A 57671-nucleotide genomic window follows, 5' to 3' on the forward strand; every position below is an offset into this window, starting at 1 on the left:
TCATTGAAGTTTACAGCAGCGGATCTTTCTGAATACTTACAAGTGACTCGGCGATCAACAGAAAGGTTATTAAAGAAACTAGTTGATTATGGGTATGCTCATATTTGCGGCGAGGAAATGCCCTATCAACAAGGGCGCCCTCGCGCAATATATGAAATGAATTTACCGGTATCTTTAAGCTTCTAGTTGTGCCTTTTGTTTTTTTAGTAGTTCCGCTTTTTCAATGTCTGATAGTTTCGTAATTGTGAGACCAGTTATGCCGTAAATGATTGAAATAATAGGTACGATGAAATTCAATATAGCATAAGGAGCATATTCGAATGCGCCAACTCCAAGTGTTGCGAGTATAAATACACCACATGTATTCCAAGGTACGAAAACAGAAGTTAATGTTCCGCCATCTTCTAATGCTCTGGATAAATTTTTAGAATGTAGTCCTTTTTCTGTGTATGCATTTGCGTACATTCTTGAAGGAACAACAATTGAAATATATTGTTCAGAGCAAGTAAGGTTGGTTGCAAAGCAAGACGCGATAGTAGAAGCGATAAGTCCTTTTGCTGATGTCGCTAATTTTAAAATTTGATTTACAATTGAGCGAAGAATACCAGTATGTTCTAATACTCCTCCAAAAGTCATAGCGACAATTGTCATAGAAACTGTATTCATCATCGAATCTAAGCCACCGCGGTTAAAGAGTTCGTCTACTAGCTTGTTGCCAGTGTCTATGACAAATCCATTTTGGAGTGCACCGACAGATGCGGAGACAGAACCACCTTGAATAAAGACTTGTGATAAAAATCCTAAAATAATACCTACGAGAATAGCTGGTATAGCAGGAACCTTTTTAGCGACCAATACCATAACGACTACAGGTATGATTAGTAGGAAAGGTGAGATAACAAAGTTTTGTTGCAATACTTGTAACGTTTGATCGATACCTTTTGCATCAATATTGTTATCGCCGAAGCTTCTTCCTAAGAAAGCATAAACGATAAGAGTAATAATTAAACCTGGAATTGTAGTAAATAACATATGACGAATATGTGTGAATAGATCTGTATTTGTTAATCCTGCGGCTAAGTTTGTTGTGTCTGAAAGCGGTGACATTTTATCGCCGAAATAAGAACCGGAAATGATAGCACCGGCAACCATTGGAGCTGGGATTCCCATACTTAGGCCAATCCCCATTCCTGCAACACCAATTGTTCCCATTGTAGACCAAGAGCTACCGATAGCTAATGCAACAATAGAACAAATAATTGTAATTGAAACTAAAAATAGTGATGGAGTTAAAAGATTTAAACCGTAATAGATCATTGTTGCGACGATTCCGCCGCCAATCCAAGCACCGATCGTTAAACCTACTAGAATAATGATAACGATAGCGGGTAATGCGAGGCGAATTCCTTTATACATTGCTTCTTCGATATCGTGCCATTTGTAACCGTAACGCCAAGCGACGATAGAAGCAACGGTTGTACCGATAATAAGTGGGACGTGAGGGCTTTGTTTTAATACAACAATTGTAACCATCATAACTGCAACTGTAATGATAATAGGGATTATTGCTACGCCAAAAGGTATTTCTTTTTTCATAAACTGCCTCCTCATTATGTATGTTTGTATTTTTAGAATTGTCGCAAAATAGACGTTATTAAATTATAATAACTAAAAATTGATATGAGCGTCAATAAAAAACAGAAAATAAGGAATGTTCTATCGTTATGAAGTGAGTTGTCGATCGTATTTAAAAATAAACAATTGACTTTTTTCTTAAAATTCAATATGTTCATAAAAACATCTGTTTTTCATAAGTATAATTAACCTGAATGGTTTTGGAATTTGGGAAGGAGAATGTAGCTTTGAAAACATTAGAACTACAAGAGCGGTTAACTGAAATTTTTCAGCATTTACATGAAAACCCTGAAGTGAGTTGGAAAGAGTATGAAACGACAGCGTATATTACTAACTTTTTAAAAGAAGAAGGAATTTCATATAAAATATTTGATGATTGCCCAGGCGTGATTGCTGAAATTGGAAGCGGAAATCCAGTTATTGCAATTCGTGCCGATATGGATGCACTTTGGCAAGAAGTGGACGGAGAGTTTAAAGCGAATCATTCATGTGGTCACGATGCTCATATGACAATTGTGATGGGGCTTATTTTACAATTGAAGAATACGAGATGGGATAGCGGTACTGTTAGATTTATTTTTCAGCCGGCAGAGGAAAAAGGAAATGGTTCTCTAAAGATGGTAGATAAGGGTGCTGTGGATGATGCTGATTTCTTATTTGGTGTTCATCTAAGACCGATTGAAGAACTACCTTTGAAACAAGCTGCCCCATCTATTCGTCACGGAGCAGCAGGATTTTTAGAAGGAACGATTCATGGAGATGATGCACATGGGGCACGCCCACATCAAGGGATAAATGCAATTGATGTCATTTCTATGATCAATATCGGTTTGAAAAATATATGGCTACCACCGCAAAGTTCATATTCAGTGAAGATGACAAGGTGCCAGGCTGGCGGGGATAATTTGAATATTATTCCGGGTAACGGGCATTTTAGCTTAGATGTTAGGGCAGAGAGTAATACATTATTAGAAGAATTGAAGAAAAAAATAGAGCATGTAATAGAATCGGCCGCATCTATGGGATCGAAAACCTCATACAAATGGATCGACCTTGCACCAGGAGCTGAAGTGTCAGAAGAAGCTGAGCGCTTTATGCGAAAAGGCATTCTTGAAGTGTACGGGGAAGAGGGATGCACTGGACCACTGTATACGACAGGAAGCGATGATTTCCATTACTACACAGTGAAGAGACCACATTTAAAAGCTGTCATGCTTGGGCTAGGGGCCAACCTACAACCTGGATTACACCATCCATATATGAAGTTCGATCATAGTTGTATTATGGATGGAGTAGAAATATTGAAACAAACTGTATGGAAAGTATTAGAGGACAGGGGCTAGAGAGCTCCTGTTTTTTTGTAGTAATTTGTCGTTAAGTCGATATATTGAAAAAATCGTTGATATATTCTAAGTTACGATAGATATATTCAGAAAATCATTTATATAATTTTACGTACCAGTAAACTTGATGCAAAATGAGTCTCCAGTACATGGTGTATAATAATAAGTACCATTTTCTAATAGGAGAAGACGAATGAACGAACAATATTACGATGCTGTATTACATATAAAAACTGTCGGTGAGCAAAAGGGCTTTAATAAATCTATGCATTATCACCGTTATGAACCGACGCCATATAGCGGATTAGATGAGTTATTGAATCAATATGAAATAAGAAGTAGCGACCGAATTGTAGATTTTGGGTGCGGAAAAGGACGATTAAACTTTTACATGCACCATAAGTGTGGTGCTTCAGCGGTTGGAATTGAAATGAATGAAGAGTTTTATAAAGAAGCAATGGATAATCTAGAGCGCTATGCACGAAAGGTAAGAAACAGTAAAGATAAAATTGGGTTTGAATGCTGTTTAGCGCAAGAATATGAGATTGATTCACGTGATAACCGGTTTTATTTCTTTAATCCATTTTCTGTACAAGTATTTATGAACGTAGTAAATAACATTTTACTTTCGGTAGAAGAAGCGGAGAGAGAAGTGGATATTATTTTATACTATCCTTCTGAAGATTATATTTTCTTCTTAGAGAACCAGACTGCGTTTGAGCTGAAGAGGGAAGTAAGGTTGTCGGGTGCTTATGAGAAGAATGGGAATGAGAGATTTTTAGTTTATACATTAAGAATATAAAAAAGCAGGTGCCTTGGCACCTGCTTTTCTTTACTCACGTCTATATACTTAGTTACGGATTAAGTAATCAAATGCACCTAAAGCTGCGTTTGCACCTGAACCCATAGAGATGATGATTTGTTTGTACGGATTATTTGTACAGTCACCTGCTGCAAACACTCCTGGTACGTTTGTAGCGCCGTGCTTGTCTGTTACGATTTCACCGCGAGCGCGTTCAACTGTTTCGCCTAACCAGTCTGTGTTTGGCACAAGACCGATTTGTACGAATACACCTTGTAATTCAACGTGATGAACTTCTTCAGTTTCACGATCGATGTAAGAAATACCGTTTACTTTATCAGTACCAGTGATTTCTTTCGTTTGAACGTTTTTCAAAACAGTTACGTTTGGTAAGCTGTTAAGACGCTCTTGTAATACAGCATCAGCTTTTAATTCTGGCATGAATTCAAGAACAGTAACGTGCTTAACAATACCTGCTAAGTCGATAGCTGCTTCAATACCAGAGTTACCTCCGCCGATAACAGCTACGTCTTTTCCGATGAATAATGGACCGTCACAGTGTGGGCAGTATGCTACACCTTTATTTTTGAACTCAGCTTCACCTGGTACGCCAACGTTACGCCAGCGAGCACCTGTTGAAACGATTACGCTCTTACTTTTCAGAATAGCGCCGTTTTCAAGTTCCACTTCAATAAGTTCTTTTTTCTCTAAACGTTTTGCACGTTGTAGATTCATTACATCGATGTCGTATTCTTTTACGTGCTCTTCAAGACTTGCTACTAGCTTAGGACCTTCAGTGCGTTTTACGCTGATGAAGTTCTCAATACCCATAGTATCCATTACTTGACCACCGAAGCGCTCAGCAACGATACCAGTACGGATGCCTTTACGTGCTGCATAAATCGCTGCACTTGCACCAGCAGGGCCGCCACCAACAACAAGAACATCGTATGGATCTTTATCAGAAAGCTCTGATGCATCTGGACCGTTACCCATTTTAGCTAAAATTTCTTCAAGTGTCATACGACCGCTTCCGAAAGATTCGCCGTTTAGGAAAACTGTTGGTACTGCCATGATGTCTTTGCTTTCTACTTCCTCTTTGAATGCAGCGCCATCAATCATAGTATGTGTAATACCAGAGTTTAGAACGCTCATTACGTTAAGAGCTTGTACAACATCAGGACAGTTATGACAACTTAGGCTGATATAAGATTCAAAATGATATTCGCCTTGAATGTTTTTGATTTGATCGATTAATTTTTGTTCAACTTTTGGAGCGCGTCCACTTACTTGTAGTAAAGCTAACACTAATGAAGTAAATTCGTGTCCTAATGGAATACCAGCGAATACGACACCAGTGTCTTCACCAGGGCGATTTACGCTAAAGCTTGGTGTTCTCTCTAATTCAACTTTTTCTACTGTAATCTTAGATGACATAGTAGCTAATTCGTCTACTAGAGCTAACATATCTTTAGATACGTCGTCGTCTCCAGCGCTTACTTTAAGTAAAATATCGTTCTCCATTAACTGAAGGTATTGGGATAGTTGTGTTTTTATATCTGCATCTAGTATCATTTTGATCGAACTCCTTAGATTTTGCCTACAAGGTCAAGGCTTGGTTTAAGTGTTGCAGAACCCTCTTGCCATTTAGCTGGGCAAACTTCACCTGGGTTGTTACGTACGTATTGAGCTGCTTTAATTTTGTTAACAAGAATGCTTGCGTCACGGCCGATACCGTCAGCATTGATTTCCATAGATTGGATAACGCCGTCTGGATCGATGATGAATGTACCACGAGCAGCAAGACCTTCTTCTTCCATTAAAACGTTGAAGTTTGTAGTGATTGTGCGAGTTGGGTCACCAATCATAATGTATTCGATTTTGCCGATAGTTTCTGAGCTATCATGCCATGCTTTGTGAGTGAAGTGAGTGTCTGTAGATACAGAGTATACTTCAACGCCTAAGTCTTTAAGAGCTGCGTATTGGTTTTGTAAGTCTTCAAGTTCAGTTGGGCAAACGAATGTGAAGTCAGCTGGGTAGAAACAAACTACACTCCATTTTCCTTTTAAACTTTCGTCAGTAACTTGGATAAATTCTCCATTATGGTAAGCATTAGCTTTAAACGGTTTTACTTCTGTGCCGATTAATAACATATTAAAATTCCTCCTAAATGTTGGTTTTGAGCATCAAAAAATAGTGTGCTCATAAAATATATTTTTTAATTAACTATAATAATTCTAATTCGATATTAATTATCATATAGAAGTGGTTATTTTGTCAAGAGAATAAACCAACTTTATACCAATTTAATTAATATTTATTCTCAATTAAGGTTGTTAGGGAATTAAAAGGTAATTTTCATGTCATAAATTTTCAATGAGTGTTTGAAAGAGTAGTGTGTATGTTAGAGATATGGTGTAAGTATAAATTCTTAGGAAGGAGATATTTCTTAGAAGTTGTAGATTTGAAAAGGAACTGCTTATTTCTATTTTACAAAGAATTGTGCGATAAATAAAATAAAATGTATCGGAATCTTTGTGAACAATTATTGTCATCTTAAATGCATATAATAAGAAGTAGATTGCAATGAGAAATAGAAATATTGACGCTCATTTCTAACAAGATATAATAAAAACGAGATATGTATTGCAACAATAAAGATATAGTATAGATCGAAAAGATTTCAGTCTATTATTTTTTACGGCTTTTAGAAAACGCTTACAATTAGTGTGGAGGGGAAACCATGTCTAAGTTCACGAAGTATTTTTTAATGGAAGCTAACGATGTGATTGCATATGTGAAAGAGAAATTATGTAAGTTTGAGAGTGCAAAGGGGTTACAGTGTAAAGAAATTGGTGATGGGAATTTAAATTATGTGTTCCGCGTTTGGGGTGAACAGAAGAATATTTCTGTCATTGTAAAGCAAGCTGGGCATACAGCGCGTATTTCAGATGAGTTTAAGTTGTCGACGAATCGTATTCGTATAGAATCGGATGTATTGCAGTTAGAGGAGGAGTTAGCACCTGGGCTTGTTCCAACGGTGTATTTGTTTGATAGTGTTATGAATTGTTGCGTAATGGAAGATTTATCGGACCATACAATATTACGTACAGCACTTATAAATCATCAAATGTTTCCAAAGCTTGCGGATGATGTAACGACCTTTTTGGTAAACACACTCTTATTAACATCAGATGTTGTAATGAATCATAAAGAAAAGAAGGAACTTGTGAAAAATTATATAAATCCTGAGTTATGTGAAATTACAGAAGAACTCGTCTACGCTGAGCCATTTACAAATCATAATAAGCGTAACGAGTTATTTCCGTTAAATGAAGGATGGATTAGAGAGCATATTTATAGTGATAAAGAGCTTCGTATGGAAGTAGCAAAACTTAAGTTTTCTTTTATGACGAATGCACAGGCGCTTATTCATGGTGATCTGCATACTGGTTCTGTTTTTGTGAAAAATGATTCCACGAAGATTATTGATCCTGAGTTTGCCTTTTATGGACCGATGGGATATGACGTTGGGAATGTAATGGCAAATTTAATGTTTGCTTGGGTGAATGCAGATGCGACCATGGCGCTTGGAGCTGAGAAAGATACGTATATGGGTTGGCTACAATCGACAATGGTAGAGGTAATTGATTTATTTAAGAAGAAGTTTTTAGATGCTTGGAATATCCATGTGACCGAGATTATGGCGAAGGAAGAAGGCTTTAACGAAGTATATTTACAATCTGTATTAGAAGATACGGCTGCAGTGACGGGCCTTGAGTTAATTCGTCGTATTGTTGGGCTAGCGAAAGTGAAAGATATTACTTGTATTGAGAATGAGGAAGCACGTGCTAGAGCGGAACGCATTTGTCTTCAAGTAGCGAAGAAGTTTATTTTACGAGCGAATCAATATAAAACAGGCACAAGCTTTGTAGAAACGTTAAAAGAACAGTCAATGCACTACGCGAAGTAAGGGGAGAAGATGATGGAAGAGCAATTAATACCAATTCAGTGGAAAGAAGATGCTTTAGTTTTATTAGATCAAACATTATTACCGAATGAAGTTGTCTATGAATCTTTCAAGACAGCTGAAAGTGTGTGGGATGCCATTCAAGTAATGAAAGTAAGAGGAGCACCAGCGATTGGTGTTTCAGCAGCTTATGGTGTGTATTTAGGAGCTAAGGAAGTTAATCAAAGTACGGTGGAAGAATTTATAGAGGAAGTCAAAAAAGTATGTGCATATTTGGCAACATCAAGGCCGACAGCAGTAAACTTATTCTGGGCACTTGAAAGAATGGAGGCGGTAGCGACAGAGAACGCGCACTTATCAATCGCCCAGTTGAAAGATAGATTACTAGAAGAGGCAAAAGAGATTCATAGAGAAGATGAAGAAATTAACCGTCAAATTGGAGAACATGCATTAACATTATTCCATGATGGAATGGGGGTATTAACACATTGTAACGCTGGTGCGTTAGCGACGACTAAGTATGGTACTGCGACGGCTCCAATGTACTTAGCGAAAGAAAAAGGATGGGACTTAAAAATCTTTTCGGATGAAACACGTCCTAGATTACAAGGTTCAACGTTAACAGCACTAGAACTACAGCGAGCGGGGATTGATGTTACTGTTATTACGGATAATATGGCAGCTATGGTCATGTCACAAGGAAAAATCGACGCTGTAATCGTTGGGTGTGACCGTGTGGCAGCAAACGGTGATGTAGCAAATAAAATTGGGACATTAGGCGTATCTATTTTAGCGAAATACTACAACATTCCGTTTTATGTAGCAGCACCAACACCGACAATCGACTTAAAAACACCGACAGGAAAAGAAATTCCAATTGAGGAAAGAGATGCTTCTGAAGTGATTAATCGCTTCGGACAATATTCTGCTCCGAAAGAAAGTAAAGTATATAATCCGGCATTTGATGTCACATCACATGAAAATGTAACAGCGATTATTACGGAAAAAGGGATTGTAAAAGCACCGTTTACGGAGAATTTAAAAAAGCTATTTCAATAAGTAGATAGATTTAAAAAGTCAGTCATCATAAGCTTCATACTTAGGGGGATGTATATGTTATTACAAAAAGAAAGAGAAGAAATTGTAGCGTATGGAAAGAAAATGATTTCTAGCGGTTTAACAAAGGGGACAGGCGGCAATATTAGTATTTTCAATCGCGAGCAAGGTCTTGTTGCAATTAGCCCAAGTGGTTTAGAGTATTATGAAACAAAACCTGAAGATGTAGTTATATTAAACTTAGATGGTGAAGTGGTAGAGGGAGAGAGAAAGCCATCAAGCGAGTTAGATATGCATCTTATTTATTATAGAAATCGTGAAGATATAAATGCGCTTGTGCATACACATTCACCTTATGCGAAGACGATTGCATCATTAGGATGGGAGCTTCCTGCTGTATCGTACTTAATTGCTTTTGCAGGCCCGAATGTTCGCTGTGCACCGTATGAAACATTTGGTACGAAGCAATTAGCAGATGCTGCTTTTGAAGGAATGATAGATCGCCGTGCCGTTTTACTTGAGAACCACGGTTTAATTGCAGGTGCAAATAACATAAAAATGGCATTTACTGTTGCGGAAGAAATCGAGTTTTGTGCGCAAATTTACTATCAAACAAAAAGCGTCGGAGAGCCGAAACTATTGCCAGAAGATGAGATGGCGAATTTGGCTAAGAAGTTTGAAGGGTATGGGCAGCAGTAGAATGAAATAAAAACCCCCTCAAGAAAAAATCTTGAGGGGGTTTCTTTACGCCTTCTTAAGCAACAAATACATAAAGTAAGGAGCACCAATTAAAGCAACGACAATACCTGCTGGGATGCCATTAGGTTCAACGATGTTTCGGCCAATTGTATCTGCTAATAGCAATAGCCATCCGCCGATTAAAAGGGCGATAGGCATGAAAATTTGATGTCTTGGACCTACTAAAGATTTCGCGATATGAGGAGCCATTAGTCCGATAAAACTAATTCCTCCTGTTACGGAAACAGCTGCAGCAGCAAGCGCAACGGCTGCAACTAATAAGTATCTGCGTTCTTTTTCAATTTCAATTCCAACACCGATTGCGACTGGCTCGTTTAATGCTAGAATGTTTAATCGGTTTGCTTTATAGAAAACGAACGGAATTAATACGATTAACCATGGGAGCATTGCTAAAACGAAGACCCAGTCATCTCCCCAAATGTTTCCGGCAATCCACTTGGCGATAAAGTCCACTTTCATACGATCAGCGGATGAAATAAGGACAATCATCATTCCAGATAGTGCAAATGAAAAACCAATACCAGTTAATGTTAGTCGAATTGGCTGAAGCCCAGTTGATTTGCTATATGAAAATACGTAGATTAGAACAGCTGTAAGAAAAGCTCCAATAAATCCAACGACTGGTAGTAAGTAAAGAAATGAACCTACATCTATTGGAAAGTATAAAAAGAAAATAGCAACAGCAACACCGGCCCCAGAGTTGATTCCGAGAATACCAGGTTCAGCTAAATCATTTCGAGTAATTCCTTGGAAGATAGCCCCTGATAAAGCGAGAGCCATACCAGCTAATAATGTAATAACAATTCTAGGTAGTCTTAAAGAGTATAAAACAAACTCCTCTTTAAAAGTCCCTTGTCCCATTAATGTTGGGAGTAGTCGATCATAAGATAAAGATGCTGAACCAAGTCCCATTCCAACTACAATGGTGGTGATGGTCAGTATTAGTAAAGCGAGTATAATAAGACGTTGTTTTCTTAGAATAGATTGCATCATGAGAATGTTTTTCCTCCTTTACGTACAACGAATAGGAAGAATGGCAGCCCTACAATTGCGACAATAGCGGCAACTGGTGTTTCATATGGAGCGTTAATAGTACGTCCGATTGTATCTGCAAGTAGCATAAAGGAAGCTCCAGCAATTGCTGACATCGGTATAACAAATCGGTAATCTGGACCGACAATTGGGCGTACCATGTGAGGTACCATTAAACCGATAAATGCCATATTTCCGACAAGCGCTACAGAAGCACCAGCAAGTAAGATAATAATGATAAATAGAATGGTTTTAATAACAATAATTTTTTGACCTAGTCCAATAGCCACTTCTTCACTGAAACTAAGAACTGTTAATATTTTTGCTAGTAAGATAGCGATAAAGATACTAATTGAAATGACTGGAATAATAATTTTCAATTGGCTCCAAGTAGTTCCAATTACGCCCCCGGCAGTCCAAAGTGATACATCTTGTGAAATTTTGAAGTAAATACCGACTCCTTCTGAAATTGCGAGTAGAAATGCTGAAACGGCAGCACCGGCTAATACAATTCGAAGAGGGGACAGCCCGCCTTTTTTCACCATACCAATTCCAAATACCATAATCGCGCCAATTGCAGCACCGATAAAGCAAGCAAATGTTAAGTAAAGATAGCTTATGGAAGGGTTGAAGGCTAGCGTTAACGCAAGTGCAGCATTTGCTCCACCAGATAGCCCTAATAATCCAGGATCTGCAAGTGGATTTCGTGTTAATCCTTGCATAATTGCTCCAGAAACAGCAAGGCCCGCTCCTACAAAAATAGCAGCAACTTCACGTGGCAAACGTATTTCGCGAATAATAGATATTTTGTCCCCTTTAGCGGAGGATGTGAGTGCTAACCATACGTCTTTTATTGAAGTATCTGCAGCACCTAATACCATTGCCACCATAAAAATAAGAAAGAATGCAATTATGCTCAAAATGAGTTTGTATGTAAAAGCTATAGAACGTGGATTGTCGTGATCTTTTGTCATTCGTTTCACATCTTTTCTGTTCATAGAATAAAGGAAGAGGAATTCTTAATTTAAGAATTCCTCATGTTTGTATTATTTACCAAGAAAGCTCTTCTTGAAGAAGTCTAGTTGGAAGTCTAATGTAAGTGGATCATTGAAATAGAATTCCATCATGTTTGCTTCGTATACGCGATTATTTTTTACTGCTGGGATGTTTTTATATGATTCTGTCTCTTGGAATGAGTTATCAGTATCTTTGTTTTTACTTACGATTAAGTAATCACCAGCAAATTCAGGTAATACTTCAGTAGATAATGCGTAGTAACCTTCTTTTAATGCTTTTTCTTTTACTTTTTCAGGCATTTTTAATTTCATTTCTTGGTACAGAATTTCTGTTCCACGGCCCCAGTTTTCGCCGTATACATAAAGCTGTTTGTTGAAGTTTTCTACAACAGAAACTGTTGCATCTTCACCAATTTTTGCTTTAATTTCTTTACCAGCGTCTTGTGCACGTTTCTTGAAGTCATCAACCCAAGTTTTTGCTTCTTTTTCTTTGTTTAATAACTTACCGATTTCTAAATGCTGTGTTAAGTAATCAACTTTTCCGTAAGTGTACGTTACAGTAGGAGCGATCTTCTTTAACTTATCAACATTTTTAATATTTGATAAACCAATGATTAAATCTGGATTTAGTTCAGCGATTTTTTCAACGTTTTCATCTGATACTTCAGCAACATCTTTAAGTTTGCTATCAAAGCGTGGGTTTTGTTTAGACCATGAATCTACCCCAACAAGATTTACATCTAATGACATTACGTTACCAGCGAATGATGATAAAACAACAACGCGTTTTGGATTTGCAGGAACTTCTACTTTACCATTTTCAGATTGGTATGTAATTGTTTCTGATTTACTACCTTTTGCATCGTTCTTTTTGTCTGTAGAGCCATTACTACAAGCGCTCATAACAAGAACGAAAAGAACTGTTAGTGAAATAAATAACTTTTTCATTGTCTTTCTCCTTTAACATAGATGATATGTGTATATAATAATTTGTTTAACTGCAATCTTTTTGAAAGAGTAGTGGTAATGCAAAATGCTTATTAAAAATCTTGAATATGAGATACTACAATATAGTATTAACCATATTAATAAAAGAAGATGTAATCTCAAATTTGCTAATTATTAACAAATTGATAATGATTATCACTATTGATTCTTTAAATAATATAATTTTATATAGGTGTATTGTCAATAGTAATTTTGATTGTAAATTTTGCGGAAACAGGTTATATTTTATTGAGAATGATAATCAACGACTAGTAGCTGAGGAGTGACACGAATGAATCAAGAAGAATTGTTTGATGTAACTGTGATAGGCGGAGGACCTGCAGGGCTTTATTCAGCTTTTTATAGTGGACTCAGAGAGATGAAAACGAAAATAATAGAATTTCAACCACAGTTAGGTGGAAAAATACATGTTTATCCAGAGAAGATGATATGGGATGTAGGAGGGCTGCTGCCAGTTACAGGTGATAAACTAATTGAACAACTTGTACAGCAAGGGCTAACATTTAAGCCCGAAGTGGTATTAAATACAAAAGTAGAATCGATTATTCGTAACGAAGATGGCACTTTTACGTTAAAAGCGAGCACTGGAGAAGAACATTTTTCAAAAACAGTTATCGTCGCAACTGGAAGTGGTATATTGAAACCTCAAAAGTTATCAATTGAAGGTGCTGAGCGATTTGAAGTATCTAATTTAAATTATACAGTGAAATCTTTAAAGCGTTTCAAAGGTAAGACGGTCATTATTTCCGGCGGAGGAAATTCTGCTGTTGATTGGGCAAATGAATTAGAACCAATTGCGAAAAAAGTGTATGTAACATATAGAAAAGAAGAATTATCTGGTCATGAAGCACAAGTAAAACAACTGCTGAACAGCTCGGCGGAGTGTTTCTTTAATACATCGATTACAAAACTCATTGCTGGTGATAATCATGAAGCGATCGAATATGTAGAATTAACGAATCATGAAACAAGTGAAATTTCACATTTACCTATTGATGAAGTGATTATTAACCATGGATATGAACGTGACATTACGTTATTAGAAAATAGTGAGTTAGACGTTGCAATTATAGATAATTATTATATTGCAGGTAATGCGAATAGTGAGTCCTCTGTAGATGGATTATATGCTGCGGGAGATATTTTAAAGCACGAAGGGAAATTACACTTAATCGCGGGAGCATTCCAAGATGCTGGAAATGCTGTAAATAAAGCGAAACAATTTATTCAACCAGATGCAAGTGAGTACGGAATGGTTTCTTCGCATAATGAAGTATTTAAGAAGAGAAATCGTGAATTGATCAAGCAGATGATGAAATAATAAAAAAACAAGTATACCCCCATTTACTTCTCTATTCGAGTGATAAGAGAGGTAAATGGGGGTTTTCCTGTTTACTATATTTTCAATCATTATAATGACACCGATTTCATCAGTTCATGTGATATGAACGTTTTATTTGTAAATCTTCCTAGAAAACAATGAATCTATGTTTTGCTGACGCAGAACAATATTACATTATGCTGTCCCTTTAGCTCGTTCGTTAGGAAATGGCATATTTAATATAGACGCAATATACTGTTTTCCATGCATTCGAGCTAATGATTCTAATATTTGACGGACGCGTTTTGTAAGATGTCCTTGTCCCTTTATAGCTTCACAATATGCGTCATAGAAAGCGTATTTAGCCCAAAGGAAATCATCTTGTTGGAATAAAAAATGATTTTTGTACCATTCCCCAATTGTATGGTAACAATTGTTTTCATGTATTACTGAGCTTTGAGAAAGAATACGATCAGATAAAGATGTAGTTAAATGAGAAATTGTGTTTTCTGTTTCAACCTGTAATGTTTTTTCTAACATTGTAATGATGTGACGAGTAGCCATATGTTAACTCTCCTTTGTGTAAATGGGTAATACCATTCTATATTTAAAAAATCCTTACTATATTATTATACAATATATGGAATGCATCCACCTTCTTTTTAAATTGCATTTACAAAATCTTTTTTATTTGTTTACAAAAATAAAGTAAGATACAGTATATATGAAAAAATAATAAAGGAATGAACGCGTTGTATATAACAGTAGAAGAAGCTGCGGAGTATTTGAATTTACCAAAGTCGTATATTGAAGAGCTAATTCAGCAAAAGAAAATTCGTGCATTATTTGATGGAGAGCAATATTTATTAAATAAAGAACAATTCAATACACATTTAGAACAAATGGAGAAATATAAGCAATTAGTGGAAGATATATTGAACGAACCAATTCCAGAAGATATGGATGTTAAAGACGAAGATTAAACTATGGGAGATCCCGTATGAAGATATGCAGAAATGTATCTTCATACGGGATTTTTAGTTTCAAGATATCAAAATTTTAAGGAGTCCCCAGGATTTTTTGGAATTTGATAGGTAGTAGTCTACCATGTTAAAAGCATATTTTTTTACAGCTAGGACAAACATAGAGCACGTAACCTGTACAGATACATATACTATCAGTGCAAAAGCTTATAAATTAATGGAAGGGGTTTTCTCGTGAGTTTATTTCATTGTGATTTTCTGAAAGACTTAATTGGATCTTATGTGAGAGTAAACAGGGGTGGTCCGGAATCTCAAAAAGGAACAATAATATCAGTATGTCCGGACTACTTCGTATTGCAGAATGAAAAAGGTGAGCTTTATTACTATCAACTTAGTCATCTAAAAAGTATTACAAAAAATGCGAAAGACTGTGGATCAAGTGATTCCGAGTGGGAAGATTGCGAATGTGCAGAAGACTTTGAGGCACTACTTCAAACTTTCAAATATTGCTGGGTAAAAATTAATCGCGGTGGTCCAGAGAAAGTAGAAGGCATTTTGCAAGATGTATCTTGTGATTTCGTAACATTAATCGTAAAAGAGGAACTTATATTAATTGCAATAAAGCATATTAAAAGCGTTAACTATAATGCATTAGCATGCGGAGAGAGCGATGAGAGCGATGATAGTAGCAGTAAGGAAAATAGTAGCAATAATTCAGGTCGCGCTCGTGCACAAAGACAATCAAGTAGAGGAAGATAAGAGGAAAGGGGGATACGAAATTGGAGAATGTATTATGCTGTGACCAAATTAAATGTTTAGTTGGTGAGGCTGTAAAAGTAAATCTTCGCGGACCAGAAAGTCGAGTGGGTGAGCTCGTAGCGTTAGGCAAAAATTATCTAACGCTACAATTACCTCATGGTGAATTAGTATATTATCAGTTGAAACATGTGAAGAGTCTAGTTAAGAAAGTGAAAGAAAGTAAATGTGGCGATTGTTATAGTTCATATTTCTGCTCTGATGAAGATACTTTTGTCGATGTATTACGTGACTTGAAGTATAAGTGGGTAAAGATTAATCGTGGTGGTCCAGAGTGCGTGGAAGGTTTATTAAGTGAAGTGCATGAAGAATGTATTACACTAGTAAACTGCGATGAAGTCATTTATATCATTAATTATCATATTAAGAGTGTGAGTCAAGTAGTGAAATGTAAAAAGAATGAAGATGAATAATGTTTAATAAATAAGAGGGGCATTATGAGGGAAAGAGAAGAACAATTTCTTATTTCGATAGTATGAAAAGGAATTACTTACTATTAAAACAGAACTTTGCCCTGATTATTTTTTTAGAAATGAAAGACAGGAAAGAAGAAATCCATAGGAAGGAGGATACAGATGAATGAGTTAAACAAAAGTATTGGAGAAAATATATATGTTAAATTAATCGGTGAAAAAAGATTTAAAGGTGTATTAATAGACGTAGGAAATGATATTGTTGTTCTTTACAACGGACAAGACTACGTATATATATCTTTATACCATGTACAATATTATAAATTTTTAAGACCACATGATGAAGAAATATCAAAACCAGATGTTGATTCTGTAATTAAGAGGGAATCACCTTCCATTTCTTTGAGAAAAGTATTAAGTACTTCTAAAGGGATTTTTACAGAAGTTTATGTAGCAGGAAATGCTCCAATACATGGTTATGTTACAAGTGTAATGAACGATTATATTGTTTTTTATAGTCCAGTTTATAAAACAGTATATATATCTTTAAAGCATTTGAAATGGTTAATTCCGTATAAAGAAAATCAAGTCCCGTACGCCCTCAATAAAAATGAACTCCCCGTGAATCCATTAAATATTACGTTAGCTAGAACATTTGAAGAACAGCTTATTAAAATGTCCGGCAAAATCATGGTGTTCGATTTAGGTGAGGAATCTAATAAGATCGGAAAGATGGCAAAGATTGATGAAGGGCATATTGAAATATTAAAAGCACGTGATGCAAAAATGTATGTGAATATTCAACACGTGAAATCTGTCCATTGTCCGTAGACTAGTTGAAAGGGCTGGCTTTTTCTTTTATATGCAGAAGAAAAGGTCGAGCCTATTTGTTTAGCTCGATTTGAATATGAGGGGGAAAAATGAATTGAATATAAATGTGTTAGTGTGAACGTTGAAGAGGAAATCTTGTGCTAAATCATAAAAAATATGTACGAGCTGTCTTTTGATGTATTCAATTTATTTTTTGAGGGAGAACTGCTTAACTAATTTATTAAAGGGGTTTTGTTTGTGGAGCAGTTTCCAAATTCGTTATCGATTACATTACTTGGTAGTGCTGGTGGAGCAGCAAAAGCAGTTTTAGCAATTTTAAATCAAGCGATAGTAAATGAAAAAGACCCGATTTATGAAGTGATAAAGAATGTTACATTTCATTTGGTTGATATAAAACAAAAAGATAGGACTTATTATGATGAGTTGTTTCCAAATTTGAAAGATCAATTGTTTTTATATGAAATCGACCTTCAAGATGTAGTGACATTTAAACAGCATTTAAAAGAAAGTAGTACGAGTGTTGTTATTGATGTTTCAGGGGCAGATACAATCAGAGTATTAAGTTGTTGTAATGAACTTGGAATTTGTTATATTAATTCAGCTTTGGAAAATGAGGCAGTAGATCAGGACGATAGTTTAATCGGCTTTCAGCTTACGGAAAGATATACGAGGTTTGAGAAGGAGAAAGAGAAATTTACAGATACAAAAGCAATTATAGGCTCAGGTATGAATCCAGGTGTTGTTCAGTGGATGGTTGTTGAACTTATGAAGGAACGCCCACAGGAAAAGCCAAGAGCATGCTATATAGTAGAACATGATACGTCATTTTTGAATGATACAGCACTAATAAAGCCTCATACACTGTATGCTTCATGGGCAGTAGAGCGATTTCTAGATGAAGCGATATGGAGTTATCCGATGTATATGAGTCATCATCGTCCCCTTTATTTTTATGAAGATGTATATGCTTCAGAGTATAAAGTAAAGTTAGGAGAGAAAGAGTTTTATGGTTGTTTAATGCCACATGAGGAAGTTTTAATTTTAGGGAAAAACTTCAATATGGAAGTTGGGTTTCTTTACCGAATTAACGAGTATACAACAAATGTAATTAGGCAGAATTTAGATAAGGTAGAAGATTTATGGAACTGGAATCGTAAAGTATTTAATCCAGCGGAAGAAGAGATTGCTGGCGAGGATCTAGTTGGTGTATTACTCGTTTATGAAAATAGCGAGACATATATGTATAACGTGATGAATAGCAGTCAAGTTTTTCGTAAATATAAAACGAATGCAACTTACTTTCAAGTAGGATGCGGAATTTATGCTGGTTTGTGTAGTTTACTTTTCGATAACTTTAAACAAGGTGCCTATTATGTAGAGGAATTATTATTAAATACAGAAAGTAAGTATGGAGAATATTTAAATTTATATATGAAGGATTTTGTAGTAGGGGGAAATGATTTTACGGATGGATTGCTACATGATCGGGTAAGATGGATATAAGTTATAGCGAAAAGGGAGGGGGATGGGGATCCCCTTCCTTTTCGTATTGCCCTGAAAGCAATTTCATACTGATAATTTAAGGAGATAATATGTAGAGTGTTTGTATAGAACATGAGGAGTATTTATATGAACAAATTTAAAAGCTTTATTTATGAGGAAAAAGAAGCCTTAAAAGTATTTGAAAGAATTAACGGGTTTGGTAGTGAATTGATGTTATTAGGAAAACCGAAATCAACGAATTATGAATGGTGTAATATACGGGAATCCTTTTATATGTTGTACAGCTAATGGAAAGTTATGCAGCGCGATATAGAGTGACATTTCATGTGCAAGTAGATGGAAATCTACCCGTTATAAATGGTGATGATAAAAAATTAAAACAAGTGTTATTAAAAATGGAATAGAATCAATGCCAGAAGGTGGAGATATTCATATTCGTGCATATCAAAAAACTGAAAGGCATTTGTGTATTTCTGTTGAAGATCAAGGCTTTGGTATAGAGAGGGTTGGAAAGGCTTTTTACACAACAAAGGAGAATGATACGGGACTTGGGTTAATGATTACATATAAAATTATTGAGGAACATCAAGGAAGTATCGCGATTCAAAGTAGCATGGGAATAGGAACGAAAGTGGAAATTTTTTTACCGACAGCATAATATGCTAGAGGAAAATATTTTTCAGAAAAGTGTTCTTGTTGTGTAAATATAAACATTTTATAAAATGTTTCAAGAAGGGTTTTTTTTATAAAATACTTCGTTTATAATGGAGGAAAATATCGACATGAGATTTGTTATTCATGTAACGGTTCGGTAGTGTTAGAGAAAGAAGGGGTGCACGCGCATCCTTTTTTCTATGCAGATATTATGAAAGAGGTGGTATGATGGAATTAACATTAAATTCGACTGTATGTTTACACACGATTCAATTTCGAAAAGAGCAAAAGAATTATATTGTAAAAGATACAATTACAGGAGAAAAATATGAAATGCCGCCACTTTGGATTGATGCATTGGCAATGATGCGTGACGGTTTTTTATTAGGGGAAATTGAGGAGAAATTAAAAGAAGAGTATCCAGACGAAGAAATAAATATGCTAGCATTTACGAGGCAACTGTTAGAGCTAGAGCTTGTCGGAATGGTAGATGGGGAAGAAATAGCTTGTACAAAGAAGAAAGAGAAAGATTATTTAGCTTGGTTACGTCCTCGTGTTGAGCAATTCTTTCTTAGTTTAAATAAAAAAATAGAAGCAAAGGTCAATGATGATCTTTGCTTTTTTGTATAGTTTGTTTAAAAAATTACAGCGAATGCTCTTGCGAAAGCACCGTCGCTATCTTTAATTTTTAAAGGTGCCGCTGAGAAAAAGAAACGTTTCGTGTGAATTGCATCTAAGTTTGTTAAGTTTTCAATTAAATAAATATTATTCCCAAGTAGTATGTGATGTATTGGTGATGTTTCTGTCGTTACCTCATCAGGAGAAATGAAATCTAGGCCGACCGATTTTACTTTTAATTGAACTAATTCCTCGGCTAATTCTTCAGAAAGATAAAAAGCTTCTTGCTCATACGCCTCTGTATTCCATTTAGTAGATAGATTGGAATGGAAAATAACAATATCTCCTTCTTTTATGTCAGCGTTGTGTAATACTTCCTTACGTAACTTTCGCTCTTGAATATGAGTTACATCAATAAGAACAGCTTCGCCTACAAATTGATCTAGGGGTAATTGATCAATAGTCGTTGCGCCTGAAATGAAATGAGCAGGAGCATCACAATGCGTGCCAACATGAACGACAGAATGAAAATCTGTAACTTGATAGCCTGTCTTTTCAACGCTTGTAATGGCTCCTAAATTGATTTTTGGTGTTCCAGGGAATTGGGACATATTGTTTTCAAATGTTTGTGATAGGTCAATTACTTTCATTTTAAATACCTCCAATATATGTTTTGAAATAAAAAAACTCACCCTTCATAATCAAGAAAGATGAGTTTTGCACACAATAGTTACGTTTTATCTTTCAAAATGCAATGCATTTTGCAGGAATTAGCACCTATTCAGTTTATATAAACTGAGGTTGCTGGGCGTCAAAGGGCCGGTCCCTCTGCCTCTCTTGATAAAGACATATTAAGTTTTCATTTCTGAATATTCACTACTTTTAAATTGTAATTCATTTCCTTTTTTCGTGCAATACAAAATAGGTATTCACCCAAATAAAGTTGCTCGCATATTGTAGCTTATGTAAATAGAATGCTGCGAAGGAGTGAGTGCAGTGACAGGAAATGTATTGAATTATTACGCTGGTGGAAATACAGCTAGAGGATTTCATAATTTATACGACGAGAATTTAAAAGGGCTAAACAGGTTATTTATTTTAAAGGGTGGTCCTGGAACCGGGAAATCTTCTTTAATCAAAGCAATAGGTCGTGAGTGGGTTGAAAAAGGATATGATATTGAATTTTTACACTGTTCTTCTGATAATAAATCGGTTGATGGTGTAATTATCCCGAAGTTAAAAGTAGGAATTGTTGATGGAACATCACCGCATGTTATTGAGCCGAAAATGCCAGGAGTTGTCGAAGAGTATATTAATTTAGGGGTTGCTTGGGACTCAGATAAATTAAGAAAGCAGAAGGTGGAAATTGAACGATTTGTTTCAGAAGCAAGTAAGGCTTTTCAAACTGCTTACGCATGTTTTAACGAGGCACTAGTTATACATGATGAGTGGGAGAACATATATATTAATAATATTGATTTTAATAAAGCAAATGAACTAACCGATCAGCTGATTCAGAAGTTACTTACAGATAAAGGCGGGAAACAATCGCTTGTGAAACACCGGTTTTTAGGGGCAGCTACACCGAAAGGAGCAGTTGATTTTGTTCCGAATTTAACAGAGGGATTACCACATCGTTATTTTATAAAAGGACGCCCAGGCTCTGGGAAATCAACAATGCTTAAAAAATTAGCTAAGGCAGCAGAAGAAAAAGGATTTGAAGTTGAAGTATATCATTGTGGATTTGATCCAAATAGTCTTGATATGGTTATCGTAAGAGAATTAGGGTTTGCAATTTTTGATAGTACCGCACCACATGAATATTTTCCGAGCCGCGAAGGTGATGAAATTATAGATATGTATGCCTTGATTGTGACACCAGGGACAGATGAGAAGTATGCGACAGAAATTCGTGACGTGTCGATTCAATATAAAGCAAAAATGAATGAGGCGATGTCTTTCCTAGCGAAAGCGAAATCAGTTCGTGATAAATTAGAACGAATTTATATTGCTGCTATGGATTTTTCAAAAGTAGACGCATATAAAGAGGAGATTCAAAAAGAGTTTGAACGAATTGCGGTTAGTGTAACAGAAAAGAACAAGTAAAAAATAAGGAACTTTGGTAGGCTGTCGGGAATTTTCTGACAGCTATTTTAGTATGTAGTAAACTTAGTAGTATATTTGTCGAATTTCCAAGGAAATAATCAAAAAATGGAGAGGGTATGAAATGAGAGAGAAAATTAGGTTGGAGTTAGCAAGAATTGAACAAGAGAATGATGTGAAAATTTTATTTGCAGTGGAATCAGGGAGTCGTGCTTGGGGATTTCCATCGAAAGATAGTGATTATGATGTTAGATTCGTTTATATGCACCCGGTCGAATGGTATTTATCAATTCATGATAAACGAGATGTAATTGAGTATCCGATTAGTGATGATTTAGATATAAGCGGATGGGATATTAAAAAAGCGTTACAATTATTCGCAAAGTCAAACCCAGCTTTACTCGAATGGATTCGATCACCGATTTTTTATTCGAAAAACTCTCATTTTCCAGAACAACTTCAGCAAATGAGTGATAAGCACTTTGATCCAAAAGCAACGATATATCATTACCTACATATGGCTTCAAAAAATTATCGTGAATTTTTGCAAGGTGAGAATGTAAAGTTGAAAAAGTACTTCTATGTATTACGTCCTATTTTAGCTTGTAAATGGTTAGAGGAGAAAGAGACTTTACCACCTGTAGAATTTGATCGGTTGATTACAGAGTTATCATTAGAACGCAGTGTATTAGATGAAATTGAACAGTTGGTAATAAAGAAAAAGGCAGGTACTGAATTAGATATTGGATTAAAAATTGAGGTGTTGAATCAATTTTTAGAAGAACAACTTCATTACTACCAGCAATATGTAAAAGGAATTGAAAAGGGATTAGGAATCGACATTGAGAGTTTAAATACATTGTTTCGAGATATGTTGTTTGCAGTAAATGAAAAAGAGCACAAGTGAGTTTGTGCTCTTTTTCATTTTGTAGGAATAAAGAAAACAGATATAGCTGCGAGAAGACCTGCGAATGAGAATAAGTAAAAATTCCATGCTAAGTCGTACTGCATTGTCATAATAATACCGACAAGAATAGGACCAGCAATTGCACCAACTCGGCCAAGTCCAAGTCCCCAGCCTAAGGAAGTAGCCCGGATATGGGATGGGAAGTATTGTGTTACATATGCATTTAATATTTGAGTAATGCCGACTGATCCAATTCCAGCAAGACCAATTAAAAGGTAGATGGTTGTAACAGATGGTTTAATTGTTAATAGTCCAATACATATAGCTGCCATAAGATAGGAGATGCTAATAACAATTTTAGCTCCTATACGATCCGCAATTGCTCCAGCAAATAATGCACCGATAGCGGCAGTAATATTTAGCATAAGTAGAAATGATAAACTAGATCCAAGAGGGTATCCTGCTTGGCGCATCATCTGCGGTAACCAAGTATTTAAACCATATATTAAAAACATTCCCATTATATAAGTGATCCAAAAAAGCAGCGTTGCTTTTATGTATTCTTTTGAGAATAAAGTAAGAAATCCATTTTTCTTTCGTATATTAGATGAGGTTTGATGAGTTTCATCGTTTTCATGGAATTCAATTTGAAAACGATGAAGGATTTTTTCTACTTCTTCTTGGCGATTACGTGATAATAAAAATTGAATGGATTCAGGTAAATAACGAATGATGAAAGGAATGAGGAGCAGTGGAATCATTCCGATGCCAAACATAGTTCTCCATCCGAAATCTTCTAACAGAAACATAGACAAAATAGCGCCTAACACGATACCTAAAGGATAGCCAGTAAACATAAGAGCATAAATAAAAGATTGCCGCTTTTTTGGTGAATATTCAACGGTAAGTGCTGAAGCTGTTGGAATAACACCGCCTAATCCGATTCCTCCAATAAATCGAGATAAACCAAATAATTCAGGAGAAGGAGCAAGTGCAGCTAGACCCATTGTGATAGAAAAAAGTGCTAAACAGCATATAAGCGTCCATTTTCGCCCAATTAGATCTGTAATGGTTCCAACTAGAATAGCGCCAATAAACATCCCAAATAAAGCATAGCTAGCAATTGTACCAGCGTGTGCTGGTGAAAGTGCCCAGCTTTTGTCTTCTAGGAGCTTTGGCAGAACGGCCCCGTAAATACCTAAATCATATCCATCAGCTAGAATAGCTAGCCAACAAATAAAAACAACAAGTTTTGTAATAGAGCTCGAAAAGATAGTTTCTGTAGATTCTAGATGAGGTGGAGCTGAAGGTTGCATAATATTCACTCCTTTTAATTTGTAGATGAATATATTATTTTATTTTATGTTAATATTTTCCTTCTCGTATTGGGATTTATCTGAAAATGTTTTATAACAAATAAAGAAGTTCAACAGGAAACCTGTTGAACTTCTTTATTTGTTTACTCATTATCAACTCGTTTTAACGGTTGATCTGCTGGACCTTCCATAACATCTCCCTCAATTGAAAAGCGTGAACCGTGGCAAGGACAGTCCCAAGTACAATCACCATTATTCCATTCAACTTCGCAGCCGAGATGTGTACAAGTTGTATCGACAATATGTAATTTTCCATCTTTGTCTTTATAAGCACCTGCTCGTTTTCCGTTAACATGTACGACAGATCCTTCACCAACTTCGAGATCTTCTGGCTTACGTAATGTGGTTTCAATCTTTCCTTCAATTAAATGTTTCGCAACATCAATGTTCTGGGAGAGGAATGTTTTTATATCTGGATTTGCATGGAAGCGTGATGGTGCATACAGTTCCTTATAGGGATTGTGGACTTTTAGAATGGAGTCCTTCAGTAAATGAGCGGCAGCAGTTCCAGTTGTCATTCCCCATTTACGATATCCAGTTGCAACAAATATATTTGGATTTCTTTCGTTAATATGTCCGATATAAGGAAGCTTATCTAGCGTGATTAAATCTTGTGCTGACCATCTATAGGGAACGTCATCTACTCCAAACGTTGCTTCCGCAAAAGAATACAGTGCTTCATAATGAAGCATTGTGTTTATTCCTTGTCCTGTTTTATGACTTTCTCCGCCAATTAAAATTAATTTTTCTCCATTGTTTGTTGTATAGCGCAAGGAACGTTTTGGGTCATCAATACTTAAATACATGCCACCTGGATAATCCGTTTTTGCTTTGATTGCAAGAGCATAAGAGCGTTCGGCATACATTCGCGTAAAGAAAAAGCTATTCGCATCATAGAAAGGAAAATGTGAACAAGAGACAACATATTTGCAAGTGATGCGATGTCCGCCCTTTGTAATGACTTGTGGATAATCACCCTTTTCCACATCAATAGCTGTTGTTTGTTCATAAACTTTTCCGCCCATCTCCACAAACTTTTCTAAAAGTGTTTTCAAATAAAGGAGGGGATGGAATTGTGCTTGGTTTTTCATGACAAGTGCAGATTGTACTGGGATCGGAATTGATAGAGATTGAACATAGTCACAAGGTATATTTAATTTTTGATAGGCTTCATATTCTTTCGATAAACTTCTTAATCCATTATCAGTAGTTGTATATAAATATGAATCTTCATTTGAGAAATTACAGTCGATTTTATATGTTTGCACCGTCTCATTTATGAATTGTAGAGCATGATTATTTGATTCATAGTAAAGCCTCGCTTTTTCCACACCGAAATGATTTATTAATTCATCATAAATAAGATCGTGTTGTGCTGTTACCTTTGCTGTTGTATGCCCAGTCGTTCCATTTAAAATAAGCCCAGAATCAATTAAAACAACGTTCATACCTTCTTTTGCAAGTAAATAGGCAGTCGTAATGCCTGTAATACCAGCTCCGATAACAGCAACTTCTGTCTTTGTATCTTCAGATAAAGGGGGAAAAGCAGGGACCTGAGTAGATTCAATCCAATAAGATAATGGGAATTGTGGAAATGTATCGCTTGTCATTATAAAACCTCCCGATTTTAGAACAATTTTCCTTTTAATATTTCCATATGATATGAAATTCATGTGCGCTGTTTTAGAAAGAGTCTATTTTTATTAAAAGAGAGATGTAATTATTTTAATATAATTATTTGGTGTTGTCGGTATGAAGAGGTATGAGTTGTGTAAAGCTAGATTCAGGTGAGTTTATTTGTTGTTTATAACGAGAGTTCTTGAATAAAATAGAGTTTGTAGGATGGAATTGTATGTATATAAATAAGGAGCGAAACCTTATAAAATATATGTTTATTCTTTAGTGAAATAAAGTATAATTATAAAAATATAACCAACTTTTATTACTAGGTCATAAAAGTTGTTGACAATATAGAAATTCTATTGATATGATTCATCATGTGGAAAGGTTGATAGAGAGTAAAAAGAGAAATGTTTTTCATTGATAATAAAAGCGAAAAATAAGTGACGATAGAGTGAGTATATTTTCCTTATAATAGATGCTTTTTTAATCACCTAGTAAAATCAATCTGGAAGCAAGAATTGATATATGTAAGTTGCGCAAGGCGCGGCATAAGAAAGGGGCAAAAGGATGAAGGAGCTTCATACGTTTGGGTGGTATGCAGCACGTGTATCACCACATTTGCCGAAAAAAGCATTTAAACCAGTTCCTACTCGTTTATTTGGTGGACTGGCTTATTTGCTTGTGGCATTGGCGGGGTTAATATCGATTGGTGTATTTGAATTGAATGTGTGGGCGAATCTAGGAATTGCGATTGTTCTTGGATTATGTTTTGCTTCACTTGGATTTTTAGGACATGAAATTTTACATGGAACAGTGGTAAGAAAAGCATGGCTTCGTGATTTTTTAGGCGCGATAGCATTTATGCCATTATCAACTGGCCCGAAGCTTTGGAGAAAGTGGCATAATGCAACGCATCATGTTCATACACAACATGAAGAGAATGACCCAGATGCATGGCCTACACTGGAGAAACTGAAAAAGAGTAAGTTTTTGAGGTGGGTATATCGCATGCCTCTTCATGTTCGTTCATTCTTTAGTTTTCTGTCACTAACCATTCAATTTACGTTACATTCGACTCGAATGTTCTTTCATTTTATAAAGGAATTTAAGTCATCCAATCAAAAATCTGTATGGCTTCAACTTCTTTTGCCTTGGACTGTTTGGATTAGTTTATTGTTTATTATGGGACCTGGAAAATGGTTATTTGCATATGTAATTCCATTGTTAATTGCTAACTTTATTGTAATGGCATATATCGCAACAAATCATCGCTTAAATCCAATTGTTCCAGTAAATGATCCGTTAGCGAACTGTTTATCAGTAACAGTGCCGCGCTGGGTAGACGTTTTACATTTCAATTTCTCATATCATACAGAACACCATTTGTTCCCTGCTATGAGCTCTAAATACTATCCGTTAGTAAAAGAGAAAATTAAAGAAATGTGGCCGGAACGCTATCATGAGATGCCAATGACAAAAGCTTTGGCAGCGCTATGGAATACACCACGTGTGTATTATCAAGGAAGTGAATTAGTGGATCCGCATAGAGAGCATTTCTATGGTTCTTTAGGAAATGGACTAGATCCTCATAATATTTCATATCGTGAGGAACATATAGAGGAAGAAGAGAGTATTAAAAAAGTAAATCAGTAAAAATTGATATATTTTGCAGTGAAAAAGCAAGCCATTTCAGGCTTGCTTTTTTTTTATAAAGAGACTTCTTTTTTATTCTTTTTACTAAATTGAACTGAATTTGTTTCTTTTCGTTGTAGGCGTTTTTCTAAAAGATTAACAAAATAAGTAAATACAAGAACAAGTACGAGGTAATATAAACCAACGATTATGTATGTATCTAACTGTTGGAAGTTACTTGCAGCAATTGATAAACCTGATCCCCATAATTCGGACAATCCTACATATGCAACGAGAGAAGAGTCCTTTAATCCAATAATAAACTGATTTCCTAAAGGAGGAAGAGATTGACGAAATGCTTGTGGTAATACAATACGGCGCATAGCTAAAGGATAAGGCATGCCTAAAGAACGAGCAGCTTCCAATTGTCCACGGTCGACAGATTGAATGGATCCGCGGAAAATTTCAGTAATATATGCACCGTTATGGATTGCTAAAGCAATTGCTCCTGCCCAAAAAGGAGTGAAGACAATAATCGATGTAATACCGAAATAGAGAATGGCAATTTGAACAATTAAAGGTGTACCACGAATAATGGCGATATATACATGAGCAATACTATTTAAAATCTTATTGTTAGAGATTCGAAAAAAAGCGAATAGTAATCCAATTAGTGAACCAATTAATAGGGATGTTAGTGTTAATTGTAATGTGACAATAGTAGCCTTTAAGAGTGTGGGATAAGTAGACATAAAAATTTCAAACATATGTGTCACCTCATATTGTATGGATTTTGGTAGGGAATGAAATACCCCACATAAAAAGTGGGGCATAATGTCTGAAACATTTGACTAGCTAATTTACTTCGTTTTTTCCTCTTCACCGAGAATATTACGTCCAAACCATTTTTTACTGATCTTTTCATACGTACCATCTTTAATGATTTCATCTAAAGCTTTATTTACTTTCTCAACCATTTCTTTATCATCTTTACGAATAGCAATTCCCATTTCATCAAGATTTAATGGTTTTCCAGCTTCTTTTATATTTGATTTACCTTCTTTGATCATGCGTAAACCAACCATTTGATCAGTGATTACTGCATCAATACGTCCAGGTTCTAAGTCCATAAGTGCAGTAATATCGCTATCATATTCTGTGATTTGATTTGTATGTTTTGCAACAAGGTCTTTAAAGGTACTAGCTTTTACAACACCAATTTTCTTACCTTTCAAATCTTCTGGAGAAGAGATAGATGTATTCTTTTTAGCAACAAAAATTTGGGCACCAGAACGATAATAAGGATTGGAGAAACTAACGGCTTTTAAGCGTTCTTCTGTAATTGCCATACTGCCCAATATAGCATCATATTTTTTCGATTGTAGACCTTGAATTAGCGTTTCCCACGGATTTGTAATAGGAGTGGGTTTCATATTCATTTTTTTCGCAAGTGCCTCACCAATTTCCACATCAAAACCGGCAAGCTTTCCGTCATTTTCTTTATAGTTAAAAGGTTTATATAAGCCACTCATCGCATAACGAAATTCTTTTTCACCATTTGAAGTAGTAGCACTTTCCTTACTACAGGCTCCTAGTATGAAGGATGTACATAATGTAATACTCGCAACAATGGTTAATAGTTTTCTTTTCATAAAACCCCTCCTATATATTGATCATACGGATGGTTTTAAGTATGTTACTGAGATATTTTATTTGGACAATTAGTTGTGCACCGTATGAATGTATTTCTTTTCATTTGAAACAGAAGTTACATTATAAAACGTTGCGTAAAAATTGCTTTGCTCGTTCATGTGATGGAGCTGAAAAGAATTGTGCTGGCGGAGCGTCCTCTACAATCTTTCCATCATCCATAAATATGACGCGATCTGCTACATCTCTTGCGAAATTCATTTCATGAGTAACAATAACCATGGTCATTCCTTCTTCAGCAAGTTCTTTCATAACTTGCAATACTTCTCCAACAAGTTCAGGGTCTAAGGCTGAGGTAGGTTCATCAAATAGCATAATTTTAGGATTCATAGCAAGAGCTCGTGCAATGGCAATGCGCTGCTTTTGACCACCTGACAGGAGGTGGGGAGTTACATCTGCTTTATCTTGTAGACCGACTTTTTGCAAAAGCTGATTTCCAATTTCCTTTGCATTTGTTGTTTCTAATTTTTTTACATGGATAGGTGCTTCTATGATGTTTTCTAGCGAGGTCATATGGGGAAAGAGGTTAAAGTGCTGAAAAACCATTCCGACATTTTCACGGACTTTGTTTAAATTTGAATGCTGTGGATCAATTCGTTCACCGTGTAAGTGAATTTCACCTTCATCATACATTTCTAAAAAGTTAAGACAGCGAAGTAATGTACTTTTACCGGAACCACTGGCACCAATTAAAACAACAACCTCTTTTTCTTTTACTTGTAAATCAATTCCTTTTAAAACATCAAGCGAGCCGAATGATTTTACTAGATTTCGAACCTGAATCATACAAAACCCCCAGTCAAAAATATATTTTACAAATGTTTCCCCTTATTTCTGTTATTAGCCACAAATTGTCAGAATCCTTCATTTTTTTCGTGGGATTTGATATTCAAGGAAATAATAAATTTCAAAAATCCCTATATCCTTCTATAATGAAAATATGGATAATAATATATAGGTAGTATTTATATTGCTTATAAAAAGGGGGAAAGAAAAATGGAAAAAGAAAGGAAGACATTTTCCTTTGGCTTACGTATGCAGCTTATGCTATTCACTACAATTTTAGCTTTTATTACATATTCGACAAGTTTAATTTTTATTTACGTTATATATGATTATTTTCAAGATTATGTAAGTCAAACCGTTTATAATATCATTGTTATGCTATTAGGCGTAGTATGGTCTGGAATATTAGCGTATGGAGCAGCCATATTTCTAATTAAACCGCTTCGAAAGTTAGAGGAGGCGGCAAGGAAAGCGGCTGAGGGTGATATTCGTGAAGATGTTCCATTACCGAAGGCAGATGATGAAATTAAATCTTTAAGTGTCGCATTTAATATGATGTTAGGAAACTTAAGGGGCATGGTAAAAAATATTGATACAACATTTTCGTATACAAACAATCAAGTACAGCAAATTAGAAGGCAAACAGGGGAAGCAACAAAGCAAGCACGAGGTGTGTCTGAAACTCTTACAGAGATTTCTTCTGGCGCTGAGCAATCAGCTGCTTCCATTCAGGCGATTGTTTCTGCTGTTGATAAAACAACTTCTATTGCGAGTGAAGTAGAAGAAAAAGCAAAACAGTCTGACGAGTTGTCTTTAGAAATGGTTCAAGCTTTAGGGCAAAGTACACGAGTCTTTACTTCTTTAATTCAAGGTATTCAAGCATTGGCAAAAGAAAATGAAAATTCGATGCAAAATGTACAGAAATTAGAAGAACGAATGAAACAAGTAGAACATATTGTTTCTGTTGTGAGTGAGATTGCTAGTCAAACGAATTTGTTAGCACTAAATGCTTCTATTGAGGCGGCTCGTGCTGGAGAGCATGGAAGGGGCTTTGCAGTTGTTGCGGAGGAAGTACGGAAACTTGCTGATGAAAGTGATCATTCTGCAAGAAACATATCGCAGTTATTACGAAATATGCAAGATGAAGTACAACAAGTTGCAATGAAAATGACAGAACAAGTGACAATAGCTAAAGAAGAGGCAAAACGTGGGGAAGCTACGGAATTAATTTTAAAAGAAATGTCATCAAGTGTTATGGAAGTAGCCGATGCAACGAAGCAAATTAGTGGCTATATGAACGAACAAGTGAGGCACATTCATCAAACAGGAGCACAAACAAAGGCTGTAGCAGCAATTGCTGAAGAAACATCAGCTGGTTCACAAGAAGTAGCACGTGTGACGTTGCAACAATCTAAAAATATGGTAGTAATCGATCAATTGTTAAAGGATTTAGAGAAGCAAGCAGCAGACTTGAAACAAACAATTGAACGATTTTCAATGTAAAAAGGAAGAACAGTATTCTGTTCTTCCTTTTTTACATATGAAAAGGAGGGATACTTTGTTGAAAACGAAAAACATTGCAAGGATCATATATGGTTTTCACTTTACGCAATCTTTGAAAGTTAGAACCATAATAACTAGTTTGCCAATTTATAATATCGATATCGGGCCAATTGACATAGTCACCTAGTGTATAAGGATCTAAGCTTTCTCGTAAATCTTTAACCCAGCGTATATTGCGATTTTCTTCATCATCGCATTTCCAAGAGGTAATGTATTCTTGTGCAATAATTGCTTTACGATGGAAATAAGCTGTTTCAGTAGGGGTAATATTTTCAACAGCACCTACGAGCGATTGGTGCCAAATACTTGCATCTTTATTTGGTGCATGAGAAAGAAAATATTTCATGATTTGAAGGCCTTTAAGAGGGATAGGTTCATATACGTAGGAACCGGAGCGCTTAAAGTTTTCAGGGATATTCCCACTGTTAAAAAATTCAACAGCTTTTATATAAGGAACTTCATCTATAAAGAGAGAGGGGGTACCAGTTTCAAGAAGAGGAGATAATAAGGAATGGAGTTCAGAGGGAGAGCCAACAAATTCACCTTTTACTTCAATTTTATTTCGTTGCTTTGCGAATAATTCAATTGATGAAGTGAGACGTTTGTCTATATAAGGCGCCCAGTTTTGCCACGCTTGAAATGCAGCGATAAACTCTTCCCATTCCCATGTAATTGAGAAGATTGATACATTTTTTATAGGATGCATTCGAAAAGTTAAAGAAGTAACAATTCCGAAGTTTCCACCACCACCACCGCGGCACGCCCAAAACAAGTTATGGCTTTCATGTTCGTTTGCGCGAATGATTTTTGCTCCGAATTTACCGCATGCTTGTACCATTTCGACTTCTACTAATTGATCACATGTTAATCCAAATAAGCGTGAAAGCATACCGATGCCACCGCCAAGTGTTAATCCAACAATTCCAACGCTTGCGCTTGTACCAGCCGGTATTGTCACACCATAATTCCAAAGCTCTTTATAAACAGTGCCAAGGTTTGCACCAGCTTCAATTGTTGCTGTTAATTTATCTGTATTAACAGTAATGCGATGCATTTCACTCACATCAATAATAAGTCCTCTATTTAGAAGAGAAAAATTTTCATAGCTATGACGTCCGCTTCTTAAGCGAAATGGTATATGACGTTCACGTGCCCATTTTAAGGCGTTACACACATCATTTTTATTTTGGCAAAAAACAATAATACAAGGGAGTTTTGGAATACTTAAATTTAAATTCATTCGGGCTACGTCATAGTCAGGATCTGAAGGAACAACGATACGACCTGTTAATTTTGTTTGTTTCAATTGATCACTCCTTTCTAAAATAAGCAGTTCTTTTTATTAATATATGAAAATCGTATGTAACCTGTGTGGACAAGAATAGGTGAGGAATGAGATTTGCCTTTGTGAGAAATAAATAAAGCATAAGAATGAGGAATCTACATAGAGTTCAATGAAAACAGTTGCAAACTATTCATATTTTGTTATGATAGTGTTACGAAAACGTTTGCATAAAATTTCCGATGGGATGCAAAAGGAGAGAAGGACTATGAATAAGACATGGTGGAAAGAAGCAGTTGCTTATCAAATTTATCCACGTAGCTTTATGGATTCAAATGGTGATGGTATTGGAGATTTACAAGGTATTATTGCGAAACTGGATTATTTAAAAGATTTAGGTATAGATGTAATTTGGATTTGTCCAATGTATAAGTCACCTAATGATGATAATGGTTATGACATTAGTGATTATCAAGATATCATGGATGAGTTTGGTACGATGGAAGACTTTGATGCGTTACTAGATGAAGTTCATAAGCGTGATATGAAGCTTATTATTGATTTAGTTATTAATCATACAAGTGATGAACATCCATGGTTTATTGAGTCTCGTTCATCTAAAGACAATCCGAAGCGTGATTGGTATATTTGGCACGATGGTAAAGATGGTGCGGAACCAAACAACTGGGAAAGTATTTTTAATGGGTCGGCATGGGAATATGATGAAGTAACAGGACAATATTATTTACACTTATTCTCACGTAAACAACCAGATTTAAACTGGGAGAATAAAGAAGTTCGCGAAGTTTTATACGATACAGTTAATTGGTGGCTTGATAAAGGAATTGATGGTTTCCGAGTGGATGCGATTAGCCATATTAAAAAAGAAGATGGCTTCAAAGATATGCCAAATCCAAAAGAATTAAAGTATGTACCATCTTTTGATAAACATATGAATGTGGATGGTATTCAGCCTTTATTAGAAGAGTTAAAAGAGAATACGTTTTCTAAGTACGATATTATGACTGTTGGTGAAGCGAATGGCGTTAAGATTGAAGATGCTGAGCTTTGGGTTGGAGAAGAGCAAGGCAAGTTCAATATGGTATTCCAATTTGAACATTTAAGTTTATGGGATGCAGAAAAGAAGAAAGATCTTGATGTTGTAGGGCTGAAAAAGGTATTAACGAAATGGCAAAAAGGGTTAGAAAATAAAGGATGGAATGCTTTATATATTGAGAATCACGATAAGCCACGTATCGTTTCAACTTGGGGAGATGATAAACAATATTGGCGTGAAAGTGCAACAGCTCTTGGAGCAATGTACTTCTTTATGCACGGTACACCGTTTATTTATCAAGGACAAGAAATTGGGATGATGAACGTTCAATTATTAAATATTGAAGATTATGATGATGTAGCAATTAAAAATTTATATCGAGAGAAAATTGCAGAGGGCGTACCACATCAAGATATGATGGAAATTATATGGGCTTCTTGCCGCGATAATTCTCGTACACCTATGCAGTGGAACGATGAGATGAATGCTGGCTTTACAGCAGGTGCGCCTTGGTTTAGTATGAATCCAAACTACAAAGAAATTAATGTTGAAAAGCAAAAGAATGAAGAAAACTCTATTTTCAATTTCTATAAGAAAATGATTGCCTTGAAAAAAGAGCACGATGTACTGAATTACGGTACGTACGATTTACTTCTAGAAGAAGATCCGCAAATTTATGCATATACACGTACATTAAACGATGAAAAAGTCGTTGTAATTAGCAATATCTCAAAAGAGGAAGCTGTGTATAATGAGGGTTCATTCGCACTAGAACGCAAACGTTTGCTTTTAAATAACTATAAAGTTGCGGAAAATGAACAAGTAACTTCAATCACGTTAAAGCCTTATGAAACAAGGGTTTATCGTATTTCATAATAAAAAAGGATGCTCTTAGAGCATCTTTTTTTATGAAAAAAAATAAATTTCTATTGCAAAGTGAAAACGCTTTTATTAAAATAGATTTATGAAAACGGTTGCGTAAAGATAAAAATAAAGTAACATAAGGAATCGTTTTCATAAGAGAAACAGAAATTATAATTTAAATCATTATGTTGTTATAAATAAAGGGGAGGAAGAACAGATGAAAATTACGTCTTTTGATTTTTGGCAAAAGTTCGGAAAAGCATTATTAGTTGTTGTAGCTGTAATGCCAGCAGCTGGTTTAATGATTTCTATCGGTAAGTTAATTGGGATGTCTGCTGGGGATATTAACGCAGTTCATACAATCGCTCGCGTAATGGAAGACATAGGTTGGGCAATTATTACAAATCTACACATCTTATTTGCAGTAGCAATTGGGGGATCTTGGGCGAAGGATCGCGCAGGTGGTGCATTTGCAGCGCTATTAGCATTCGTCTTAACAAACAGAATTACAGGAGCTATATTTGGCGTAAACGCTGAAATGTTAGCGGATTCAAAAGCGACAGTTTCTTCAGTATTAGCAGGAGATTTAGTTGTAAAAGATTACTTTACTTCTGTACTTGGTGCACCAGCATTAAACATGGGAGTTTTCGTAGGGATTATCACAGGTTTCTTAGGAGCTACTTTATATAACAAATATTATAACTATAATAAACTGCCACAGGCATTAGCATTCTTTAACGGAAAACGATTTGTACCATTCGTTGTAATTGTTTGGTCTACAGTCACTGCAATTGTATTATCACTTTTATGGCCGTTCATCCAAAGTGGATTAAATGAATTCGGTCGCTGGATTGCAGCATCTAAAGATAGTGCACCAGTTGTTGCACCGTTTGTATATGGAACGTTAGAGCGTTTACTATTACCATTCGGTTTACATCATATGTTAACGATTCCGATGAACTACACAGAGCTAGGCGGAACATATACGATGTTAACTGGCTCAAAAGTTGGACAAATTGTAGCAGGACAAGATCCATTATGGCTTGCATGGATTACAGACTTAAATAATTTACTAGCAAATGGAGATACGAAAGCATATAACGATTTATTAAATAACGTTGTACCAGCTCGTTTCAAAGCTGGACAAGTTATTGGTTCAACAGCAGCGTTAATGGGTATTGCTTTCGCGATGTTCCGTAATGTTGATAAAGAAAAACGTGCAAAGTATAAACCAATGTTCTTATCGGCTGCATTAGCAGTATTCTTAACAGGTGTAACAGAACCAATTGAATTCATGTTCATGTTTATTGCTCCAGTATTATATGTTGTATATGCAATTACAACAGGACTTGCATTCGCATTAGCAGATTTAATTAACTTACGTGTTCACGCATTTGGATTTATTGAATTAATTACTCGTACACCGATGATGGTTAATGCAGGACTAACTAGAGATTTAATCAATTTCGTTATCGTTTCATTAGTATTCTTTGGTCTGAACTTTACATTATTCAATTTCTTAATTAAAAAATTCAATTTACCAACACCAGGACGTGCAGGTAACTATATTGATAATGAAGATGAGTCATCAGAAGGAACAGGAAATGTACAGGATGGTTCATTAGCAACAAAAGTTATTGATTTATTAGGTGGTAAAGAAAATATTGCTGACTTAGATGCTTGTATGACGCGTTTACGTGTAACAGTAAAAGATTTAGATGTTGTTGCACCAGAAGCACAGTGGAAACAAAATGGTGCTTTAGGACTTATCGTAAAAGATAAAGGTGTACAAGCAGTATATGGTCCGAAAGCTGACGTATTAAAGTCAGACATTCAAGATATGTTAGGTGCGTAATAAGATGAAATTGCTAACTTTAAACTGTCACTCTTGGCAAGAAGAGAATCAAATGGAAAAGATAAAATATCTTGCTAAAGTCATTCAAGAAGAAGAGTACGATGTCATCGCATTGCAAGAAGTAAGTCAGTCGATACAAGCTGAAAATGTATGCGGTAACAAGAAAGAAGATAATTTTGGACTTTTACTATTAGAAGAGTTAAAAGCGTTACATGTAAAAGATTACAATATTACTTGGGATTTCTCTCATATTGGTTATGATGTGTATGAAGAAGGATTAGCGATTATAACGAAGCATAATGTTGTAAAAGAAGATACGTTCTTTATTTCAGAAAATAAGGATACAACGTATTGGAAAACACGCAAAATTGTAAGTGCGACAATTGCTTATAATGATAAGAACATCACGTTTTACTCTTGCCACCTCGGTTGGTGGAATGATGAAGAAGAATCATTCAAAGATCAAGTTAATCGTTTGATGGGGCGTGTAGACAGTAATGAACTTTCCTTCTTAATGGGTGATTTTAATAATAACGCTCGTTTACAAGGTGAAGGCTATGAATATATGATGCAAAAAGGTTTGTATGACACATATGAGCTAGCAATAGAGAAGGATGAAGGAACAACTGTCCAAGGTGAGATTGCTGGTTGGGATGAAAATAAACATAACTTACGAATCGATCTAATATTGTGTAACCAAAGTGAAAAAGTTCGTTTTTCAAAAGTCATTTTTAATGGTACGAACAGAAATGTAATTTCAGATCATTTCGGTGTAGAAGTACAAGTAGATATATAATAGAAGAAATCCTCACAGATGATGAAAAGCTGTGAGGATTTTTTTGAGGAATACAAGTATTTCCAAGAGAAAATACTTGTATTTTTTATGACATTTCCTATATATTTGTTATTATTGAATGTAAAACTAATTTGGTCATTTTGTATGCATACTTTTTTTACTTCGTTATATAATGAAGTAAGTGAAATATTTAATGGGAAAAATAGTGTATTTTCGTTTAATCCACGATGTAGAAAGTGATATAATTGCAAAATGTATGTATCATTTTCTAAAGAAGGAAAAATATATAATTAGGTGATAACTTCTATGAAACAAATTTGGCGTATTTATAAGACAGATTTACGGAATGTAGCTAAACATTGGGCTGCAATTGTTATTGTTTTAGGATTAATGATTTTACCATCGTTATATGCATGGTTTAACATTAAAGCTTCCTGGGATCCGTACGGAAATACAAAAGAGGTTCCCATTGCAGTTTCTAACCAAGATGCAGGATCTAATTTAAGAGGGAAAGATATTAATATCGGTGAAGAGATTGTAGATTCTCTTAAGAAAAACAAAAATCTTGGTTGGAAATTTGTAGATGAAAAACAAGCAATTCACGGAGTTGAGCGCGGAGATTACTATGCAAGTATTACAATTCCAAAAGATTTCTCTGAAAAGATTGCAACTGTTCTGGATGAAAATCCGCAGAAACCAGAACTTGATTACTATGTAAATGAAAAGGTAAATGCGATTGCACCGAAAATTACAGCAAAAGGTGCATCAGGTATTACAGAAGAAATTAGTAAAAACTTTGTTAAAACAGCAAACGGTGAGATTTTTAAAGTTTTTAATGATCTTGGAATCGATTTAGAAACAAACTTACCAAGTATCGAGAAAGTAAAAGATCTTGTATTTAAGTTAGAAGCGCAGTTCCCAGAAATGAATACACTGATGGATAAGGCGTTAGATGATGCGACTCGAGCAGAGGATATTGTGAAAGTAGCGCAAAAAGAGTTGCCGGTTGTAGAAAGTGTTATTAATGATGGGCAAGAAGCGTTAGGGAATTTAGATAAATTCTTTGCGAGAAATGATGAAACATTGCAACGTGCTCCAGGAACTATTAAGAATAATTTAATTGTAATGCAAAAAGGGTTAGATGGTGCGGCAGCGATTACGGATTTCTTAAAGAATCCATCATTGGATTTCAATCTGGCACTTCCAGATCCATCCAAGTTCCCGGAATTACCGAATGTAACTATTCCTCAAATACCAACGCTTCCAGAGTTACCGCAAGTGAATGGTGAGGGATATAAAAATATTGCTAAAAATATTGATCAAACTGTAAATAATGTTTTTAGTTCAATACGTGTTGGAACAACTTATGCACAAGGCGTTATAAACGGATTGGGAAATGGTAATTTTGATCCGGAAAAAGCAAAACAAGACCTTAATAAGGTTTCTGAAAATCTTAAAGGTCGTGCAGATAGTGTTTCATATTTAATTGATGTCTTTACTAAATTTAAGGAATTTGCACCAACTGATTCTGGAAAAGACTTCTTCCAAAAACGAATAGATAAATTAACGAATCTTAAATCAGCTATAGAAAATGCAAATGGCGGTGTTAAAGATATCGCTAATATTATTGGTACAGGGCAAGAAGTGAAACAAGACGCAAGAGATGCTGCTAATAAGAAGTTAGATGCAATAAATAACTTAGTAAATCAAGCGGAAGCAGATTATAATGCGACGTTTGTAGCGGATTTTGAAAAAGCAGTAAGCACAGCTGAACAATTGAAAAATAAGGCTGACAATGTAAAAGAAGATGCTCAGCAGCTCAGAGGAAATTTAAATCAAGATATCAACAAAGCTAATGAGATATTAAACAATGGTAGAGAGAACTATGATCAGGCTGTAGCGGATTACGCAAAACTAAAAACTAGTCTTGAAAAGGCGAGAGCAGATTTAAGCAATAAAGGTGTTAACGGTTTAGACTCTACAAAAGTAGCCTTAAATGATTTAAATGGACAGTTCCAAGCAGGATGGAATTTAGTTAATGATATGATTCCAGTTCTGGAAAGTACAAATAAAGTTTTAGCTGATGTGAATAGTGATAAAAACCTTAATGGTACAATTGCTAAGTTAAATAAAGCAAAAGATGGTTTGCAAAAAGGAATGGATTTAACTGATAAAGGAATTGACGCTATTAATAAAGGTCAAAAACCAGCAGCAGATGTTATTGAGAGTATTAATGAAGTGTCTAAAAGTGTTTCAGCTCAATTAGGTGATATTTTGGCTAAATATGATTCTGAAATCACTCCAAATTTCAATGCAGCTATTGCTCGTACAAAAGAGATGTCTAAAAATACATCTCAAATTTTAAAAGAAGCAGACAAAAAGCTTCCAGATGTTAAAAAGTTACTAGAAGATTCATCAAAAGGCTTAGTAGACGGTAAAAAGAAATTAACAGACATTAAAGCTGACATGCCGGAAACTGAGAAAAAGATTAAAGACTTAGCAAATAAAATTCGTGATTTTGAATCTGAAGAGGATATAAAAGACATCATACGCTTATTGAAAAATGATGTTGAAAAGCAAAGTGATTACTTCGCGAATCCAGTAAATTTAAAAGAGAATAAATTATTTGCGATGCCAAACTACGGTTCAGCGATGTCACCATTCTATACAGTGCTTGCATTATGGGTAGGCGCATTATTAATGGTTTCATTATTAACAGTAGAAGTACATGAAGAGGGCGCGAATTATAAGAGCCATGAAATTTACTTCGGACGTTTATTAACATTCTTAACGATAGGTCTTTCACAAGCGTTTATCGTATCAATGGGAGATATATTCTTACTCGGTACGTACGTAGTCGATAAGTTCTGGTTTGTGTTATTTAGTTTATTTATTGGTGGAGTCTTTGTTTGTATCGTATACTCACTCGTTTCTATTTTCGGAAACGTTGGGAAATCGATGGCGATCATTTTACTTGTACTGCAAGTAGCAGGATCGGGCGGAACATTCCCAATTCAAATGACACCAGCGTTCTTCCAAGCAATTTATCCGTTCTTACCGTTCACATACGCAATTAGTGCAATTCGTGAAACAGTAGGCGGAATGCTTTGGGATATCGTAACGCGAGATTTACTTGTGTTAAGTGCTTTCGTAGTAGTTATGATTGTCGCTGCGTTATTACTGAAAACACCAATTAACAAATCGAGTGAAAAGTTTGTTGAGAATGCAAAAGGAAGTAAAATCATTCACTAAAATAAAAGGTTCCTACCGAGAGAGGTAGGAACCTTTTTGTTTAATCAAATTTTAATTTTTTTAATGCCTCTGCGAACGGGTTGTTTAATGGTTCTTCTTCTTTGTTCTGTTGTTTCATATATTTTTGAACGTCGCGCTTATCAGCTTTGTTTCCAGATTCTTTTTTACGTCTCTCTTGGAACGTGGAAAGTTTTTCGCGATAGCCACATTTACATGCGAAGATTTGGCCTGCACCTTCACCACGTAATTCTAATTTCTTCTTACATTGCGGACAGCGAGCGTTTGTTGTACGAGATACGTTTTTACGATGACCACATTCACGATCTTGGCAAACGAGCATCTTTCCTTTTTTACCGTTTACCTCTAGCATTGGTTTCCCGCAGTCTGGACAAGACTTCGTTGAAATGTTGTCATGTTTATATTTTTTATCACTCGATTTAATTTCAGAAACAATTTCTTTCGTATAGTTCTTCATTTCTGAAATGAATACTTCTTTTTTTAGTTTACCCTTTGCAATTGCTTCGAGTTTTTGCTCCCATTCACCAGTTAGTGTAGGAGATTTCAGTTCTTCTGGCACTAAATCAAGTAACTGACGGCCTTTTGAAGTAATGTGAATATCTTTACCACGTTTTTCAAGTAAGAACGAATTGAATAACTTGTCGATAATATCAGCTCGTGTCGCTACAGTACCTAATCCACCAGTTGATTTTAACGTATCAGCAAGTTGTTTATTTTGCGTATCCATATATTTCGTAGGATTTTCCATTGCTGAAAGTAAAGTCGCTTCGTTAAATCGTGCAGGTGCTTTTGTTTGACCTGATGTTTGCATAATTAACTTTACAGTTAATGTATCGCCTTTTTCAATGTGAGGTAGAAGTTGTTCTTTTACGTCATCAGTTACATCATCATCTTCAAAGCGATTTTCATATACTTCTTTCCAACCGGCATGCAGAATAGTTTTTCCGCGTGCAATGAATGTTTCATTACCAACTTTTGTGCGTAACGTTAGTTGCTCGTACTCGAATGCCGGGAATAAAACTGCTAAGAAACGTTTTACAACTAAATCATAAATTTTACGTTCTTTATCTGTGAAGGCCGAGAAGTTAACGTATCCTTCTGTCGGAATAATTGCGTGATGATCACTTACTTTACTATCATCAACAAATGACTTATTAGACTTGATAGGCTTTTGTAATACTTTATGTGCTAAAGGACGGTACTCTCCAACGCCACATGCTTTTAGACGTTCTGGAAGTGTTCCAACGATATCAGATGAAATATAGCGTGAATCTGTACGAGGGTACGTTAGCACTTTATGTTGCTCATACAATTTCTGCATAATGTTTAACGTTTCTTTCGCAGAGTAACCGAACTTTTTATTTGCATCACGTTGTAATTCAGTTAAATCGTAAAGACCAGGAGAGAATGACTTCTTCTGTTTTTTATCAATTTCCACAACAGTAGCATTGTGTTTATCTAAACCTCTTACGATGCTATCAATTTTTTCTTTATTAAAACTGCGGCTATTACCATTTGCATCTTGCCAAGTTAGTTTTAACTGATTCGTTGTTTGTGCTTCGATGCCATAGTAAGTTTGAGATTTGAAGTTCTTTATTTCATCTTCACGATTAGCGATCATAGCGACAGTAGGTGTTTGTACACGGCCGCAATTCAGCTGGGCGTTAAAGCGAGTCGTTAATGCTCGAGTCGCGTTAAGGCCGATATACCAGTCAGCTTCTGAACGTGCAACTGCTGAAGCGTATAAATTGTCGTATGCTTTACCTGGTTTTAAATTTGCAAAACCATCTTTAATTGCTTTATCAGTAACAGATGAAATCCATAAACGCTTAATAGGTTTCTGTATTTTAACTTTATCGATAATCCAACGAGCGACTAATTCTCCTTCACGCCCAGCATCTGTCGCTACAATAATTTCATTTACATCTTTTCTAAGTAGCTGACTTTTTACAGCATTAAATTGTTTCCCTGTTTGTTTAATCACCGTTAATTTCAAACGCTCTGGTAGCATCGGTAAATCTTCTAAATTCCACTGCTTATACTTCACATCATAGCTTTCTGGATCTGCTAATGTAACAAGATGACCTAAAGCCCAAGTTACAATATATTTACTACCTTCAAGGTAGCCATTTCCTTTTTTATCGCACTTAAGTACACGCGCAATATCACGTGCAACGGAAGGCTTTTCAGCGATTATAACGCTTTTTGACATATTTAAAACATCCTTTCAAATTTCCATACGTTAACTATAGCATACATCTTCTTGAGATTCAGTTTCGCTCCAAATTTGAATGTTTCTTAGTGGAGTGAACGAAATCTGTTTGAAATCAAATGATGGCGATAGAACATAATATGCACAATGATGAGACTATGAAAAATAGATACTTATTTATTATGCGTATTGTTTTATCAGTTGCTTCTATATGAAATAGAAAAGTAAAGAACTTGTTATTTTAGTAGAATAAGAGTAGACTTTGAAGTAGATGAATACTAAACACATGGGAGTTTGTGGAGACAAACTGAGAGTATGACTAATCCGTCATTGACCATTTGAACCTGTTGGATAATGCCAGCGTAGGGAGAGTGTAAAAGCACATGTTCAGGCACTTTGCATACGCGCAAAGTGTCTTTTTGTGTATCTCCCATCACTATAGTTAGGGGATGAGAAGGATGAATATGAAAGAAATTAGTAAAGTAGTGGATTTGGTGAGAGAATCTAATCCGCTCGTTCATAATATTACAAATGTTGTTGTAACAAACTTTACAGCTAACGGTTTGTTAGCGTTAGGGGCATCGCCTGTAATGGCGTATGCAAAAGAAGAAGTAGCAGAAATGGCTAGCATTGCTGGAGCGCTAGTATTAAATATGGGGACACTTCGTCCTGAAGAAGTAGAAGCGATGTTACTTGCGGGTAAATCAGCAAATGTGAACGATGTACCAGTACTGTTTGATCCAGTTGGTGCAGGAGCAACATCGTATCGAACAGAAGTTGCGAGGCATATTCCGGCTGAAATTGATTTAGCGATTATCCGCGGAAATGCAGCTGAAATAGCGAACGTTATTAATGAGAGCTGGGAAATTAAAGGGGTAGACGCCGGTGCTGGAAATGGCAATGTCGTAAGTATTGCAAGGCAGACAGCGGATGAATTAAATACAGTAGCGGTGATTACTGGAAAAGAAGATGTTGTTACAGATGGAGAGCGAACGATTCTTATTCGAAATGGTCACTCTATTTTAACGAAGGTTACGGGAACTGGTTGTTTACTAACTTCTGTAATAGGAGCATTTGTAGCAGTAGAAAAGGATTATGTAAAGGCAGCGGTAGCGGCATTAACGTTTTATGGTGTAGCTGCGGAACTGGCAGCTGCTAAGACAGTGGAAAAGGGACCTGGTAGTTTCCAAATTGAATTTTTAAACCAGTTAGCAAATACAACTTCAGATGATATTGAGAAGTATGGGAAGATTGAGCTTATATAGTAAGGAGGGGAACTAGATGTCACGTATTACAAAGGCTGAAATGTCTAGATTACTATCAGTATATTTTATTATGGGAAGTAACAATTGTGCGAAGGAGCCACTACAAGTATTGAGAGATGCACTTGAAGGCGGTATAACAATTTTTCAATTCCGTGAAAAGGGGGAAGACGCTTTAACGGGCGAGAAACGTATTTGTTTTGCAAAAGAACTACAAGCAATTTGTAAGGAGTACGGTGTACCATTCATCGTAAATGATGATGTGGAACTAGCTCTCGAGTTAGATGCAGATGGCGTGCATGTTGGCCAAGATGATGAAGGAATTACTTCTGTTCGTGAAAAAATGGGAGATAAAATTGTTGGTGTATCTACCCATACAATTGAAGAAGCACGCTGGGCAATTAAAAACGGAGCTGATTATTTAGGTGTTGGGCCTATTTTCCCAACGAGTACGAAAAAAGATACGAAAGCTGTGCAAGGAACGAAAGGTTTAGCTCATTTTAGAGAACAAGAAATTACAATACCAATCGTTGGGATTGGTGGCATTACAATTGAAAATACCGCTGGGGTTATAGAAGCCGGTGCGGACGGTGTTTCTGTTATTTCCGTGATTAGTTTAGCTGAATCTCCGTATGAAAGTACGAAGAAGCTAGTAGATGAAGTAAATAGGAGTTTGTAGGAAAAGGGAACTTCACAAAAATAGTAAAGAACATAATGGATGGTTAAAAATATTTAAACAAACGTTTGATTAAAAAAGCACAAACCCTTTAAAATTGTAGGTTTGTGCTTTTTCTTTAAAACATAATTGATATTAAAAGCATTCCAATTCCGATAGAAGTGAATGTTGCGATTAGGCCTGGAATCATAAAGCTATGATTTAAAACATATTTACCAATACCTGTTGTACCAGTGCGATCAAAGTTAATGGCAGCAACGATTGTTCCATAGTTTGGAATAAAGAAGTATCCATTTACTGCAGGGAACATCGCGATTAGTAGTGCTGGTGGAATACCGAGTGATAATCCTAGAGGCATTAAAGCACGTACTGTTGCTGCTTGGCTATATAGTAAAATAGATAGAATGAATAATGCGATGGCAAATAGCCATGGTGCACTTGTTACTAGGTGTTGAATTGATCCTTGAATCATATTTAAGTTTCCGTTAAAGAAAGTATCTCCCATCCAAGCGATACCGAAAATAGCAACAACTGCTGTTGCCCCCGCTTTAAAGACGTTACCAGACACGATGCTTTCTACATTTGGTTTGCAGAAAATAATAATAAGAGCTGCGATAGTTAACATAACCATTTCAATTGTGTTTGGCATGGAAAGACGAACTAACTTCCCGTCAACCATCCATCCTGGCCGAAGTGCTTCAAATGAACCGAGAAGGACGACAAGGAAAGTTCCTACTAAGAAAAGGATAACGGATAGTTTAGCGCCCTTTAAACCAACAAATTCTTTCTTCTCTTCAATTTTAGGAATCATTCCTTCTTTTAAACGTTTCAAGTATTCAGGGTCTTCATTTAATTCTTTCCCCATTTTGCTAGCAATAAATGCAGCTACCATACAAGCGATGAAGGTAGAAGGAATACTTACTTTTAAAATATCTAATAAGGTGATTTTATAGTCAGCTAGCATTGCTAAAAGTGCAACTGTTGCAGCTGATATAGGACTAGCTGTAATTGCTTGTTGGGAAGCGATTACGGCAATTGACATTGGTCGTTCCGGTCTAATCCCAGATTCGCGAGAGACTTCTGCGATAACAGGAAGTACAGAATAAGCAACGTGACCAGTTCCTGCGCACAGTGTAAATAAATAAGTAACAATTGGAGCAAAGAATGTAATGCGCTTTGGATTTTTTCGTAATGCTTTCTCAGCCAGATGAACAAGGTAGTCCATTCCTCCAGCGGCTTGCAGTGCACCGGCAGCTGTAATTACTGCTAAAATCATAAGCATTACATCAATAGGAGGAGCTGTAGGTTGTAAGTGAAAGACGAAAACAAGTATTGCCATACCAACGCCACCCATTACTCCTAGACCAACTCCGCCTAAGCGTGCGCCAATAAAAATGCAGAGTAGTAACGTAAGAAATTGTAGCCAAAACATGATAAACTACCTCCGAAATTCATTAGTTAAGATATATTCGAATAATTTAATTTGAATGAAAATTAAAATAAATACTCAAAATAATCCTTGTGTTATATACATTTTTTATTATATAACACAAGAAATATAACATTCACGTACTTTGTTAAATTATTTCGAAAAAATAATGCATTGAAACTTTACATTTGCATCTCTAAATAGGTAGACATTTTAATTCTTATGTTGTAATCTTTGATAGAGAATAATTTAATTCTCATAGAACTCCCATATCGTTCAACTCGTTCAGCGAGAAAGGCAAACTGATGGAAACATTAGGACGCAAAACTAAAGGAGCTAAGGCCGAAAGGCTATGCTAGCCAGTTACCGGACGGATAGGGTTGGTCTTGACCAATGCTCTTTTCATTGGTCTTTTTTTTATTTATAAACAAATGAGAACTTTTATCGATTGTTAATGAGGTTTATATTTTAATAGTTTTACTTTATATTAAGTTAATTAAGAAAGGTGATGTTAATGAAAAAATATTGGCACAGGTTATCATTTCTTCAAAAAAATGTATTGTTAACTGTGTTAGTTATTTTAACGCTTGTTGGTACTATGGGAGCATTAAGTTTTAACATGTTTCAAAATAGCATGATGTCTATATTTGAAAGGCACTCTTTTGAAACAGGAGATACGGTATTACATAAATTAGATGAAGAAATATTAAGAGATGTTGCAAAAGACCCAACGGCAGAAAGAGAAAAGAGAGAGAAGTTAACAGAGAAATTAGATGAATCAACGGAAGAATTGAACAGTGTTGGACAAACGTATATTGTTGGAGCGAAAAAAAATGAAAAAGGTGAGCTGCAAATCATTGATTTGTCTACAGGTTTAGCAAATGTTGTTGAAGTAAGGCCGGGAGAATATTATAAACAACCAGATCTTTGGATGAAAGCATATGATAAAGTAATGAGCACGAAAAAAGCAAACATGACAGAAATATATGAAGACGCATTAGGAACATGGGTAACGATATTAGAGCCAATTAAAGATGGAGAAGGTAACATTGTGGCACTAGTTGCAGCAGATGTAGATGCCTCTATTGTTCCTAGTACAAAGGAAAAGTTCATTATACAAGGTTTAATGTTTATTTGTATTTCTGTTTTAATTGCAACTGTTGTTCAATTCTTAATTGTACGTAACGCGCTTGCTCCATTGCGGGATTTACGTGAAGGATTGCGCAGAGTTGGTAAAGGTGATTTAAGTATTAAATTAGAGGAAAGACCAGATGATATTGGTATTATTAATGCGTATTTTAATAATACCATCGAGAAGTTTAAAGGAATTATAGATAAAGTGAAACAGACAGCAGAACAGGTTTCCTCATCTTCACAAGAATTGTCAGTGAGTACGAAAGAGAATAGCATGGCAGTCCAAGGAATCGTAAGTTCTATAGTTGAGTTAAGGGCTGGCGTTCAATCACAAGAAACTTCAGTACCAAAATATTTAAGTATTGTATATGAAATGGAAGATAGGATGGAAGAGATAACTAATATTGCAAAACAAATGGCGAAAGAGTCTGAAGGTACGAAGCATCATTCAGTAAAAGGAAATGGTGTTATTGAACAGGCGATTAATCAGATGAACATAATACAAAATGCAGTACAAGATTTATCTTCTATCATTCATTCTTTGGAAACAAGATCAAAAGAAATTAGTGATATTGTAAACGTAATTACAGGTATTTCAAATCAAACGAATTCGCTAGCTTTCAATGCTTCTATTGAAGCTTCACGTGCTGAGGCAACCGGAAAGGGATTTGCCGTTGTTGCTGATGAAGTGCGTAAATTAGCAGAGCAGACGGAAGCATCAGCAAAAGATATAGCGAAATTAATAGGGGAAACACAAGTTGAAACGGAAGAAGCTGTTGTTTCAATACAAAAAGCTTCAAAAGAAGTAGAATCCGGAATTAAACTTTTTCAAAGTAGTGGTGCTTTCTTTGAAAAAATTTCAAAATCAGCACAATCTGTTACAAATCAAGTTAGAGTTGTTTCTAGCAATTCAAGTGATATATTGCAAAATAGCCAAAATATTGTTCGTGTTGTAAATGAACTATCACTTATTGCAAATACGTATGCAAATAGTAGTAATAATATTGAAGAAAGTATGAAAGAGCAGGAAATGTCTGTACAAGATATTGCTGAATTAGCTAGTTCTTTAAGCTGGCTTTCACAGGAGTTACAAGAGTTAATAGGGGAATTCAAAAGTTAAATGAAATGATTATACGTGCTTTTGTTTGTTCAATAAAATAAATCATGCTACAATGAAAACGAATTAAGGACCGGGGAGCCAATTGGCTGAGAGGATGTAAACAAACATCGACCCTCAACCTGATCTGGATAATGCCAGCGTAGGGAGTTACTTAAAGTGATGTAGCATATGTTATTCTATAATAACTTGCATACAAGGCTTTCCTACGCAGTAGGAAAGCCTTTTCTTGTTTTAACATTTCATTTTATAAGGGGGATTTTACTATGTCACAACAAGTTACGATTTCATTTTCAGTAGTACCACAAGCGAAGAAAAAAGATGTGTATTCTGTTGTCGATAAAGCAATTGAAGTTGTACAACAATCGGGAGTTCGTTATGAAGTAGGGGCAATGGAAACAACGCTGGAAGGAGAATTAGATGTACTTCTTGATGTCATTAAACGTGCGCAACAAGCTTGTGTGGATGCTGGAGCAGAAGAAGTGATTACTTCTATTAAAATCCATTATCGTCCAAGCACTGGTGTAACGATAGATGAAAAGGTTTGGAAGTACCGTGATGAATATGCAAAACCAGAAGCAATCTAAAATAATTACAACAATTTGGCTTATCCTTCTCATAGCGATATGGGAAGGATCTGTTTCATTATTTAAAATTGAACCGTGGATTTTACCGAAGCCTTCTGCCATTGTTCAAGAATTAATTGGAATGAAAGATTTACTATTACCGAATACGATGCAAACGTTACAAGAGGTTCTAATCGGACTGTTTTTTGCGATTTTAATTGGGACAAGTATTGCAATTATTATGGATGTTATCCCCTTATTTCGTATTTTAATAAATCCGTTGCTTGTTATTTCACAAACGATTCCAATCGTTGTACTTGCACCGTTATTTATTATTTGGTTTGGATATGGAATGCTACCGAAAGTAATGGTAGTAATACTTGTTTGTTTCTTCCCAATTGCGCTTAGCATTTTAGAAGGTTTTCAAACGGTAGATAAAAATATGTTGAAGTTGTTGCAAACGATGAAGGCAACGAAATGGCAAGTTTACCAGAAAGTAAAGTTTCCAGCAGTACTGCCATACTTTTTCTCAGGTTTAAAAATTGCAGTTACATATAGCGTAATGGGAGCAATTATTGGGGAATGGCTCGGTGCAAGCGAAGGATTAGGAGTTATGCTTACAAGGGCTACAAAATCCTTTTTAACAGCCCGAGTATTTGGTGTGGCAGCAATTATTGTTATGGTGACATTATGTCTGTATTTTATCGTGGAGTTTATGGCAAGAATAACAGCACCATGGATATATAGAAAGGACGGCAGAAAATGAAAAAAGGTTTAAAAGTTATGTTGGCTGCCTTATTAGCAGTAGGTGTGGCTGGATGTAATCCGGCGAAGAAAGAAGAAAGTGCAAGTAAAGATCAAAAAGTAAAAGTAGTATTAGATTGGTTTCCGAATACGAATCATACTGGCCTATATGTAGCGCAAGCGAAAGATTATTATAAAAAGCAAGGCCTCGATGTAGAAATTATTCAGCCTGGTGATAATGTGACAGCGGAGCAAATGATAGCTTCTGGAAAAGCCGACTTCGCAATAAGCGCACAAGAAAATGTAACGTTGGCTCGTGTGGAAGGTATTCCTGTTGTATCTGTAGGAGCAATCATCCAACATAACACTTCAGCTTTTGCATCACTTAAAAAAGATAATATGACGTCACCAAAAGATTTTGAAGGTAAACGTTACGGTGGCTGGGGAGGACCAGCAGAAGAAGCAACGCTGAAGACAATCATGGAGAAGCATCAAGCTGATTTTAATAAAGTTGAAAAAATCATCTTAGGACAAACAGATTTCTTTAAATCAATCGGTCGTGATGCCGACTTTGAATGGATATATTACGGATGGGATGGAATTGAAGCGAAGCGCCAAGGAAAAGAGTTAAATACGATTATGGTGAAAGACTTAGACCCAGCGCTTGATTTCTATAGCCCTGTTATTATTACGAGTGAAAAACATACGAAGCAAGATAAAGACTTTGTGAAAAAGTTTATGAGTGCAACGACAGAAGGTTATAATTTTGCAATTAAAGAACCGAAAGAAGCTGCTGATATTTTAATTAAAGCAGTTCCAGATGTGAATAAAGAATTAGTACAAGAAAGTCAAAAATGGTTAAGTACGAAGTATCAAGATGATGCAAAAGCGTGGGGAGTACAGAAGGAAGAAGTTTGGACGAATTACATGAATTTCTTATATGATAACAAAGTTATTAAGAAGAAAATTGATGTGAAAGATGCCTTTACAAATGAGTTCCTTCCAAGTGAAAAATGAGTGGATTACAAATAAAAGAGATTGTAAAAGCTTTTGATGGAAAGAATGTATTGGCAAATATTAGTGCTTCTATACGAGAGGGAGAGTTCGTTTCCTTTGTAGGACCGAGTGGTTGCGGGAAAAGCACATTATTAAATATGATTGCAAATGTTGAAAGCCCAACAAGTGGGAATGTAACGTATAAGGATAGGCACGTACAAGAGCAAGATGTTGTAAGTTATATGCCGCAACAAGATTTATTATTACCTTGGCGATCAGCTTTGCAAAATATAGTTCTTCCATTGGAAATCGAAGGGAAACCGAAAAAACAAAGGCTGACAGAGGGAATGGAAGCATTAAAGCAATTTGAACTAGATGAATATGCAGACCATTATCCAGATGAATTGTCTGGTGGTATGCGTCAAAGAATTAGTTTTTTGCGCACATATTTATGTGAAAAGCCAATTATGCTACTTGATGAGCCTTTTGGAAAATTAGATGCCTTTACAAAAATGGAAGTACATAGCTGGCTTTTAAACTCTTGGCACCAAGAGAAGCAAACAATCGTTATGGTTACACACGACCTAGATGAGGCAATCTTGCTTTCAGATCGCGTATTTATTTTATCTCAAAGACCAGCCTCAATAGTTGGTGAGGTACAAGTGAAATTACCTAGACCGAGAACGATGGATATGTTAACATCACTTGAGTTAAAGAAGGATAAGGAAGAAATTCTGAGAGTATTAGCTCCTTATATGAAAAAATAGAAAAAGTCTTTTAACAGTTTTTGGTATAATTACTGTTAAGAGGCTTTTTTATATAGGGGGAGAAAGATGAAATCTATAGAGAAAATAGTTGATTCATTAACGCCGGACAATCTTGAAGAAGGAAAGTCCTTATTAAAAAATCATATTTTATTAATGAAGTATGGTATGGAACATCATGAATTAAAAGAAGAAGAGATGTCAGAAGTTTTAAAGTGGGTTCAAGGCCGGAATCAATTGAGAGAAGATGTTCCAGAATTACGCGATTTACATTTAATTAAAAAGTTTCAAGTGGTATTAGATGAATTTATTCATTCTATAATTTCAAATGGTTATGTGGAAGATGCGGTAGAAGTTTTAGAGAGTGTATTAAAAAGTATGGGAGCAGTCGCTCATATTGTAAAAATTATGTTTGTTGGCAAAAGAAAAGTTAATAGAAATTCTTTAGAAATGGTAGAAGGGTTAAAACGAGAGTGCTACAACTTAATGGAACAGCGTGCTGCTGTCGGGTTGCATGCTCAAATCTTTCATGTTTTAGGTTTTGTTCATTCCATTCAGTTTGATTTAGAAGAAAGGTCGCAGGAACATGGACGAACTGTAATAGGCCTTTTAACGGATTTTAAGACGAAGGAATTGAAATCTGTACAACAATTTCAAAACGAAGAACATATTCCAGAAGTGAAAAATATGGTTAGTAAAGAGTATGGGGTAGAACTACAAAGAAGAATTTATATTTGGAAATCGTTAACGCTCATCTTTACAAGTCCATATGCATTAGAAAAGATGTATAAAGAAATTTACGCAGAAAATGAAAAAGCGGAGAAGGAACAAAAGAAAAAATAGAGAATAAAATATAACAGAGTAGTTTATACTCTTAATATAACAAATGTTAAAGGAGTGAAAGGATAAAATGACTTTATCAACTGTTCTTCAAATGGTTTTAGCTTGATGCGGGAGAAGTCTGCCCATTTTTAACGATTAAGCTAAATTGAAGACAGCAGGTAAAGAACCTTAATCCTTTTTTACTATAATATGTAATGGGTAAGGTGTATTCACCTTACCCATTTTTTATATATACAATTAAATAAGGCTTTATACTGTTGCTCTCTCTATTTAGCTTATGAACTATAAGTAGAGGAGAGAAAAAAATGAGTATATTAACAGTAGAAAATGTAAGTCATTCGTATGGTGAGAAAACCATTTTATATAATGCGTGTTTTCGACTATTAAAGGGCGAGCATGTTGGGTTAGTTGGGAAAAATGGAATTGGAAAATCAACATTGTTAAGGATTTTAACAGGAGAACTTATACATGATGACGGAAACATTGAATGGTTTCCACATGTGAAGATAGGTTTTTTACAGCAGCATATGGATTTACAAGAAGGAATAACAATTGAGGGATACTTACAAAGTGCATTTTCTAATTTGTATGCGGTTGAATGTGAAATGTTAAAAATTGCTGAAGAAATGAATGGAGCAGGAGAAATAGAAAAGTTGTTAGTAAAGTATGGAGAATTACAAACTATATTGGAAAGTTCTAATTTCTATCAAATTCATACAGAAATTGAGGAAGTAGCAATCGGTTTAGGTTTATTTGAAATGGGGCTTAAAAAGGATGTTTCAAAGTTAAGTGGAGGACAGCGAACAAAGTTATTACTTGGGAAGCTCCTTTTAGAAAAAGCTGATGTTTTATTGCTAGATGAGCCAACAAACTATTTAGATACAGCCCATATAGAATGGTTGCAATCGTATTTGAGACTGTATGAAAAAGCTTATGTAATCATTTCACATGACGAAGCATTTTTGAACAGTATTACGAATGTTATTTATCATCTAGAAGAACGGAAAGTGAAGCGGTACGTAGGAAATTATGAAAAATTTGTGCAAAGTTATCAATTGCAAAGGAAACAATTACAATCGGCGCATGCGAAACAACAAAAAGAAATCTCTCAGTTAGAAACATTTATTCAAAAAAATAAAATTCGAAAAGCGAAACAGGCTAAAAGTCGAGAGAAAGTATTGGAGAAAATGCAAAGGATTGAAAAGGTTAATCATGTACCTCGATCCCGTTTTGATTTCAATGTTTATGAGGAGCCAGTTAGTCGCATATTACAGGCTGAAAAACTAAGGATAGGATATAGTTCTCCGTTATGTCCAGAATTGAATTTGCAAGTAAAAAAAGGAGAAAAGATAGCGATTGTTGGTCATAATGGGATTGGAAAAACGACAATGTTAAAAACGTTATTAGGTCAAATAAAGCCGCTAAGCGGTTCAATTTCTGTTGGAGAACGAGTAAATCCTGCTTATTTTGCGCAGGAGGAGTTTGCTTCAGAAACAACACCATTAGAAAAAGTTTGGGCAGAACGACCAGATATGACAAAGAAAGAAGTACGCCAAGTATTAGCAAAGTGTGGATTGAAAGAAGAACATGTATTAAAACCTATTCGTTTATTAAGCGGCGGGGAACAAACGAAAGTACGTTTATGTGAACTTATCGTAACGAAAAGCAATGTTTTAATTTTAGATGAACCGACTAATCATTTGGATATAGAAACAAAGAAGTCTTTGCAGGAAGCGTTACAACAATATAAAGGAACAGTTTTACTTGTCTCACATGAGCCTTCTTTCTATGAAGCATGGATAACAAAAGTATGGAATATAGAAGAATGGGACGCTGAACGATATGAATAAAGAAAAGGCATTAGCTTGTATAAGCTAATGCCTTTTCTTTGTGATTAACATGATTTTCGAGAACTCTTACATGAGAATTGTATGAAGAAGCACTCTTATGGTGCGCTTATAAGCGTGCTTTTTCTTATGTTATGTTTATATTTAGATGCCTTTCCCTAACAGGCGACTATCTTTCTTTATATATATAGATAGTTTGAAATGGAATGAAAATAATTCCTATATGTAAAGAATAATGTGATTAGTATAGGAAGACAATAGAACTTAAAGGAAATTCATGTAAAATTCAGATGAACTTCACATGAACTTCATATTAGAAACTAAATATGATTATAATAGGTTATTATAATATCAATTTGTGATTTTTCATAAAATTAAAAGTTTGAATTTAGGATAGAGCACTCAAACCTAAATTCAAACTTTAGTGAAATAATTAATGGAGGTTACGTTTAGTTTTCGCTAATAGATGCATTTAAAAGTTCGGCAGGATTGCCTGTTCCTGCCCCTCCGATTGTAATCGATCCACCAGGAGGAATTTCACCATTCCATCCTGCATTCGTAATTACGTAATGATTATTTGTTTTACTACTAATTTTAGAATCCCAAACTTGTGTTAAATTGCCGTTATAATCAAATTCTAATTTCCAGTTTTTAATAGAGGTCGTTCCACTATTTTTAATTACAATCGAGAAGTTGTAACCACTTCCCCAATTTGAAGTGACTGAAAAGGTAGCATTCCCATTTCCACCAGGAGGTGTTGTGTTAGTATCGTCTGTTTTTACAATAATAGAAGTAGGCTGTGATTTATTCCCAGCAGCATCCTTTGCTATTACTGAAAATGTGTATTCTGTATTAGATTTTAAATTTTTAATTGTAATGCTATTTGTTGTTGTACTCCATTTCTCTTCTCCGGCAGTAATTTCATATTCCGTAACTCCTACGTTATCAGTAGATGTAGTCCAGTTTAATTGAACGGAGTTTGAATTTTTATTTGTAACAGCAATATTTTTTACGTTTGTTGGTGGTTCAGTATCTTTTTGAGTAATAGGTCCACCAAGTAATTCTTTTACTAGCGTATCAAGTAATTTTGGCCCACTACAACTATATTTTGGACTTGTACGGCAATCCCCGCTTAGTTCCCAAAACATTGCGCCACTTAAACCCTTTGTCTTTATATAGTCTGTTTTATATTTCATAGATTCGTTGTCATCATAGCTAATAAACGTGCCTGTAGTCGCATTATATAAATAAGGTACTTTCGCTACATCGTTCCAGTGGCGAACAAAACCATTTTTATTAACATAATTAGCTGCTAAATCACCGTAATCGTACACACCTGTGTCACCGGTAGAGTAATCATCCCAAGTACCTTTAGAAGCGAGCTTTCCATCACTACCTGGTTTACAAGGTTGGTATTGCCCGTTATTTTCTTTTCCGCAATTTTTCCATCCACGTCCGTAAAAAGGTACACCTAATACGAGTTTATCCGCTGGAACCCCTTCATTTGTATAAATGTCTATTGCACCATCTACGTAAAATTTCGTATCTGCTGCTGGGTCATTTGGATCTTTGTATAGAGCTGCATTATGGTTAGAAGTAGCTTCCCATCCACCGTGGAAATCATATGTCATAATATTAATCCAATCCAGTATTTGAGAGATTTTCTTTAGCTCTGTATGATCAGCATAACGTTGGCTTGCACCTGATGCGATTGTTAGTAAGTATTGTTTACCATCTTCTGCACCAGCTTTCGTTAATGCATTTCGAACATCTTGAAGGAGTAGGGTGAAGTTTTGCTTATCTTCAGGACGATAACTACCACCAGGAATCGTTTCTACACCCGGATATTCCCAGTCTAAATCAACGCCGTCAAATCCATATTCGCGAAGAAAAGCTACTGTAGATTCAGCGAATACTTTTCTTGTTTTTTCATCAGCGGCCATATCAGAAAAACGGTTAGACCAAGTCCAGCCACCAACGGAAATAATTGTTTTTAAGTGAGGAAACTTAGCTTTTAATCGTTTCAGTTCTCCGAAATTTCCACAGCGGGCGTATTTATCACAATCTTCCCAAGTTGTACCTGATCCCGGATAAGATTTTGTGACATCAGCCCATGGTTCACCGAGTACGAGAGTACCATTAGGGACCTCTTTATTTTGCAGTGGTACACCAGACTCTTTACAGTTCCACGTTTGTTTATTCGGATTATCAGGGTGAGTAGAAGGGTTTCCATGTTTTCCATTCCAGCAAATATCAGCGAAAGCATAGTTTAAATGAGTTAGCTTGGATGCATCAATGTCTGCAACTTGATAATTGCGTCCGTAAATACCCCATGAAGGAAAATACCCAACAATTTTTTGACCTTGCTTTGGTGAATTTGCTAATGCAACATTTGGAGTAATAAAGTTTGTGAGAAAAAGAGGTAAGAATAGTAGTAGAGATAGTAATAGCAATGTGAATTTTTTGGAGCTCATAGTCATTTCTCCTTTCAAAATAAAAGATATATTTAAAGGCGTACGCCAGTAAACCAAAGTGAATCTAGACGTATGAAACGTCTAGATAAAAATGATCAGACATCACGAAGTCTATACAAGGGAGCTGGGGGTGATTAAATCGTAGCAAATGTAAGATTTAGTGTAAACGCTTTATTTGATTCGGAAAGATTTTCTCAATATGAAATGGCTCTAACACAGACTACACATGAAAATAAAATATTGATTAGGGAGGAAAAGGCTCCTTGTAATTAAATTTGAGAAAAAATTGTATACAGTCAATTTGTAATAGCGTAGCAAGATGAGAAAATATCATGTAAAATAATAGTAAAAATATGTAAAGGAGCGAATGGTGTGGATGTCTTTTTGAACATTGCTGAAGAAAAAATTCGACAAGCAATACGGAATGGAGACCTTGATCATATTCCGGGAAAAGGAAAACCACTACAATTAGAAGACCTTTCAATGGTACCTCCAGAACTTAGAATGAGTTATAAAATCTTAAAAAATGCGGGTATGATTCCACCAGAAATGGAACTACAAAAAGATATATTAAAAATAGAAAACTTAATTGCATGCTGTTATGATGAAGTAGAGAGAAAAGAATTACAAGAAGAGTTAACAGCAAAAACGCTGCGTTTTCAGCAGGTAATGGAAAAGAGAAAGATTAAAGATAGTTCAGCTTTTCGTATGTATCAGGGTAAAGTATTTCGTAAATTACGCTAAGAGGGATAAGATGAATACATTTGAAACGATAGAAGAATTAGCGACATATATTGAAGGACAACAATTAGTACTGCTGTTTATTAAAACGGAAAATTGTGGTGTTTGTGATGTTATGTTAAGAAAAGTAAATTGCGTATTAGAGAATTATGATTACGTAGAGAAAGTAGAAATATTACTACAAGACATGCAAGAGATCGCAGGGCGATATGCAGTATTTACAGGACCAACAGTTTTATTATTTTATAATGGAAAAGAAATTCTTCGTGAATCGCGCTTCAT

At 35.5% G+C, this 57671-nt stretch carries 48 protein-coding genes, 3 pseudogenes and 4 riboswitches (2 of these 55 cut by a window edge); of the genes and pseudogenes, 34 read left to right on the forward strand and 17 right to left on the reverse strand.

Going from position 1 to position 57671, the window contains the following annotated elements; translation table 11 throughout:
- Positions 1-186, forward strand: the final stretch of a protein-coding gene (locus tag MKX31_RS00265; protein ID WP_064477194.1) for a hypothetical protein. It extends 1086 nt beyond the left edge of the window; only the last 186 of its 1272 coding nucleotides appear in the window; the start codon falls outside the window, past its left edge; its stop codon occupies positions 184-186.
- Here the strand turns inward: MKX31_RS00265 and nhaC are convergent.
- Positions 175-1596, reverse strand: coding sequence for a Na+/H+ antiporter NhaC (gene nhaC, locus MKX31_RS00270; protein ID WP_064477195.1), 1422 nt, complete (start codon positions 1594-1596; stop codon positions 175-177). The genes MKX31_RS00265 and nhaC overlap by 12 nt on opposite strands.
- 266 nt (positions 1597-1862) lie before the next feature.
- Here nhaC and MKX31_RS00275 point away from each other — a divergent pair, with 266 nt between their 5' ends.
- The gene (locus MKX31_RS00275; protein ID WP_064477196.1) at positions 1863-2978 is read left to right on the forward strand and encodes a M20 peptidase aminoacylase family protein; all 1116 of its coding nucleotides are present in this window, start codon (positions 1863-1865) and stop codon (positions 2976-2978) included.
- A 193-nt stretch (positions 2979-3171) separates the two neighbouring features.
- Positions 3172-3780, forward strand: coding sequence for an SAM-dependent methyltransferase (locus MKX31_RS00280; RefSeq protein ID WP_088046911.1), 609 nt, complete (start codon positions 3172-3174; stop codon positions 3778-3780).
- Positions 3781-3828: 48 nt separating this feature from the next.
- On the opposite strand, the gene ahpF is transcribed toward MKX31_RS00280, so the two are convergent.
- Both ahpF and ahpC read right to left on the reverse strand, forming a co-directional pair.
- Positions 3829-5355 (reverse strand): alkyl hydroperoxide reductase subunit F, encoded by a 1527-nt coding sequence (gene ahpF / locus MKX31_RS00285; RefSeq protein ID WP_000599491.1) that lies wholly within the window; start codon positions 5353-5355, stop codon positions 3829-3831.
- A gap of 14 nt (positions 5356-5369) precedes the next feature.
- Positions 5370-5933 carry an alkyl hydroperoxide reductase subunit C gene (ahpC, locus tag MKX31_RS00290; protein ID WP_000924417.1) on the reverse strand — a complete coding sequence of 188 codons (564 nt, stop codon included), beginning with the start codon at positions 5931-5933 and terminating at the stop codon, positions 5370-5372.
- A gap of 590 nt (positions 5934-6523) precedes the next feature.
- Here ahpC and mtnK point away from each other — a divergent pair.
- From mtnK to MKX31_RS00305, 3 genes are read left to right on the forward strand one after another with little or no spacing between them, the layout of a single operon-like run.
- On the forward strand, positions 6524-7753 hold the full coding sequence (mtnK, locus tag MKX31_RS00295; RefSeq protein WP_088046912.1) for an S-methyl-5-thioribose kinase: 1230 nt from the start codon (positions 6524-6526) through the stop codon (positions 7751-7753).
- Positions 7754-7765: 12 nt separating this feature from the next.
- The gene (gene mtnA, locus MKX31_RS00300) at positions 7766-8809 is read left to right on the forward strand and encodes an S-methyl-5-thioribose-1-phosphate isomerase (protein WP_098102449.1); all 1044 of its coding nucleotides are present in this window, start codon (positions 7766-7768) and stop codon (positions 8807-8809) included.
- A gap of 54 nt (positions 8810-8863) precedes the next feature.
- A complete protein-coding gene (locus tag MKX31_RS00305; protein ID WP_000926561.1) occupies positions 8864-9505 on the forward strand; it encodes an L-fuculose-phosphate aldolase in 642 nt (213 codons plus the stop codon).
- A 45-nt stretch (positions 9506-9550) separates the two neighbouring features.
- On the opposite strand, the gene MKX31_RS00310 is transcribed toward MKX31_RS00305, so the two are convergent.
- From MKX31_RS00310 to MKX31_RS00320, 3 genes are read right to left on the reverse strand one after another with little or no spacing between them, the layout of a single operon-like run.
- A complete protein-coding gene (locus MKX31_RS00310; protein WP_000983741.1) occupies positions 9551-10558 on the reverse strand; it encodes a FecCD family ABC transporter permease in 1008 nt (335 codons plus the stop codon).
- Positions 10555-11595, reverse strand: coding sequence for a FecCD family ABC transporter permease (locus tag MKX31_RS00315; RefSeq protein ID WP_142289310.1), 1041 nt, complete (start codon positions 11593-11595; stop codon positions 10555-10557). Before MKX31_RS00315 ends, MKX31_RS00310 begins: the two co-directional genes overlap by 4 nt.
- Before the next feature lie 48 nt (positions 11596-11643).
- Positions 11644-12561 (reverse strand): iron-hydroxamate ABC transporter substrate-binding protein, encoded by a 918-nt coding sequence (locus tag MKX31_RS00320; RefSeq protein WP_000732569.1) that lies wholly within the window; start codon positions 12559-12561, stop codon positions 11644-11646.
- A gap of 331 nt (positions 12562-12892) precedes the next feature.
- Between MKX31_RS00320 and MKX31_RS00325 the strand changes: the two genes are divergently transcribed.
- On the forward strand, positions 12893-13942 hold the full coding sequence (locus tag MKX31_RS00325) for an NAD(P)/FAD-dependent oxidoreductase (RefSeq protein ID WP_001070939.1): 1050 nt from the start codon (positions 12893-12895) through the stop codon (positions 13940-13942).
- Between the two features lie 195 nt (positions 13943-14137).
- Here the strand turns inward: MKX31_RS00325 and MKX31_RS00330 are convergent, their stop codons facing one another.
- Positions 14138-14506: a hypothetical protein gene (locus MKX31_RS00330; RefSeq protein WP_048541984.1), complete on the reverse strand. Its 369-nt coding sequence runs from the start codon at positions 14504-14506 to the stop codon at positions 14138-14140.
- A 179-nt stretch (positions 14507-14685) separates the two neighbouring features.
- Between MKX31_RS00330 and MKX31_RS00335 the strand changes: the two genes are divergently transcribed.
- The 7 genes and pseudogenes from MKX31_RS00335 (at position 14686) to MKX31_RS00365 (ending at position 19772) form a co-directional block, all read left to right on the forward strand.
- Positions 14686-14925 (forward strand): helix-turn-helix domain-containing protein, encoded by a 240-nt coding sequence (locus MKX31_RS00335; RefSeq protein ID WP_002006755.1) that lies wholly within the window; start codon positions 14686-14688, stop codon positions 14923-14925.
- A 234-nt stretch (positions 14926-15159) separates the two neighbouring features.
- Positions 15160-15684: a hypothetical protein gene (locus tag MKX31_RS00340; RefSeq protein ID WP_064477201.1), complete on the forward strand. Its 525-nt coding sequence runs from the start codon at positions 15160-15162 to the stop codon at positions 15682-15684.
- 20 nt (positions 15685-15704) lie between these two features.
- A complete protein-coding gene (locus MKX31_RS00345; protein ID WP_064477202.1) occupies positions 15705-16154 on the forward strand; it encodes a hypothetical protein in 450 nt (149 codons plus the stop codon).
- Positions 16155-16316: 162 nt separating this feature from the next.
- Positions 16317-16985 carry a hypothetical protein gene (locus tag MKX31_RS00350; protein WP_064477203.1) on the forward strand — a complete coding sequence of 223 codons (669 nt, stop codon included), beginning with the start codon at positions 16317-16319 and terminating at the stop codon, positions 16983-16985.
- 237 nt (positions 16986-17222) lie between these two features.
- A complete protein-coding gene (locus tag MKX31_RS00355; protein ID WP_088046915.1) occupies positions 17223-18488 on the forward strand; it encodes an S-adenosylmethionine decarboxylase related protein in 1266 nt (421 codons plus the stop codon).
- A gap of 168 nt (positions 18489-18656) precedes the next feature.
- Positions 18657-19146, forward strand: a pseudogene (locus tag MKX31_RS00360) (ATP-binding protein); the annotation flags it as partial.
- Between the two features lie 221 nt (positions 19147-19367).
- Entirely contained in the window at positions 19368-19772 is a 405-nt protein-coding gene (locus MKX31_RS00365; protein WP_445661299.1) for a hypothetical protein, read from the forward strand.
- Positions 19773-19777: 5 nt separating this feature from the next.
- Here MKX31_RS00365 and MKX31_RS00370 read toward each other — a convergent pair whose 3' ends face one another.
- Positions 19778-20410, reverse strand: coding sequence for a cyclase family protein (locus MKX31_RS00370; RefSeq protein WP_340979686.1), 633 nt, complete (start codon positions 20408-20410; stop codon positions 19778-19780).
- An 84-nt stretch (positions 20411-20494) separates the two neighbouring features.
- A riboswitch (SAM riboswitch) is annotated at positions 20495-20607 on the reverse strand.
- 149 nt (positions 20608-20756) lie between these two features.
- Between MKX31_RS00370 and MKX31_RS00375 the strand changes: the two genes are divergently transcribed.
- Together MKX31_RS00375 and MKX31_RS00380 are read left to right on the forward strand one after the other, a co-directional pair.
- Entirely contained in the window at positions 20757-21866 is a 1110-nt protein-coding gene (locus tag MKX31_RS00375) for a PRK06851 family protein (RefSeq protein ID WP_088046916.1), read from the forward strand.
- 121 nt (positions 21867-21987) lie between these two features.
- Entirely contained in the window at positions 21988-22770 is a 783-nt protein-coding gene (locus MKX31_RS00380) for a nucleotidyltransferase domain-containing protein (RefSeq protein WP_064477207.1), read from the forward strand.
- Positions 22771-22784: 14 nt separating this feature from the next.
- On the opposite strand, the gene MKX31_RS00385 is transcribed toward MKX31_RS00380, so the two are convergent.
- Together MKX31_RS00385 and MKX31_RS00390 are read right to left on the reverse strand one after the other, a co-directional pair.
- Complete coding sequence (locus MKX31_RS00385) at positions 22785-24086, reverse strand: MFS transporter (protein WP_088046917.1); 1302 nt, start codon at positions 24084-24086, stop codon at positions 22785-22787.
- A gap of 143 nt (positions 24087-24229) precedes the next feature.
- Positions 24230-25756, reverse strand: coding sequence for an FAD-dependent oxidoreductase (locus tag MKX31_RS00390; RefSeq protein ID WP_340979688.1), 1527 nt, complete (start codon positions 25754-25756; stop codon positions 24230-24232).
- A 580-nt stretch (positions 25757-26336) separates the two neighbouring features.
- Between MKX31_RS00390 and MKX31_RS00395 the strand changes: the two genes are divergently transcribed.
- The gene (locus MKX31_RS00395) at positions 26337-27422 is read left to right on the forward strand and encodes a fatty acid desaturase family protein (RefSeq protein ID WP_064477210.1); all 1086 of its coding nucleotides are present in this window, start codon (positions 26337-26339) and stop codon (positions 27420-27422) included.
- A 53-nt stretch (positions 27423-27475) separates the two neighbouring features.
- On the opposite strand, the gene MKX31_RS00400 is transcribed toward MKX31_RS00395, so the two are convergent.
- The 3 genes from MKX31_RS00400 to MKX31_RS00410 all read right to left on the reverse strand — a co-directional run bounded on the left by MKX31_RS00400 (position 27476) and on the right by MKX31_RS00410 (position 29897).
- Entirely contained in the window at positions 27476-28168 is a 693-nt protein-coding gene (locus MKX31_RS00400) for an amino acid ABC transporter permease (protein WP_064477211.1), read from the reverse strand.
- Positions 28169-28261: 93 nt separating this feature from the next.
- A complete protein-coding gene (locus tag MKX31_RS00405; protein ID WP_064477212.1) occupies positions 28262-29053 on the reverse strand; it encodes an ABC transporter substrate-binding protein in 792 nt (263 codons plus the stop codon).
- Positions 29054-29174: 121 nt separating this feature from the next.
- A complete protein-coding gene (locus tag MKX31_RS00410) occupies positions 29175-29897 on the reverse strand; it encodes an amino acid ABC transporter ATP-binding protein (RefSeq protein WP_088046919.1) in 723 nt (240 codons plus the stop codon).
- A gap of 375 nt (positions 29898-30272) precedes the next feature.
- On the opposite strand from MKX31_RS00410, the pseudogene MKX31_RS29165 reads away from it, so the two are divergent.
- Positions 30273-30410 (forward strand): annotated as a pseudogene (locus MKX31_RS29165) (HAMP domain-containing protein); the annotation flags it as partial.
- Positions 30411-30827: 417 nt separating this feature from the next.
- Positions 30828-31400 (forward strand): annotated as a pseudogene (locus tag MKX31_RS29170) (methyl-accepting chemotaxis protein); the annotation flags it as partial.
- A gap of 31 nt (positions 31401-31431) precedes the next feature.
- On the opposite strand, the gene MKX31_RS00420 reads toward MKX31_RS29170, so the two are convergent.
- The gene (locus tag MKX31_RS00420) at positions 31432-32766 is read right to left on the reverse strand and encodes an FAD-binding oxidoreductase (RefSeq protein ID WP_088046922.1); all 1335 of its coding nucleotides are present in this window, start codon (positions 32764-32766) and stop codon (positions 31432-31434) included.
- A gap of 244 nt (positions 32767-33010) precedes the next feature.
- Between MKX31_RS00420 and MKX31_RS00425 the strand changes: the two genes are divergently transcribed.
- The 4 genes from MKX31_RS00425 to MKX31_RS00440 all read left to right on the forward strand — a co-directional run bounded on the left by MKX31_RS00425 (position 33011) and on the right by MKX31_RS00440 (position 40566).
- Positions 33011-34675 carry a glycoside hydrolase family 13 protein gene (locus MKX31_RS00425; protein ID WP_088046923.1) on the forward strand — a complete coding sequence of 555 codons (1665 nt, stop codon included), beginning with the start codon at positions 33011-33013 and terminating at the stop codon, positions 34673-34675.
- A gap of 205 nt (positions 34676-34880) precedes the next feature.
- Positions 34881-36518 (forward strand): PTS transporter subunit IIBC, encoded by a 1638-nt coding sequence (locus tag MKX31_RS00430; RefSeq protein ID WP_340979695.1) that lies wholly within the window; start codon positions 34881-34883, stop codon positions 36516-36518.
- 4 nt (positions 36519-36522) lie between these two features.
- On the forward strand, positions 36523-37314 hold the full coding sequence (locus MKX31_RS00435; protein WP_064477218.1) for an endonuclease/exonuclease/phosphatase family protein: 792 nt from the start codon (positions 36523-36525) through the stop codon (positions 37312-37314).
- Between the two features lie 306 nt (positions 37315-37620).
- Positions 37621-40566 carry a YhgE/Pip domain-containing protein gene (locus MKX31_RS00440; protein WP_088046924.1) on the forward strand — a complete coding sequence of 982 codons (2946 nt, stop codon included), beginning with the start codon at positions 37621-37623 and terminating at the stop codon, positions 40564-40566.
- A gap of 40 nt (positions 40567-40606) precedes the next feature.
- Here the strand turns inward: MKX31_RS00440 and topB are convergent, their stop codons facing one another.
- The gene (topB, locus tag MKX31_RS00445) at positions 40607-42796 is read right to left on the reverse strand and encodes a DNA topoisomerase III (RefSeq protein WP_064477220.1); all 2190 of its coding nucleotides are present in this window, start codon (positions 42794-42796) and stop codon (positions 40607-40609) included.
- Positions 42797-43072: 276 nt separating this feature from the next.
- Positions 43073-43182: riboswitch (TPP riboswitch) on the forward strand.
- Between the two features lie 63 nt (positions 43183-43245).
- On the opposite strand from topB, the gene thiM reads away from it, so the two are divergent.
- Positions 43246-44061, forward strand: coding sequence for a hydroxyethylthiazole kinase (thiM, locus tag MKX31_RS00450; protein ID WP_339328658.1), 816 nt, complete (start codon positions 43246-43248; stop codon positions 44059-44061).
- A 16-nt stretch (positions 44062-44077) separates the two neighbouring features.
- Positions 44078-44737, forward strand: a complete 660-nt coding sequence (thiE, locus tag MKX31_RS00455) for a thiamine phosphate synthase (RefSeq protein ID WP_340979700.1) — start codon at positions 44078-44080, stop codon at positions 44735-44737.
- 115 nt (positions 44738-44852) lie between these two features.
- Here thiE and MKX31_RS00460 read toward each other — a convergent pair whose 3' ends face one another.
- The gene (locus tag MKX31_RS00460) at positions 44853-46166 is read right to left on the reverse strand and encodes an anaerobic C4-dicarboxylate transporter family protein (protein ID WP_088046926.1); all 1314 of its coding nucleotides are present in this window, start codon (positions 46164-46166) and stop codon (positions 44853-44855) included.
- A gap of 283 nt (positions 46167-46449) precedes the next feature.
- A riboswitch (cyclic di-GMP riboswitch) is annotated at positions 46450-46534 on the forward strand.
- A gap of 143 nt (positions 46535-46677) precedes the next feature.
- Here MKX31_RS00460 and MKX31_RS00465 point away from each other — a divergent pair.
- From MKX31_RS00465 to MKX31_RS00495, 7 genes are all read left to right on the forward strand, one after another.
- Positions 46678-48417, forward strand: a complete 1740-nt coding sequence (locus MKX31_RS00465; protein WP_064477223.1) for a methyl-accepting chemotaxis protein — start codon at positions 46678-46680, stop codon at positions 48415-48417.
- A 61-nt stretch (positions 48418-48478) separates the two neighbouring features.
- A riboswitch (TPP riboswitch) is annotated at positions 48479-48580 on the forward strand.
- 100 nt (positions 48581-48680) lie between these two features.
- A complete protein-coding gene (locus tag MKX31_RS00470; RefSeq protein WP_088046927.1) occupies positions 48681-49001 on the forward strand; it encodes an MTH1187 family thiamine-binding protein in 321 nt (106 codons plus the stop codon).
- Complete coding sequence (locus MKX31_RS00475) at positions 48973-49746, forward strand: ABC transporter permease (protein WP_001057159.1); 774 nt, start codon at positions 48973-48975, stop codon at positions 49744-49746. The genes MKX31_RS00470 and MKX31_RS00475 overlap by 29 nt, the downstream gene beginning before the upstream one ends.
- Positions 49743-50741 (forward strand): ABC transporter substrate-binding protein, encoded by a 999-nt coding sequence (locus MKX31_RS00480; protein WP_046958852.1) that lies wholly within the window; start codon positions 49743-49745, stop codon positions 50739-50741. Before MKX31_RS00475 ends, MKX31_RS00480 begins: the two co-directional genes overlap by 4 nt.
- Positions 50738-51487 carry an ABC transporter ATP-binding protein gene (locus MKX31_RS00485; RefSeq protein ID WP_000016075.1) on the forward strand — a complete coding sequence of 250 codons (750 nt, stop codon included), beginning with the start codon at positions 50738-50740 and terminating at the stop codon, positions 51485-51487. Before MKX31_RS00480 ends, MKX31_RS00485 begins: the two co-directional genes overlap by 4 nt.
- 66 nt (positions 51488-51553) lie before the next feature.
- The gene (locus MKX31_RS00490; RefSeq protein WP_088046928.1) at positions 51554-52327 is read left to right on the forward strand and encodes a hypothetical protein; all 774 of its coding nucleotides are present in this window, start codon (positions 51554-51556) and stop codon (positions 52325-52327) included.
- 305 nt (positions 52328-52632) lie between these two features.
- Complete coding sequence (locus tag MKX31_RS00495) at positions 52633-54177, forward strand: ABC-F family ATP-binding cassette domain-containing protein (RefSeq protein ID WP_088046929.1); 1545 nt, start codon at positions 52633-52635, stop codon at positions 54175-54177.
- Positions 54178-54623: 446 nt separating this feature from the next.
- On the opposite strand, the gene MKX31_RS00500 is transcribed toward MKX31_RS00495, so the two are convergent.
- Complete coding sequence (locus MKX31_RS00500; RefSeq protein ID WP_088046930.1) at positions 54624-56648, reverse strand: glycosyl hydrolase family 18 protein; 2025 nt, start codon at positions 56646-56648, stop codon at positions 54624-54626.
- A 372-nt stretch (positions 56649-57020) separates the two neighbouring features.
- On the opposite strand from MKX31_RS00500, the gene MKX31_RS00505 reads away from it, so the two are divergent.
- Positions 57021-57392: a DnaJ family domain-containing protein gene (locus MKX31_RS00505; RefSeq protein WP_088046931.1), complete on the forward strand. Its 372-nt coding sequence runs from the start codon at positions 57021-57023 to the stop codon at positions 57390-57392.
- 10 nt (positions 57393-57402) lie between these two features.
- Positions 57403-57671 carry the 5' portion of a thioredoxin family protein gene (locus MKX31_RS00510; RefSeq protein WP_064477227.1) on the forward strand. 46 nt of this gene lie beyond the right edge of the window, so only the first 269 of its 315 coding nucleotides appear in the window; its start codon is at positions 57403-57405; its stop codon lies beyond the right edge, outside the window.

Origin of the sequence: Bacillus sp. FSL M8-0063, assembly GCF_038005545.1 — a bacterium.
Taxonomy (GTDB): Bacteria; Bacillota; Bacilli; order Bacillales; family Bacillaceae_G; genus Bacillus_A; species Bacillus_A wiedmannii.

Bases quoted from the DNA above. Each gene is read 5' to 3' on its own strand.
- nhaC (WP_064477195.1), bottom strand. From the start codon at position 1,596: ATGAAAAAAGAAATACCTTTTGGCGTAGCAATAATCCCTATTATCATT.
- MKX31_RS00280 (WP_088046911.1), top strand. From the start codon at position 3,172: ATGAACGAACAATATTACGATGCTGTATTACATATAAAAACTGTCGGT.
- ahpF (WP_000599491.1), bottom strand. From the start codon at position 5,355: ATGATACTAGATGCAGATATAAAAACACAACTATCCCAATACCTTCAG.
- ahpC (WP_000924417.1), bottom strand. From the start codon at position 5,933: ATGTTATTAATCGGCACAGAAGTAAAACCGTTTAAAGCTAATGCTTAC.
- mtnK (WP_088046912.1), top strand. From the start codon at position 6,524: ATGTCTAAGTTCACGAAGTATTTTTTAATGGAAGCTAACGATGTGATT.
- mtnA (WP_098102449.1), top strand. From the start codon at position 7,766: ATGGAAGAGCAATTAATACCAATTCAGTGGAAAGAAGATGCTTTAGTT.
- MKX31_RS00305 (WP_000926561.1), top strand. From the start codon at position 8,864: ATGTTATTACAAAAAGAAAGAGAAGAAATTGTAGCGTATGGAAAGAAA.
- MKX31_RS00310 (WP_000983741.1), bottom strand. From the start codon at position 10,558: ATGATGCAATCTATTCTAAGAAAACAACGTCTTATTATACTCGCTTTA.
- MKX31_RS00315 (WP_142289310.1), bottom strand. From the start codon at position 11,595: ATGAACAGAAAAGATGTGAAACGAATGACAAAAGATCACGACAATCCA.
- MKX31_RS00320 (WP_000732569.1), bottom strand. From the start codon at position 12,561: ATGAAAAAGTTATTTATTTCACTAACAGTTCTTTTCGTTCTTGTTATG.
- MKX31_RS00325 (WP_001070939.1), top strand. From the start codon at position 12,893: ATGAATCAAGAAGAATTGTTTGATGTAACTGTGATAGGCGGAGGACCT.
- MKX31_RS00330 (WP_048541984.1), bottom strand. From the start codon at position 14,506: ATGGCTACTCGTCACATCATTACAATGTTAGAAAAAACATTACAGGTT.
- MKX31_RS00335 (WP_002006755.1), top strand. From the start codon at position 14,686: ATGAACGCGTTGTATATAACAGTAGAAGAAGCTGCGGAGTATTTGAAT.
- MKX31_RS00350 (WP_064477203.1), top strand. From the start codon at position 16,317: ATGAATGAGTTAAACAAAAGTATTGGAGAAAATATATATGTTAAATTA.
- MKX31_RS00365 (WP_445661299.1), top strand. From the start codon at position 19,368: ATGATGGAATTAACATTAAATTCGACTGTATGTTTACACACGATTCAA.
- MKX31_RS00370 (WP_340979686.1), bottom strand. From the start codon at position 20,410: ATGAAAGTAATTGACCTATCACAAACATTTGAAAACAATATGTCCCAA.
- MKX31_RS00380 (WP_064477207.1), top strand. From the start codon at position 21,988: ATGAGAGAGAAAATTAGGTTGGAGTTAGCAAGAATTGAACAAGAGAAT.
- MKX31_RS00385 (WP_088046917.1), bottom strand. From the start codon at position 24,086: ATGCAACCTTCAGCTCCACCTCATCTAGAATCTACAGAAACTATCTTT.
- MKX31_RS00390 (WP_340979688.1), bottom strand. From the start codon at position 25,756: ATGACAAGCGATACATTTCCACAATTCCCATTATCTTATTGGATTGAA.
- MKX31_RS00395 (WP_064477210.1), top strand. From the start codon at position 26,337: ATGAAGGAGCTTCATACGTTTGGGTGGTATGCAGCACGTGTATCACCA.
- MKX31_RS00400 (WP_064477211.1), bottom strand. From the start codon at position 28,168: ATGTTTGAAATTTTTATGTCTACTTATCCCACACTCTTAAAGGCTACT.
- MKX31_RS00405 (WP_064477212.1), bottom strand. From the start codon at position 29,053: ATGAAAAGAAAACTATTAACCATTGTTGCGAGTATTACATTATGTACA.
- MKX31_RS00410 (WP_088046919.1), bottom strand. From the start codon at position 29,897: ATGATTCAGGTTCGAAATCTAGTAAAATCATTCGGCTCGCTTGATGTT.
- MKX31_RS00425 (WP_088046923.1), top strand. From the start codon at position 33,011: ATGAATAAGACATGGTGGAAAGAAGCAGTTGCTTATCAAATTTATCCA.
- MKX31_RS00430 (WP_340979695.1), top strand. From the start codon at position 34,881: ATGAAAATTACGTCTTTTGATTTTTGGCAAAAGTTCGGAAAAGCATTA.
- MKX31_RS00435 (WP_064477218.1), top strand. From the start codon at position 36,523: ATGAAATTGCTAACTTTAAACTGTCACTCTTGGCAAGAAGAGAATCAA.
- MKX31_RS00440 (WP_088046924.1), top strand. From the start codon at position 37,621: ATGAAACAAATTTGGCGTATTTATAAGACAGATTTACGGAATGTAGCT.
- topB (WP_064477220.1), bottom strand. From the start codon at position 42,796: ATGTCAAAAAGCGTTATAATCGCTGAAAAGCCTTCCGTTGCACGTGAT.
- thiM (WP_339328658.1), top strand. From the start codon at position 43,246: ATGAGAAGGATGAATATGAAAGAAATTAGTAAAGTAGTGGATTTGGTG.
- thiE (WP_340979700.1), top strand. From the start codon at position 44,078: ATGTCACGTATTACAAAGGCTGAAATGTCTAGATTACTATCAGTATAT.
- MKX31_RS00460 (WP_088046926.1), bottom strand. From the start codon at position 46,166: ATGTTTTGGCTACAATTTCTTACGTTACTACTCTGCATTTTTATTGGC.
- MKX31_RS00465 (WP_064477223.1), top strand. From the start codon at position 46,678: ATGAAAAAATATTGGCACAGGTTATCATTTCTTCAAAAAAATGTATTG.
- MKX31_RS00470 (WP_088046927.1), top strand. From the start codon at position 48,681: ATGTCACAACAAGTTACGATTTCATTTTCAGTAGTACCACAAGCGAAG.
- MKX31_RS00475 (WP_001057159.1), top strand. From the start codon at position 48,973: ATGAATATGCAAAACCAGAAGCAATCTAAAATAATTACAACAATTTGG.
- MKX31_RS00480 (WP_046958852.1), top strand. From the start codon at position 49,743: ATGAAAAAAGGTTTAAAAGTTATGTTGGCTGCCTTATTAGCAGTAGGT.
- MKX31_RS00485 (WP_000016075.1), top strand. From the start codon at position 50,738: ATGAGTGGATTACAAATAAAAGAGATTGTAAAAGCTTTTGATGGAAAG.
- MKX31_RS00490 (WP_088046928.1), top strand. From the start codon at position 51,554: ATGAAATCTATAGAGAAAATAGTTGATTCATTAACGCCGGACAATCTT.
- MKX31_RS00495 (WP_088046929.1), top strand. From the start codon at position 52,633: ATGAGTATATTAACAGTAGAAAATGTAAGTCATTCGTATGGTGAGAAA.
- MKX31_RS00500 (WP_088046930.1), bottom strand. From the start codon at position 56,648: ATGAGCTCCAAAAAATTCACATTGCTATTACTATCTCTACTACTATTC.